Genomic DNA, 51,818 nt, shown 5'->3' with positions numbered 1-51,818 from the left:
GTTTCTTCGGAAGACGTCATTGTTTGTAAAACGCTGACGATCTGACGCAGTGCTGGCGATATATTGCCATAAGGGGCAGGGGCTTCAGCCAGTAAACGACCAGCTGCAAGATGACGAAATTTTGGCAGCTTCATAATAAAAGCCCGCACCTTATTATCGATAAGGATTTGCCTTCCTCGTCCACCTTTTACGCCGGGGATCTTTTCGGTGTGCCAGCCGTATCTGCGGATCCAGCGATTCACCGTCTGTTTTGTCATGCCAACATAATCAGCCAGCTCTTCAGTGGTTAATCTATCAGGTATTTTCATCATGTTAGTTCTGGTCGCGCAGACCGAGCCGTTGTAATAAGCCGCTGATGCCCTCGCGTAGCAGCAAGGAAGTCAGCTGTTTTTGTTCTGCCGGGGTCATTTCCTTCGCCAGCGTCATTAAAAGCGCTTCCAGCGAGGGCTCAAGGCCGTATGCCTCGTCACCGGTACTGTCATCGATCGCGCGGCGCGCATTGCGTATAAATTCGCGCACCTGCTCATTGATATGCACCAGACGGGCTTTTCCACCCTGAACGCCTGGTTTTGGCGAGGTAACCCAGCCTTCTTTACGCACCCATTTATTGATGGTCTGGCGACTGTATCCCGTGAGCCTGGCGAGCTCATCCGGCGTCATCCGTTCCTTGATCATGCAATTTCCTGACGAGATGTGGGGGTTAGTGGTTCATCTTATAGCACCCTTTAACAGGAAAGTGTGACGGGTTTAACTAACGTCTGCGAGCAGGCTCGCAATGTCATTCATTTGACTGCTTTTTCAGCGATTGAGCGGCGCTTTCTGATTTTGCCGTTGACACCTCGCGGCGGAATTCATATTATGCCGCCCGTCAACACGACACGCTTTACGCATTGGGGCTATAGCTCAGCTGGGAGAGCGCTTGCATGGCATGCAAGAGGTCAGCGGTTCGATCCCGCTTAGCTCCACCAAATTCTGATCCCAACAGATTTGGTGCGTAAACAACATTGTGGGGCTATAGCTCAGCTGGGAGAGCGCTTGCATGGCATGCAAGAGGTCAGCGGTTCGATCCCGCTTAGCTCCACCAAAATTTGAACCCTCGCCTGTGGCGGGGGTTTTTTTATGTCTGTTGCAAATACCGCTTCCTGTTATGTCAGTTTTCTTCTGTTTATCCTGGATAATTCCTGCGAACCTCTGTTTATTGTATTGCCGCGCTAATATCCCGCGCTTAGCTTGCCTGATATTGAGAATGAACTTATTATTCCGGCTCGGATTAACGCGGTTGGTGAGATTAAATCAGTAAACATAATGAAAATTAATATTTATAAACACGCAACACTATTTATACTTGCATTCATTATTTGTCTCGCGGCCGTTACAACTTCCCGAATTCTTTCACCAACAGCGCTGGTCCAGGCGGGGGATGCTTTTCTGGCCTGGTTACCCTTGAGCGCGATGCTGTCCATTATTCTGCTCTTTGGGCGACGCAGTATATTGCCGATCGTCGTGGCCTTCGCGTTAATAAATTACTGGCTGATGGATCTCTCCTTACGTGAGGCCGTGTTACTGCTCTTTTGCCAGATCGCGCCGGTACTGCTGGCCTGCGCCCTGGTGCGCTGGCGGCTGGGCAGCCGCTGGCGTTACGCCTTTCCTGATAAATACATGGGCGTCCGGATATTCTGGTTAGGATTTTTCGCGCCCGCCGGTATTAAACTCTCAATGTATTTAGCGAATGAATGGTTCGATTATCCGGTTTCCCTTTCCAACTTCTCGGATCCCACGTCGGTTATTTATAATATTATTGATTTGCAAAGTCTTATCTGCGCCGTGCTAATTTTCACCCCCTTGTTTTATTATCCGCTACGCATGCTGGTGAACCCGCACTATGCCCGTACTTTCTGGCGTCGCAGTATTATTCCGATTTTTTCTTTGCGTAAACGTATTTTTACTGTTAGCTGGTTGTTGGCTTTAAGTTTTATTCTGATCGTTCTTTGTAGTCCCATCGAAGCGAAATATATCGCCGGTTACCTGGTGCCAATCGTATTCATCCTGTTTATGGTCGCCGTGCGGGAATTCACGCCGCCGCTGATCGCGTTAAGCTGGGGGATCGCCGCGTGGTTCCTGGTGGCCTACAATCGCAATTTTCTGCATGGCGTCGGCACAGACTATTCGCTGGCTTTTGTGCTGTCGGTGCTCATCGCGGTGACAATCTGTATTCTCTATACGGCGCATATTTATCACCGTAGCGAGTGGCTCAGGCGGGTATGGAAATCCCAGGCGCTTACCGATCCGCTGACCGGCCTGCCCAATCTGCGCGCCCTGGAGCAGCATCTGGAACAGCATCCCCACGTGGTCGTGTGCTGTCTGCATTTGCAAAACCTGGAATTTTTAAGCCGTCACTACGGCATGATGATGCGCGTGCACTGTAAGCGCAGCATTGCCCGCGACCTGCAACCGCTGATGCTGGCGCATGAGAAGCTGTTCCGCCTGCCGGGAAGCGAGTTATTACTGGTGCTGGACGGGCAGGAGCCAGAAGCGCGTTTGCAGCATATGGTGGATTATCTCAACAGCCGGAAAATCTTCTGGCACAACACGCCGATTGAGATTGAATTTGGCGCGTCCTGGGGCGTTATCGAAGGCGCGGGCGAAAACCTGCACCATACGCTGGGACAGCTTAGCTGGCTTTCCGGTCAGGCCAGCACGACACAGCGCGTACTGGCGCTGACGCAAAGTATCGACAGAGTCACCGACCAGACTACCGGGCAGGTGCTGATGTTGAACAGCGTGAAGCGCGCGCTGGAAGAGGGGGGACTGGTGCTCTACGCCCAGCCGGTCCGGAGGGCGGATGGCAGCGGCTACCACGAGATTTTAACCCGTCTGCAATGCGACGGCGAAATCGTTACCCCGGATCGTTTTATCCCGGTGATCAGCCGTTTTAATCTCAGTCCGCGCTTTGACATGCTGGTGGTCGAAACCCTGTTACGCTGGCTGCAAGCGCATCCGGCCCCCTGCGACGAGGCGCGTTTTTCCGTCAACCTGATGCCCATGACGCTGATGCAAAAGGCGTCGGCGACAGAACTTATCGCGCTCTTTACGCGTTACGGCGTGTCGCCGCAGTGCGTGATTATCGAGATCACCGAAGAGCAGGCCTTTTCCCATGCCGAAGCCACTTTGCATAACATTCAGCAACTGCGTGATTTCGGCTTTAAAATCGCCATTGATGATTTTGGAACCGGCTATGCCAATTTTGAGCGCTTAAAACGTCTGCATGCGGATATTATTAAAATTGACGGCACCTTCGTAAAAGACATCGAGCGTGACCCGTTAGATGCGATGATCGTGCAGGCGATTTGCACGCTGGCGAAAGCGAAATCGCTGACGGTGGTGGCAGAATTTGTGGAAACGCAGGCGCAGCGTGAGCTGCTTCTGGAGCTGGGCGTGGAATATTTGCAGGGATATTTACTGGGTAAACCGCAGCCTTTAGGCGACTAAATAAAAAAACCGGGACAAGCCCGGTTTTTATTAACACCGCAGAATTACAGTACCAGCGCGGCGATTGATGCAGACAGGATGCTCACCAGCGTCGAGCCGTAGACCAGTTTCAGGCCAAAGCGAGAGACTACGTTACCCTGTTCTTCATTCAGACCTTTAATCGCACCGGCAATGATACCGATGGACGAGAAGTTTGCGAAGGAAACGAGGAACACAGACAGAATGCCTTCTGCGCGCGGGGAGAGGGTGCCGGCAATTTTTTGCAGATCCATCATCGCCACGAATTCGTTAGATACCAGCTTGGTGGCCATAATACTGCCCACCTGCAGGGCTTCATGAGACGGCACACCCATCACCCAGGCGACCGGGTAGAAGATGTAGCCCAGAATACCCTGGAAAGAGATACCAAACACGGTCGCAAACAGGGCGTTCAGCGCAGAGATCAGCGCGATAAAACCAATCAGCATCGCCGCCACGATAATCGCCACTTTGAAGCCCGCCAGAATGTACTCACCCAGCATTTCAAAGAAGCTCTGGCCTTCGTGCAGGTTGGCCATTTGCAGATTCTCTTCGCTCTCATCAACACGGTACGGGTTGATAAGCGACAGCACGATAAAGGTGCTGAACATGTTCAGAACCAGCGCGGCGACAACGTATTTCGGCTGCAGCATGGTCATATACGCGCCCACGATGGACATGGACACGGTAGACATCGCCGTGGCCGCCATGGTGTACATGCGGTTACGGGACATATTGCCGAGGATGTCTTTGTAGGCGATGAAGTTTTCTGACTGCCCCAGAATCAGCGAGCTGACGGCGTTAAAGGATTCCAGTTTGCCCATACCGTTCACTTTTGACAGCACGGTACCAATGGCACGGATCACAATCGGCAGCACACGAATGTGTTGCAGGATACCGATCAGCGCAGAAATGAAGACGATAGGGCACAGCACTTTCAGGAAGAAGAATGCCAGGCCTTCATCATTCATTTTGCCGAAGACGAAGTTTGTCCCTTCATTGGCGAATCCGAGCAGTTTTTCAAACATTTCGGAGAAGCCTCTTACAAAGCCCAGACCGACATCGGAGTTCAGGAAGAACCAGGCCAGTAAAACTTCAATAACAAGAAGTTGAATAACAAAGCGAATGCGAATTTTTTTGCGGTCGCTGCTTAACAACAAGGCAAGCAAGGCCACAACGGCAAGCGCCAGAACAAAGTGAAGAACGCGGGACATATTTGCTCCAAATATGAGGCAGGTTTAATTTCCGTGCACATTCTATGCAACAAGCGTAAAGAAAACGAGATCAAAAACACACTATAGTAACTACCTGTGACGAATCTCAAAAATAGTGATCAAACATACATTTCTGTTATGTTACGTAAAGATGAGAAAAGGCTAATATTGCTGCTAAGCTTTTAACAAATTGATGAGGCAAATGTTAAGAGCGCCTTTCCACCTGCAAAATTCCTTCCGGCTATCGCTCCGGGCTATCAGAACAATCAGTTTAACCAAATCAGGTGATCTTGATAATCATTCTCACTTTGTTAGCATGAAACATAGCAAAGGCTATATCAGGGGCATAAATGAACGACAGTCGCGTTGAGAGTAACAGTGGTCGTGCGGCGCGCAAGCTTAGGTTCGCATTAATGGGACCTGCGTTCGTTGCCGCTATCGGTTATATCGATCCAGGCAACTTTGCCACCAATATTCAGGCGGGAGCCAGTTTTGGCTACCAGCTGCTGTGGGTAGTGGTCTGGGCGAACCTGATGGCGATGCTCATTCAGATCCTGTCTGCCAAACTGGGCATTGCCACCGGTAAAAACTTGGCCGAACAAATCCGCGACCATTATCCGCGCCCGCTGGTGTGGTTTTACTGGGTGCAGGCGGAGATCATCGCCATGGCGACGGATCTGGCGGAATTTATCGGCGCGGCCATCGGCTTTAAATTACTGCTCGGCGTATCGCTGCTGCAGGGCGCGGTGCTGACGGGCATCGCCACTTTCCTGATCCTGATGCTGCAAAAACGCGGCCAAAAACCGCTGGAAAAAGTGATCGGCGGCCTGCTGCTGTTTGTGGCGGCGGCCTATATCGTCGAGCTGTTTTTCTCGCAACCAAAACTGGCGGCGTTAGGTAAAGGGATGCTGATCCCCAGTCTGCCGACTACCGAGGCTGTGTTTCTCGCGGCGGGCGTGCTGGGCGCGACCATTATGCCGCACGTGATCTATTTGCACTCCTCGTTGACGCAGCATCTGCATGGCGGATCGCGCAAAGAGCGCTATTCGGCCACCAAATGGGATGTGGCGATCGCCATGACCATCGCCGGTTTTGTTAATCTGGCGATGATGGCGACCGCGGCGGCAGCGTTCCATTTCAGCGGCCACACCGGCGTGGCCGATCTCGATGAAGCCTATCTGACGCTGGAGCCGCTTCTGAGCCACGCGGCGGCCACCATTTTTGGCCTTAGCCTTGTGGCGGCAGGGCTGTCATCCACCGTCGTCGGCACGCTGGCGGGACAGGTAGTGATGCAGGGCTTTATCCGCTTCCATATTCCGTTATGGGTGCGCCGTACCGTGACTATGCTGCCGTCGTTTATTGTGATTTTGATGGGGCTGGATCCGACGCGCATTCTGGTGATGAGCCAGGTGTTGTTAAGCTTCGGTATTGCGCTGGCGCTGGTGCCGCTGCTGGTCTTTACCAGCGACAGCAAACTGATGGGCGAGCTGGTCAATACGACGCTGGTGAAACGCATCGGCTGGCTGATCGTGTTGCTGGTGGTGGTGCTGAATATGTGGCTGCTGGTGGGAACAGTAATAGGTCTTTAATTCGTGATTAAAAAGCCCGGCAATGCCGGGCTTTTTTTGTATTAATGATGATGGCCATGACCATGCCCGTGACGACCGCGTCCACCGTGGTCATCGCGATCGCGCCAGCCTTCACGATAACCGCGCTCGTAGGCTTTACGTTTGTCCCAGCCGCGGTGATAGCCGCGATCGTGTGGACGCCAGCGGTTTTCACGCCATTGATAGTGATTATGCCAGTAATCACGGTCGCGCCAGTGGCCGCCGTCCCAGTAGTTACCGTAATTATCACGATCGCCAATTTGTAATTTTATTGAGGGCAGCAGGGTGATTTCGCCGGCATTTGCCACCAGCGGGGCAGAAGCCATTAAAACAGCTGCCAGTATCAGTGACCTGAACATACTTATCTCCTTCACGATCGGGGCCGAAACGGCCTGTTAATGCAATATTACGGGGCTGTAAAGCCCCGGTGCATTGGTTTAACTCTTAAATCATGAAGGGCAGCATTATTTGCTAAAAGTGCTGTTATTCCGGGCTGTTCAGTATCTGGTCGATGGCGGTACATTCATCCGCGCTGAAGTGGCGATTTGCCAGCATGCCGACCGCATCGTCGATCTGCGCCACTTTACTTGCGCCAATCAGCACGGACGTTACTTTATCGTCACGCAGCACCCAGGCCAGTGCCATCTGCGACAGCTTCTGGCCGCGTTGCTGCGCCAGATCGTTTAACTGACGTACCTTGTGCAGTTTTTCCTCGGTAAGCTGATCGGGGTTGAGGAAACGGCTACCGCTGGCAGCGCGGGAATCCGCAGGAATGCCCTGTAAATAGCGGTCGGTCAGCTGTCCACCCGCCAGCGGCGAGAAAGCAATGCTGCCGACGCCTTTCTCCGCCAGCACATCCAGCAATTCATCTTCCACCCAGCGCTCAAACATCGAATATTTTGGCTGATGGATCAGGCAGGGTGTGCCGAGATCGTTAAGAATATCAATTGCCTGCCGCGCCATATCCGCCGGGTAGTTCGACAGGCCCACGTACAGCGCCTTGCCCTGGCGCACGATGTGATCCAGCGCGCGCATGGTCTCTTTCAGCGGCGTTTCCGGATCCGGGCGATGGTGATAGAAGATGTCCACATACTCAAGGCCCATGCGTTTCAGGCTCTGATCGAGGCTGGCGATGAGATATTTACGCGAACCCCAGTCGCCGTAAGGACCCTCCCACATGGTGTAGCCTGCCTTCGTGGAGATGATCAGCTCATCGCGCCACGGGCTAAAATCTTCCTGCAGGATACGGCCAAAGTGCCGCTCAGCGGAGCCCGGCGGCGGCCCGTAGTTGTTGGCGAGATCGAAATGAGTGATGCCGAGATCAAAAGCCCGGCGCAGCAGCTGGCGGCTGGTTTCCACTAGGGTGGCGTCCCCGAAGTTATGCCACAGCCCCAGCGACACCGCCGGTAGCTTTAAACCGCTCTCGCCACAGCGGCGGAACTCCATCTTTTTATAGCGCTCAGGATCGGCCTGATAAACCATGCAATAATCCTCAATTGGCAGACGTAACATCAGTGTATACGTTTACACCAGCTTTGAGACTTTGCTGAAACGGTAAAGTTATTCTGTGATGAAGCTCAATAATATACAGGCACTCGTGCTATGGTCATTGTTGTTAAAGCGCCTTGAATTTACAGTGTGCCAAAGAATTTTTCTGACTTCAGCGGAGCAGTAAAAAGAATGACAAAGTATGCATTAGTAGGTGACGTGGGCGGCACTAACGCACGCCTGGCGTTGTGTAATGTCGACAGCGGCGAGATTTCCCGCGCCAAAACCTATTCCGGGCTGGATTATCCCACGCTGGAAGCCGTTGTCCGCGTCTATCTGGACGAGACGGGCGCAGAGGTTGAGGATGGTTGCATCGCCATTGCCTGCCCGATCACCGGTGACTGGGTGGCGATGACCAACCACACCTGGGAATTCTCCATCGCGGAAATGAAGAAAAATCTCGGCTTTGCGCATCTGGAAATTATTAACGATTTTACCGCCGTATCCATGGCGATCCCGATGCTGAAAAATGAGCATCTGACGCAGTTCGGCGGCGGCGAGCCGGTGGAAGGCAAACCGATTGCCGTGTATGGCGCGGGCACCGGCCTTGGCGTAGCGCACCTGGTGCACGTCGATAAGCGCTGGGTCAGTCTGCCGGGCGAAGGCGGTCACGTGGATTTTGCGCCGAACAGCGAAGAAGAGGGGATTATCCTTGAAGAGCTGCGCAGTGAAATCGGCCACGTTTCGGCTGAGCGCGTGCTCTCTGGTCCGGGGCTGGTGAATCTGTACCGCGCGATTGTGAAATCCGACGGACGTCTGCCGGAAAACCTGCAGCCGAAAGATATTACCGAGCGCGCGCTGGAAGACAGCTGCATCGACTGCCGCCGCGCACTGTCGCTGTTCTGCGTGATCATGGGACGTTTCGGCGGTAACCTGGCGCTGACGCTGGGCACCTTCGGCGGCGTGTATATCGCCGGGGGCATTGTGCCGCGCTTCCTCGACTTCTTTACCGCCTCCGGTTTCCGTGGCGGTTTTGAAGACAAAGGCCGCTTCAAATCCTACGTGCAGGATATTCCGGTCTACCTGATCGTGCACGACAACCCGGGCCTGCTTGGCGCGGGCGCGCATTTACGTCAGACGCTGGGCTATTACCTGTAAGGGTTACAGGTGCATTAACTGCCTGAACTCTTTGACTTTGCTGCGACTGACCGGGACCTGAAAATCAAGATCCCGCAGTCGCAGAATATAGGTGTTGTTAAACCAGGGTTCGATTTCGCGGATCTTGTCCAGATTTACGCAGTATGAGCGATGACAGCGAAAGAAATGCGCTGCCGGTAGTTTGCTGCAAAACTCCGTGATGTTCATTGGCATCACAAATTCATCGCGCCGGGTATACACGAACGTCATCTTCTCATGCGCTTCCGCATAATAAATATCGTGAATACTGGTAACGATGATGCGCTCATCTTTAATCAGGTTAATGGTATCGTTTTCACGCACCGCCGGGCTGCCGGAACCTGCGCCAGTCTGCTGCTGCCATGCGGTCTCCAGCTTTTGCAGCATATTGATGATGCGTGATTCCTGATAAGGTTTCAGAATGTAGTCAAAAGCTTCCAGCTCGAAGGCCTCCACTGCATGTTCTTTCCACGCGGTAATAAATACGATAAAGGGTTTATGGGCAAACTGGCTGATATTCTGCGCCAGTAAAACGCCGTCCAGCGACGGGATATTAATATCCAGAAACAGCGCGTCCACTTTGTTGTGCTGCAAAAACTTCAGCACGTCCAGGCCGTCGTCAAAGGTGCCGACGATCTCCATCTGGCTGTGTTCTTTGATGAGCCAGCTCAGCTCCTGCTGCGCCAGGATCTCATCTTCAACAATGATGACTTTCATGGTGACTCTCCTGATTATTGCAACAGCGTGACCGGCGCGGGCAGGGGCGCGCGATCGTGCGGCACGTAGAAGGCGATTTCCGTTCCCGGCTCCAGGCGGCGAATATGCAGCCCTTCGCCGTACAGCAGTTTTACGCGGTGATGCACATTGAGTAAGCCGATTTTATTGCCGGGCATCTCATTGGCCTCGACCCGCTCAATGACCTGCGGATCGATACCGTTGCCGGTATCGCGGACGGCGATACGCACCCTGTTACCGCACTCTGCCACGCTGATGGTGACCACGCCTTTTCCTTTACAGGGCTGAATGCCGTGCACGATGGCGTTTTCCACCAGCGGCTGGATCAGCAGGCTTGGGATCACACAGTTAACTTCCTCATCGATGTCATAAATCACCGTCAGTTTGTCGCCGAAGCGCGCCTGCTCAATGGCGATGTAATCCTTGATTTGATACAGCTCTTTCTTAATATCAATTTGCTCATCGTCTTTCAGTTCAATGTTATAGCGCAGGTAGCGCGATAAATTGTAAATCAGCTGCCGGGCGGTATCCGGATTAAGGCGAATGGAGGACGAAATGGCGTTCAGGGCGTTAAACAGAAAATGCGGATTAATTTTGCTTTGCAGGGCTCGCAGTTCCGCTTTATTGGCCATCTCCCGCAACTGCTCGGCGCGGGACACTTCCAGCTGCGTGGAAATGATTTGCGACAGGCCGATCGCCATCTCCTGCAACGACGAAGTAATTTGATGCGCATGGCAGTAGTAGATTTTTAACGTGCCGGTGACCACGCCTTTTTCCCATAGCGGGATCACCAGCATGGAGTGGATTTCCGGCGTGCGATGCGCCTCATCATTGTTTTTAATGATGATTTTACCGGAGTTGATCGCTTCAAAGGTGGTAGGGCTGATAATGTCATCGCTGTCCCGGTAGTTGTTTTCTCCGATACCGACGTAGGCCAGCACATGATCGACATTGGTAATGGCGACGGCATCGGCATGAATATCGCGGCGGATAATATCGCAGACCTGACGCAGGGATTCCGTATTCACATGGCGGAACAGCGGCAGCGTTTTGTTGGCAATATCCAGCGCCAGCTTGGCCTGCCGTGCAGCGCTGGCTTCCTGCTCGCCTTCGACACTCTGCACCAGCAGCACAATAAAGCCGATACATACGGTACCGAGGATCATCGGTATACCGATTTTCGACACGATATCCAGCCCCAGCGCGGTTGTAGGCGCCCAGAGCACCACCAGGATCATGGTCAGGGTTTCGCACAGCATCCCGGCGATAATGCCGATGCGCCAGTGGTGCGCTTTCGGCGTTTTGAGGTTGATCCAGCCCGCCAGACAACCGGCAATAATACTGGTGATAAAACAGGGAATGGCCGTCACGCCGCCAATGTCGATCAGATAGCGATGAATACCTGCAATGATGCCGGTAATAATCCCCACCCAGGGGCCGAACAGGATCCCGCCGGACATCACCGCAATAATACGGACGTTGACCAGCGACCCCTCCACCGGCACGCCGGACCAGGTGCTGAACAGCGCAAACATGGAAAAGATCGCCGTTACGGCCAGCAGCTCTTTAGGCGAGTGGGCGGTTTTATGCAGCAGTTCGCGAAACAGGCGCATGCGGATCAGGAAGAACAGACAAATCAGCATTAACGCCGCCCGATCAAAGACCGCCAGCAGCATGTTAAATATTTCGTGCACGGAAAACTCGTGTGAATAGCGTGGAAAAGAGATGATAAAAAATCTGACGCCGGATGACCAGTTAACTTCCGCAAAGGGTTAAGAGGAAAAACCCTGTTTTCAAAAGGGGATTGTGACGGACGGGCAGTCAGCGAATGGCCCGCCGTGAAAAACGTCAATGGTGGGTAATGCTCTTTTTATCATCATGTTAACTTGCTGTTTTATTTGTGGCTTATATCGCGCAGCTTGTCTGGTCAGACGAAAAATACCTTCCGCTTTTTCGTGGCTGATAAATTATTTTCCGTTGCCCCTCGACAGCGGGAATTTGTTCAGGCTATTTTCTAAACATGCCACGCAGTGGCAGCGTCGCTCGGACGGTCCGGGCGCTAACGTTACATCGAGGAATCTATGGCTGACTCCAGTCCAGTACGTCGCTTTACGCGCATCGAACGTCTTCCCCCTTATGTTTTTAACATTACCGCTGAACTGAAAATGGCCGCGCGTCGCCGCGGTGAAGATATTATTGATTTCAGTATGGGCAACCCTGACGGCGCCACGCCGCCGCACATTGTCGAAAAGCTCTGCACCGTGGCGCAGCGCCCGGATACGCACGGCTATTCCACATCACGTGGTATTCCACGCCTGCGCCGGGCCATTTCGCGCTGGTATCAGGAGCGCTATCAGGTGGATATCGATCCGGAAACGGAAGCTATTGTCACCATCGGCTCGAAAGAGGGACTGGCGCACCTGATGCTGGCCACGCTCGATCATGGCGATACCGTGCTGGTGCCGAATCCCAGCTACCCGATCCATATTTATGGCGCGGTGATCGCCGGGGCGCAGGTACGTTCCGTGCCGCTGGTGGAAGGCGTGGACTTCTTCAATGAACTGGAGCGCGCCATTCGTGAAAGCTACCCGAAGCCGAAAATGATGATCCTCGGTTTCCCGTCGAACCCGACGGCGCAGTGCGTTGAGCTGGAGTTCTTCGAGAAAGTGGTGGCGCTGGCGAAGCGTTATGATGTGCTGGTAGTGCACGATCTGGCTTACGCCGACATCGTCTATGACGGCTGGAAAGCACCGTCCATTATGGAGGTGCCGGGCGCGCGCGATGTGGCGGTAGAATTCTTTACCCTGTCGAAAAGCTACAATATGGCCGGCTGGCGTATTGGTTTTATGGTGGGGAATCAGGAACTGGTTAGCGCGCTGGCGCGGATTAAAAGCTACCACGATTACGGCACCTTTACGCCGTTACAGGTGGCCGCGATTGCCGCGCTGGAAGGCGATCAGCAGTGCGTGAAGGACATTGCCGCCCAGTACAAACGCCGTCGCGATGTGCTGGTCAAAGGGCTGCACGAAGCGGGCTGGATGGTGGAAATGCCGAAAGCGTCAATGTACGTGTGGGCGAAAATCCCGGAACAGTACGCGGCCATGGGATCGCTGGAGTTTGCCAAGAAACTGCTGAACGAGGCGAAGGTGTGCGTGTCACCAGGGATCGGCTTCGGCGATTATGGCGATACCCATGTGCGCTTTGCGCTGATCGAGAACCGCGATCGTATCCGTCAAGCCGTGCGGGGCATCAAAGCCATGTTCCGCGCTGATGGATTGCTCCCTACCACCGCCAGACCGCTCACCGAAGACGCGGAATAAACAAAAACAGGAGCCAGCGGCTCCTGTTTTTCGTATGAACGTTGCTCAGATCATCAGGGCGAAAGTACCGGCCCATACAATGACCATTACCGAAATGCCCATAAAGAAATATTTCACTTTTCATCGCTCCGCACACACATCGTATGCATTCATGAACAAGACAGGACTGATTATAGAGAGATGACGCCAGGCCAGAATCAAAATGAGAATTATCTCGTTTAGGGTGGTGGCGGCACCTCAGAATTCAGGTGTGATTCACACCAGACGGCGCTAATGTACGCTTAATAAATCCGGGAAACAAGTGGCATTTTCTTAAATACTTTCCGTCACTTAGCTTGTGTCGGGGAACGGCGACACTTTAATTTCCTGGGGTAATAAATTGAGCTTGAGCGACGCTTTTTACCTTAATGAAAACTCCCTTTTTCCTGCTTGATTTATAAGGTTAAATTGTGAGCTACGTCTCGGTTTTAACGACTTTACGATAGTGTGCTGCAAGGCATAAGTGACAAAAAAGTGACACCACCTTTTGTGCTATCGCCCACAAAACAAAAATCCTTCCTGATGCGTTCCCCGGTGTCGCCACCTTTCACGGCATGATAACAACTGGTTTTCAGCGCAGTAAAAGGAACGTCCGATGCGTAAAGACGATTTACTCACCTTTTTAATCAACCAGACTGATTTCTTTGATCCGCACGACGTCAGCGAGATTTTCACTGCCCGTCATCTGGCGCAGCGTTTCGGGTTACAGCGTAATACCGCCAGCCACTACCTCAATCAACTGGTGACACAGGGCGTCCTGATAAAAATTAATACCCGCCCGGTGTACTTTCTGCATAAGGCCAGCTTCGAGCAGCAATTTTTTCCGCTTTCCCGTACAGAGTTTGCCAGCCTTGACGAATTGCTGGCGGAAAACGACGGCGAGCGCGTGCAACAGGATCACTTCTCCTTGCTGATCGGTCACGAAGGTTCGCTAAAAAAGCCGATAGAACAATTAAAGACCGCGTTGTTTTATCCGGATGGCGGCCTGCCACTGCTGATCACCGGCGACAGCGGCACCGGCAAAAGTTATCTGGCGAACCTGATGCATGATTACGCCATTACAAAGGGGCTAATCGATGCCGACGCCCCCTTTGTCACCCTGAACTGCGCTCAGTATGCCAATAATCCGGAGCTGCTCGCCGGCAATTTGTTTGGTTATGTTAAAGGCGCTTTTACCGGCGCGACCAGTGATAAACCCGGGGCTTTTGAAGCCGCGGATGGCGGGATTTTGTTTCTGGATGAAGTACACCGGCTGCATGCGGAAGGGCAGGAGAAACTCTTTACCTGGCTCGATCGCGGGGAAATTTATCGGCTGGGAGAAACCGCCAGCGGGCGTCGTGTTGCCGTGCGGCTGATCTTCGCCACCACCGAAGACATTCACAGTACCTTCCTCACCACTTTTATCCGGCGTATCCCCATTCAGGTGGTGCTGCCGGATCTGGAAAGCCGTAGTCGAAAAGAGAAGGAAGCGCTGATCCTGCAATTCTTCTGGCGTGAGAGCAAAAAGGTGGGGCTGGCGTTGCGTATCAGCCCGCGCCTGCTGTCCGTGCTGACGCATTATGTCTTTCGCGGCAACGTTGGCGAGCTGAAAAACGTCGTCAAATACGTGGTGGCCTCGGCTTTTGCCCGGCAGGGCGGCGGGCAGCCGCTGCATGTGACAATCCATGATTTACCGGAGCCGGTGATGGCCCAGTTGCCCGCGCTCAGCGACGCGACACCCGGGCAGGGCGAAGAAATACTGCTGGATGAGCATACCAGTCTGCCATGGCTGCTCCAGACGCAAAATGCCGGGCGGGTGCTCATCCACGATGCACAGCTCAGCGTGCTGACGCTGTTTGAAAAATACCGAACGGCACCGCATTCATGGGATGACATTGAGCAGCGCATGGGTCATGAAATCGAAAATCTTTTCGATCGGCTGATCTTTGATAACCAGGACAAAACCAGTTCGCAGATGCTGATGCTGGTGACCAGTCAGGTAAGGGAGGAATTTTACCGGCTGGAAAAAAGTTACAACATCCAGTACAACGGCAACGGCATCTATGCCATCGGGCATTATCTGGTTCATCGGTCGACCAGTGAACCGTCGCGGCTGAACGTCGAAATGTGTAAACAGCTCGATCGTTTTTTAGAGCAGAAATACCCGTTGCTGTACCTGTTTTGCGAAGAGGTGCTGGCGTCGGTGGCCCGCAGACTGGATCTGCGTATTCAGGCCATGGATCGTATTTTGTTACTGCTCTGGCTGAACAAAACCGGCGTGCAGAGCAGTCACCTGGTCACCAAAGCGGTTATTCTCGCCCACGGTTACGCCACCGCCAGCAGCATTGCGAATGTGGCCAACCGGCTACTGAAACAAACCGTCTATGAATCCTTTGACATGCCGCTTGACGTCACGCCGGAGGCCATCGCCCAGCAGGTGACGCAGTACGTGGAGCGTAACGCGCTGGCGAGTAGTCTGGTGATCCTGGTGGATATGGGATCGCTCAATGACATCCACCACTATTTCAGCCGACAGGTGACGATGCCGGTGGTGATCATCAATAACGTCTCCACGCGTATGGCGCTGTACGTGGGCGAGCGCATTTTACAGGGCGACTATCTGGAAACCATCGCCGCAGATATTGCCGCCGATGTACCGGTAGAGCATAAAATTATCTGGCCGGAACTGAACAAGCCAAAGGCGATCGTTACCACCTGCGCAACGGGGATTGGCGCCGCCAGCAATTTATGCAGCCTGCTGAAAGCGAGTATTCCGCACGAACTGGGCATAGAAGTGGTGGCGTATGAGTACGACACCCTGGCAGAAAACAAACTGCGCGAGCCCATCTTTTCACGTTTTGATGTGCTGGCGCTGGTCGGCACCCTCGATCCCGGAATTCCCGATGTGCCCTGGATTTCGCTGGATACGTTGATCTCCGGTCAGGGTAAGGAAACACTGATGACGCTGTTCGGCGCGCTTATCAGCCCCGCGGATGTCATACAGATTAACGAACGCATCGTGAAAAACTTCTCTCTGCGCCGGGTGATCGAATCGGTGACCATTCTTGATACCAGCAAGGTGATAAATCAGGTCGAGCAATTTCTGACGCGCTATCAGCATCTGACGGCGATGGCCGTGGCGAACGACCGTAAAGTCGCGCTTTATATTCATGTGAGTTGCCTGATTGAACGTCTGATCCGTCAGGCGGCGATCCACAACTACGCCGGGCACCGCGCGCAGTGTCAACGCCAGCACCTTCCGGCGTTGCGCGAAGCCTTTAGTGTCATTGAGTCGAGCTATAGTGTCCAAATCCCTGAAGCGGAGCTTTTTTATATTCACGATCTTTTGCATCTGCAAACGGAATTTCTTCAGTACGATCAAGAGTTTTGACGTTTTCCTGCTCCTGACATTTTCACCTGATCGCCGTGCCACTATTTCTGGCACGGCGGTTGCAATATCTGTATTAACAGGTGGAATTTATTTTCGAGGTCAGGATGAAACGACACTATATTTTTGCCAGCCATGGCACTTTTGCTCACGGTATTCTCAATTCGGTGGAGCTGATCCTCGGCAGGCAAAATAATATCCATACGCTCTGCGCTTATATTAACGAAGGGGATGACCTGACCGAACAGGTTGAGCAACTTATTAGTGCTTTTCCCGCCGAAGATGAACTGGTGGTGATCACCGATATTTTCGCCGGTAGTGTTAACAACGAATTTATCCGCTTTATTAAACGTCCCGGTTTTCATCTTATTGCCGGGCTTAACCTGCCGCTGATTATCGAAATGCTCATCGCCCCTCAGGACGAGGCGCTGCCATCCCTTATTACCGATTCCCTGACTAACGCCCGGCAAAGTATTCAGTACTGCAACCAGACTCTTGATGCTGCGCTGGTGGCGGATAAAGATTTCTAAGCGAGGATCTAAAAATGATAACACTCCTGCGGGTTGACCACCGTTTACTCCACGGCCAGGTGGCGTTTTCCTGGACGCAATATATTGGCGCGGACTGCATTCTGATCGCCAACGATGCGGTTATGCATGACGAACTGCGCAAGACCACCATCAAGCTGGCTAAACCGCCAGCCGTTAAGCTGGTTATGAAAAATATTAATGATGCGATTGCCGCTATTAAAAGCGGCGTTACCGATAAATATAAATTATTTATCGTCGTGGAGTCCGTCGAAGATGCCTGGCGTCTGGCCTGCGCAGTACCGGAAATTAAAAGTATCAATCTTGGCGGTATTAAAGCCAAAGAAGGGAGCCAGAATATTTCAAAAGCAATAAACGTCCTGCCAGAGGAGGTGACAATGCTCAATGAACTGGTTAAAGCGGGTACGGAAGTGGAAATCCGGCAGGTGCCTAATGACAGAAAACTGTTATTCACTGACTGTCTTTGAATGACGAGGGACGCACTATGTTAGAAGCATTATTACTGGGACTGGTGGCTTTTATTGCCCAGTCGGAATATGCCTTAGGCACTTCCTTAATTTCCCGCCCGATTGTCACCGGTTTACTGACAGGACTGGTTTTAGGTGATGTGCAAACCGGCGTCATAATGGGCGCAACGCTGGAGCTGGCGTTTATCGGTTCGTTCTCGGTAGGGGCATCCATTCCACCGGATGTGGTCACAGGCGGGATCCTTGGCGTGGCCTTTGCCATCACCTCCGGCGCCGGCACCGAAACCGCGTTGCTGCTCGGTTTGCCTATCGCCACGCTGACGCTGGTGTTGAAAAATATCTATCTCGGGCTGTTTATTCCCACCCTTAACCAGAAGGCGGACGCTTACGCCGATCGGGCTGATACGCGCGGCATTGAGCGGATGCACCTGATCGCCGGGTTTGGTCTTTCGCTGATGCTGGCCACCGTGGTGACCGTCTCCTTTATGGTTGGCAGCGGAGCGGTGAAAAGCCTGCTGGATGCCATTCCGGAGTTCATCAAACACGGGCTGAGCGTTGCCACCGGCATTATTCCGGCGCTGGGCTTCGCCATGCTGGCGCGCCTGCTGATCAACAAAAAGGTCGCCCCGTATTTCTTCCTCGGATTTGTGCTGATGGCCTATCTGAAGATCCCGGTGACCGGCATTGCCATTCTCGGGGCCATTACGGCCGTGGTGATGGTAAACGTGATGCAATTTAATTCCCCCCGTCCGACGGCGGCGCAAGGAGTCCAGAATGACGATGAAGACGATTTCTGAGGAAACTCAGGTGGCCGACGACGCCACAAACACCATTACCCGTAAAGAGTTGCGCAGCGTGTTCTGGCGATCGTTCCAGATGGAGTTCTCCTGGAACTATGAGCGGCAAATGAACCTGGCCTTTGTCTATGCCATGATCCCGGTACTGAAAAAGCTCTACCCCCGCAAAGAGGATCTGGCCGGCGCGCTCAAACGGCATCTGGTGTTCTTTAACACCACGCCGCATATCGTCACGCTGATCCTCGGCATTACCGCCGCGATGGAGGAGAAAAACAGCAGTTCAAAGGGCATGGACGCGGCGTCCGTCGACAGCGTAAAAGCCTCGCTAATGGGGCCGCTCGCCGGGCTCGGGGATTCATTCTTCTGGGGAACGTTACGCCTTATCGCTACCGGTATCGGCACCAGCCTGGCGCTGAAGGGCAGTATTCTCGGGCCAATCCTTTTTCTGCTGGTATTTAACGTTCCCCATCTGGCGGCGCGCTACCTGTTTACCCGCTGGGGCTATGTGCTGGGTACCGGCGTGCTGCAACGCATCCAGAAGAGCGGCATGATGGAAAGCCTCACCTACGGCGCTTCCATCATCGGTCTGATGGTGGTGGGCGCGATGACTGCCTCAATGATCAATATCACTATCCCGGTGACCTTCGGCACGGGCGAGGCGAAAACCCATGTGCAGGACATCATCAACGACATTATGCCCGCGCTGTTGCCGCTGTTGAGCTTCGGGATCGTTTACTGGCTGCTGGGCCGCAAGGTTAAACCGCTCGCCATTCTGGGTGGTATGGCCGTGGTCGGCATAGCGGGATCGTGGATTGGGTTATTCTGAGGAGAAAATGATGTCAACCATGCTGGATTATATAGACCAGGAGTCAGAGACGCTCACGCGCATAATACAGGAATATCCTGAGAAGCTCGCGCCATTAGTGACCTGGCTGGCTTCACGGCCAGTGAATAAGATCATGATCCTCGCAACAGGATCATCATGGAATGCTGCGCTGTGCGCCCGCTATTATTTCGAAACCCATTTCGGCATTCTGGTAGATATTAAAGAGCCATATAATTTCACCCATTATGAACGAATTGATCCGGCAACGGATTTAGTTATTGCGGTGTCCCAGAGCGGGAAAAGCGCCTCGACGCTGGATGCCATGAAAAAAGTGCAGGCGCGTGATATTCCGGTATTTTGTCTGACTTCGAGTCCGCAGAGTCCGGCTGCGGTGCAGGCGGACGGCATACTCGATATTAATACCGGCATTGAAAGCGTCGGTTTTGTGACGCGCGGCTTTAGCGCCACTGTGCTTAATCTTTTGCTTATCGCGCTGCTGGTGGCTGAACACCGGGGGCTAATCGAAGAGGATGAACGCGCGGCAACCCTGGCGAGCCTCAAAGACGCGGCGCAGGCAATCCCGGACGTCATTGAAAAAACCAACGCTTTCTTTGACCGCCACCGGTCACACTTTATTCAGGCGTCGCGCTTTGTGGCGACGGGCTACGGCGCGCTGACTGGCGTGGCGAAAGAATTTGAAACCAAGTTCACGGAAACCGTGCGCCTGCCGTCCAGTGGTTTTGAACTGGAAGCCTATATGCACGGCCCGTATCTGGAGGCCAGCGCCAGTCATACGCTGTTTTTTATTGAGGACAGTGTCCATACGCGTACCCGCGCCCTACGGGATTATATGCAGCCCGCCGTGGATGCCGTATTTACCGTCACACTGACGGAAGAAAATAATGATCCCCATACGCTGGCGCTGAATTATCCCTTAAACCATCATTTCGCGCCGTTGTTATTAATTGTGCCATTTCAGCTTCTCGCCTTTCATATTTCCACGGCGAAAGGCATCGATTTAAGCGTGCGTATTTTCGACGATTTCGACAAGGTGCTTAAAAGCAAAATTTAATTCCTTATCAGGAGAATAGCTATGTTAGGTTTTAATCAGGACGAGTACCTGACCAGTGCTCGTGACATCATTGCTGCGCGCAAAATTGCTGAGCAGGTTGCAGGAAATATTCATCAGGCGGGTTTTAGTAATATTTTTTTCGCCTCGGTAGGGGGCTCGCTGGCACCCATGATGGCAATGCAGGAATTTGCCAAAGAGGTGACCGCGTTGCCGGTTTATACCGAACAGGCGGCGGAATTACTCTGTAAGGGAAATAAAAAGCTCACCAAAAAATCTGTCGTTATTACGCTGTCCAAATCGGGCGATACCAAAGAATCGGTCGCTATTGCGCAGTGGTGTAAAGCGCAGGGCATCCGCGTGGTGGCCATCACCAAAAACGCCGATTCACCGCTTGCCGCTGCGGCCACCTGGCATATTCCGATGCAGCATAAAAACGGCGTGGAATATGAGTACATGCTGCTGTACTGGCTGTTCTTCCGGCTGGTGGCGCTTAACGGCGAATTTGACGGCTATGACCGTTTTGCCAGCCAGCTGGAGTTGTTGCCGGAAAACCTGCTGCAGGCCAAACGCCAGTTTAACGACCGCGCCGATGAGATTGCCAGTCGTTACCATACCGCAGATTACATGATGTGGATCGGCGGCGCAGAGATGTGGGGCGAAGTCTATCTGTTCTCAATGTGTATTCTCGAAGAGATGCAGTGGAAACGCACCAAGTCCGTCAGTTCAGCGGAGTTTTTCCACGGCACGCTGGAGCTGCTGGAAAAAGACGTCCCGCTGTTTCTGGTGAAAGGGGAAGGGAAGTGCCGACCGCTTGACGATCGTATTGAGGCTTTTGCCCGTAAAATTACCGATAACCTGGTGGTCATCGATCCGCGCGAGTATACCCTCACCGGCATCGACGATGAATTCCGCTGGATCATGGCCCCCTGCGTGGCCTCGACCCTGCTTGTGGATCGGCTGGCCGCTCACTTCGAGCACTACACCGGACACAGTCTGGATATTCGCCGCTATTACCGGCAGTTTGAATATTGATGAAAGTGAAAAAGGTATAATCGCTGAGAGAATGGATTATGGGGATATTTCAGACAGAGTTCTGGTGTCCCCTGCATACATCTAATTCGCATGGCAGGGGATTGATGAGAAAGGAAAAAATCAGGATGGAATTTATTTTTACCCGCGATTTTACCCATCGAGGCGGCTCAGGAGCTTCTGCTTGAACTCGCAGTGCTCGCTATATAACCACCGCGCCCGGCCGTGAATGAGTTTGCTTTTTGGAAGGGTGCCGTCTTTGATGCGGTCATAGATGAAGGTCTTTCCGAAGCCAGTATCTGCCATGATGAATTTCAGATCAACAAGCGAGTCGGGTTGCAGGTTATGTTGCATGGGGTTTACCTCCGGACTGGAAATCGAACTGAGAAAAAAGAAGCCCACCGAAGTGGGCAATGACAAAAAGGGGATGCTTTCGCACCCAATAGCCAGCTCATAACTGGCTATCAGTTGCGTCATGATGTTGGTGGCTCAGGCAATGGCATCCAGTGAGTTGGGAAAACTTCACCACAGCTTGCGGCAAAGAATGGAGGGCCTGGTATGTAAGGCAACTGGTACAGTGCTGCTTCATATCCGTAGTCTTCACCATAGGTAATGACGTCTTGTCCAACCTCTGGCTTTAGTTGATTAACATCAATCCATTCCATAATCTCTCCTAAGCCACCCGCATAGCGCGCAGCTGTTTAATGTGATGTGCTCTTTCTATTTCTTCTTCGATCCGCGCCGCTTCAAACTTATTTATGGGCTCGAAATCGTGCTGAAAGCGGTCCATGCTGGCGATGCAAGTTCGACCGTTTCGGATGTAGTGGATGACTTCGTGGGTAGAGCGGATGAATTTGCATGGAGCGCCGTGTAAATCGGCGTACCACGTGTTAGGCAGGATTATCCTGAACATTGGCTGACTCCTGCATTTTCAGGAAAACTATCATTGCCGCGCGGAGTGGGTTTTTATCTTCTGTGGTGAATTTGCTCACCACGCCAAATGCAGTTGGCCAGGCCTGCGGCAGCGTGTGTCGATAGGGAACTACGGCAATGTTATGCTCAGAGACAATAGGCCAAGCGTCTGCCGGGTTGTTGCAGGGGTTATAGGTATGCCAGTTTGCACCATCACCCCAATGAACGGACATGCCAATATGGGGAAGCTGGGAAATTGAATCGTAATCAAGGCAAAGCTCGGCCACCTTCATGTTAATTTCAAAATCTGACATCTTGCTGTAGTCCATCACGGCCTCCCTAACTTGAATGTCGCTGCCCATGGTGTGCCATTCGGTGAGCAGTAGAAATAGAGTGGGTGCCATCTTCCAAATGAGCGGAAAGGAAGGCGAAAGCAAACATAACCCCATCGCTTAGTCCTGATGTTTACTGCCCAGTGCATTGCGTTTTCGCCGTATAAGGTGACCGGGCCGATATTAATATGCCCACCCATGAAGTTTTCCCACCAGGATAGCGATTTGTACTTCTTGCGGTTCAACACCGCGTTCTTAAGCCATGCCATCACAACCCCCTGTGCTTATTCTTCATCTCGATTAACCGCTGGCAGTCACTGCACGTCTTACATCCCGGCACAGCAACCCGGCGCGGCTCTGGTATGTCCTCTCCGCACGATTCACAATGCTTTGCTGTACTGCGTTACGGTTGATGCGGTGAGCGGCAATGGCCATGTCAATGCGTTGCTGCGTCAGTTCGTTGGCGGCGTCTATGATTTCGGCGGTCATAATCCGATATCCTTACCCAGCCTCTCGCTGAATTGCTGAATGTGGTCACGCAGCTCGGTCAGCGTCTGCGATTCAGATTCCAAAATCTCCTTGTGCATTAACTCGCGTACAAGGTGCTCGAATTTGTTGAAATAACCCAGGCGCGAAAGCACTTCCTGACCGGCTGATTTACCTTCCTTGGCAATCTTTTTCTCATTCAAAATAAGGTCATGCGACGAGCCCGTGACGACGTATTTGTCGCCTAATTCAATGCGTAGTGATTTGCTCATGTTTAATCTTTCTCCGGATCAAAGTTGTGCCAGTTATTCCGCTCTAAATTCCACCACAGCCGCTTATCGACAACTTCCTGTATGCTGCGTCCGGTAACCTCCGCTATCTCTGCGTTGTTATGACACCAGAACAGCGCGATTTCTTCAGGTGTCCATTCAGGCATGATTGAACCTCCAGATGCTCTGGAAAGAGCGTTGCGTTTACAGCGCACAGAGTGAATGGTGCGACCGGTGGCAGTGGCGATTTGCTGGTCTGTGAAGCGACCGAAAAGGAAAAGTTCGGGCTCCGTCCATGGTCTGCCGGTCATCCGTGATGGTAGCGGGGCGTCTATCCGTGACGCCTGCCTTGAAATAGCCGCCGGTGAGCGCTCAAGTTTTTCTGCGATAACAGAGATGGGCATGGTTTGGCATACGTCATGGAGGAATAGCTTCTCCCATGACTGCCAGTGAGTACCTTGCATTGGTCACCCCGGATTTATTTGATGATGAGAGACGGCTTGCCAAATTTAAGTTGAGCGCCAGCGACGGTCTTGCCAGCTTTCAGTTGGTGTTTAATCGCCAGCTTGTCGGCTTTTATAATGGTGTCGAACTCGACATACTCAGGTGGAAGGGCGCTTGCGTCAGTGATTTCCACGCATTCTGACGGCGCGCGGAGAGTTACCTGATGAAGTCCGGCGCGGATTTTTTTCTTGCCGATAGTCTCAAGCGAAGATGCGATGTAAGACTGAATGTTTTCAACCTTGTTCTGGATGACGGCAGCTCTTTCATTGAGTGTTCTTGCCTCTTCCTTGAGGCGTTCGGCATAGCTGAATTCGTTCTTGCAAATTGCCAGCAGCTGCTCAATCTTATCCGTAAGCTCACCTTCCATTCCTTCCAGTGTGTCGGCTATGGCGTCTGGTTCGAAGTCTGAATCCATCAGCTTCGCGTAGTCGTTGGCGATTTCATAAAGCTTACTCACTGGTCACCTCCAGCTTTGCTTTGCATTCTGCGTAGATGGCCTGTACGTTCTGCTGCAACTTCATGCCAGCGGTGCGCTTGTATGCGTCAGCAAAAATGCGCTTAAGGTCATCCATGTTTTCGGCCTGTGCCATCTCATCGCAAAGTGCCTGGACTTTATCCATGATTTCCTGCTGGCGCTTACGCTCATCTTCTCGAATTTCATCTTCTGACTTGTGAGCCATAACCGGCTCCTGATAAATCCCTTCATCCTCATTGATGACGTGAATAGCGTTATCCAGGCGCTCTGCGCGCGGCCAGTATTTGCTGGCTCGCTTAACGATGGTCTTCCTTGCCATCTCTTCCCAGAAGTTCTTCCATGGGCCATTTTTGGCTTTGCTGGTCGCTTCCGTTGCTTTGATTTCTGCCAGGCTCATTTCTTCCGTGAGGTAATCGCCATCGGCTGTTTTAACTGTGCAGTAACCACCAACAACCGATCCGCGCTCACCGAAGGCGTTGTACTTGTGTGTTGGCGCTGTATCGAGTCCATTCGATTCGTATGTGTCGTTGGAGTAGACCAGCTTGCACTGTCCCCACTTGATTGACCCGGTGGCCTGTGCGAGATGCAGCAAGCCCATGTAGGAGATGTCGAGGCATACCATCCCATCTCGCGGGACGAGGTACGCCAGTTTGCTTGCCGGGTTGAGCGTGATGCCGATTGCCGCCACGTTGATGATGGCGTTCTGTGCACTGATGGGATTGTTGATTGCCGTCTTTGCCAGAAAGTCATTTTTCTGGAACAACTGAATGGCAAACTGGCTTTCCTTAGCCCACGTCACTGACTGGTCAGATGCCGCCCCAACAAAAAGCGGCTCCTGCTGCTTTACGAATTCGATTATGTTGAAGCTCATGATGGCTCCTGTGATTTAACTAAAAAGGGCAAGGCTCTTGCTGCTGCCATTCTTTCTCTGCTCTGGCGTAAGCACAGGCCGAAATGAATTCGTTGTAAGCTTCCTCTGCTTTGTCGCCCATAAGGGAAAACAGCGCCTCGCGGGGAAGAGTGAAGCAAGCCATCCGTGCTGCTTCTTTCGGGAACAGTTCGATAAGCTCCTGCGCCCGTTTATCAATCCACTGGTCACGCTGGATATGGCGCTGATGCGTATGCTCACGCTGCGCCTCGATGAGGTCGAGTACGTGATATGCAGCCATTGCTGACTCCTGAATTTGGTTGTGCGCTTCCCGTCTGCGTAGTGCCGGACAGGGAGTTATGAATGGGGGGGTTACTTGCCGAGGGCTTTAGCGATTGCGTTGCGAGCGATTGTTATCGCGTGGTCTGGACCGTAATCTTCATCATCTGCAATACGGATAAGCAACTGTTGCAGCGCTTCCAGCAATTCAGGGGCAGCGGCGATTAAGTTTTGGTTAGCCGCCTGAACCTCCACTTCCTGGTCGAACTCAATCCACGCGACCGGCAAGCACATCCCGAATGACTGGTCATCATCTTTACTGACAGGGCCAACCGCGCGGCTTGTTTTTTCTGCCACCCAAGGCCCCGGCGTTCCTTTGAATTCTTCCATCACACCCTCACTTCAAACGAATTACGATTAACCCGCATACCCAGCGCTTTACGCTGAGCCTCATTAGCCTGCTCCAGCATGTCCGGATCATCCAAATAGCGAGCAATGGCCTTCTTGCTTAATGCGGCGCGGAGATTTTTGGTATCGACGATCGACTGCTCAACGATGTGACCGAAGCCAGCGATAAGCATCTGGTCACGATTGAGCGTGGCAGTGTTGCGTGGCGCTCCAATTTCAGTGAGCAGCCACGTGTAGCCGCCAGCCATTTTCGATACGTGGTAAAGCTTGCCGTTGTGGGTGACTGTCATGAGGACTCCTGCTTATCTTTTAAGTCAGCGCGAAGATGTATTTCTTTGCCGTCAGGGGCAGGGAAGATAAGCACATCGTCACGAGCAACCATTAAGTGTGCAACTGCAAATAAAGCGTCATCGGTTACATCGAACTTTTCGCCGGTGAACTGGCGGACACCCGGAGCTAATTTGCTTTCTTTAGAGCGGCCAGCAAAAATGCGTTTAGTCCGACCTGAAAAACCTACCGTAATTGGATTGCTCATAATCTCTCCTGCCCTTAAGCCGGGCCGCTGAACGTTGATAAACCCACTGCGCGTTAACCGAGGCGGTGGATAGCCGCCCATGCATGTCTTTGCTCTCTCGTAAAAGAGCAGGGAGATGCAATAAAAAACCCGCCGGAGCGGGTTACACATCAGTCTTTTTCAAATACGCGTCTCTCAACTTCCGGCAGCGCTCTAAATGCTCCTCAGCCTTACGGATATCAACATCAAGTTTTGATGTTACCCAGGCCTCTTGGGCGCTATGAAAATCTGTGAAGAAGCGAGAAGAGGAGCGGAGTGTTTGTGAATAAGACCAGTCGAAACTATCTGTTTTCCCTATTACCTGCTTGGCGGTAACCTTCTCAGCAATGAGCTTGCTGATAGTGGGGTACTCACAATTCACACTGACGGCATAAAATACCTGCCCAACCTCCAAGTCCTTTATTTGTACTTCCATCGCTTTACCCTCTTAACTAATAAAAATGCCGCCATCAGGCAGCCGGTATAAACATTTCCAAAACTTTCAGCGCCGCTCTGGGCCGGTCATTGCATAGCGACCGGATTACCTCGCGTAGCTCTCTGATCTTCATCCCGCGCCGCTGAGCCTCAGCAGAAAGCAGCTCTTCATCGATAAGACCGTAAAGCCGGCATGCTTCTTTTCTGGCTTGTTCGTTCAGGAATTTTGCATCCTGAAACTCCTTTTTCTTGCGCTTGCCCTCTGAGGCAAGGTGATCATCCAGTTCCTTATGGAAATTACCCCGCTTATCCAGCGGTACGTTTAACATCCCGTGGTCGAGCGCCATCACCATCACCTCAAATAAGTGGAGTAGATTTGCCGCCATCCCCTCGTAAAGAGATGCTGGTAAATCTGTAAACCCCCGACTATGCCGGGGGAGTACATGCCACGCTTTCTATGAAAGCCGGGCCGGATCAGATAATTTAATTAGTCTCGATGTAGAAGCTCTGCCTTCGCATATGCTCTCCTTTGTTGCCGGTTGATGAGGTTGAATTCTTAACGGGCGGTAACCTGCTTGCTTGTACGATGACCAGCTGCGTACATCGCAACTTCTGGCAAACACGCAGATCCGGTCGAACAGTTGTCACGCAGACTGCCGAGCGAAGTGGCTCTGTCTACGCGGCTCATATCCTGCTTTCTTACCTGAGACGCGTTCTGAGCAGCCTCAGCGCGTCGTTTAGCCATCAGCTCGCCACGTTTCAGATAACGCCGTGTAACGCTGTTGGATGCGATTAAATTGGTCATATGTCCTCCAGTGTTTTCATTCATGCGCCCGATTACAGGCGCAGGGTGAATCCACTTAGTGCTTGAAGTTGCCGCTGTACTCAGGCATCGCATGCATGACCTTAATTTCAAAATCCCACGCCTTTAACAGGCTGATACGCTGGCCCTGCAATTCCATGCTATCCAGATAACGGATGGCTGGATTCTCAAGTTGGTGATTAACTCGAGCTATTTGATTTTGAATGGTAATAACTTTCTGGCGCTGCTCTGCGTATGTCATCATCTCTCCCTCATTCTTTGGCGACTCAGGTCTGATAATTACCACTGCATTTTCTGAAATGGTGTAAACACATCCGGTCTATTTGCACTGGGGCATACGAGAGAAGCACCTGCCTGTTTACTGCCTTCTCTGGTACATACGATGCTCTGCATGCGGTTCGTGTTCCGTTGCCAACTCACCCGGCCTTACTCGCCCTCCTGGGCTACTGTGTGTGGTTAATCATTTTCTCTCCCACAAGGGCGGGAGAAGTAACCCCATCGATGTTAAATAAGCAGCCTGACTTCCTGTCTGGCGCGGCTTAACTTCCTGTGCCGCAGTCGATGTTTCGTTTCGATGGACTGATAATAGCAATGAGTATTATCTATAGCAATACGTATTGATATAATTCAATAGCAAAAGGTGTTATGTAGTTGATACCTATAGTGATTTATTTTCAGATTTTTTTGCAGGTGTGATACGCGTGGTAGTTTTTAGTAGAGAGGTGGTAGGGTTCTGCCTGGGGATCTGATACTGCGGGCACAAAAAACCCGGCGCAGTGGCCGGGTCTGATCATTTAAATCTAAGCTGCTTTGGCCTATCAAAGTCCGGAGATATCGATATTGTAAATCGCCATCCAAGCCTCAGCAGGATAGGAATTCAAAGGCACTGATTGATAGTGTGGAGTCAGAATTTCCACTGGAAGCTTGTGATAACTACAGTAGTTTGCCAGCATCTGCCAGCTATACTTCCCGGGGATTACACTCTTAACATGTGCAATCGTGGCATGTCTAAAGCCTTCGCCTTTACTATGAACGTATTTGTTATGCTGCATGACGTGATTTCCGTATGCGCCGCGTACAGATTTAAACTGATCGTCTTTCTTTTCCAGCATCATCTGGGCGCGTTCCGTCGCTTCTGCTTGGTCGGCAAGTTGGCGGAGTGCATCAGCATAGGTTTGCGGAACCATGTTATATCCGCCTGTTTTGCGGATGGATGGCAGCACCTCGGATGTAACCCACTTTTTGAAGTGTTTAGCCTCTGCCTTCTGCGACCCCATTACTGCATTATATAACCCAGACTCATTAATAAGTGTCTGATTTGTATAGTTTCGCCCATTTTGCAGGGTATGTTTTCTTTTCTCATCATCATCCAGCCTCTCGGTCATGTTGCTGGTCTCTGCATATCCAAGAATGTCGGCTACATCTTTAGCAACAAACCATACCTCTGAGTCTTCGTCGGTTATTGTTCTGACGGCATTACCGTTAAAATCAAATTCATTTAGCGCCATAGCTTTACTCATTGGTTCACCTTTTATTTTCGATTAAATTTATTTGCGAACTTAAACCAGACGCAGCTCCGTACCTAACCGAATCGCTTATAAGCAATGGTCTGCTTGATCAGAACTTTAGCCATGATATGGAACCGCTCCATGTCGCCATCCTCGATGTACCATTCCTTATAACGCTCATTATCAGACAGGACTAGCAGCTTGTCTTTATGCATCTGAAGGCGTTTAACGTGCAGGGTATTGCCGAAGACGAACACGTAGATGCCGTCACCGTCGAAACCTCTTACGCTGACGTTAACGAAGATTTCATCACCTGGGTCGATAGTGCCTTCCATGCTGTCGCCGCGAACGGTGATCACCTTTACAGATGCCGCTGGGATGGAGCCAAATAAGGCGCGGCCTTTCTCAGGGGTGTACTCAATGGCTCTGATTGTCTCTATGAAGTCGTTGGATAACATCGTTCCCGGCCCCGCACTTGCCTGAACATCAAGAACGTCGACTCTATAAGTACTCGAGTCTGCTTTGCTTGATTTATCTATTAACCGTTCTGAACCATCTTGCATTGGCCCCTCTCCAGTTGAAAGCCATTCAACCCTTACACCCAGCGCATTAGCGATCTCGACAATCTTCGTTGAACCACGGGCGTTACCACTCGTTAGTCGCCATATCGTAGGTTGTGCGACGCCAGAAGCTTTAGCTAAAGCTCCTTGTGTCATTCCGGAATCATTCATCGCCTTTGTGAGGCGGTCTGCAAGAGTTTCATTTTTCATAGGATTCAATTTATACGCAAGAGTATTGATGGTCAAAACACGTTTTGCTATTGCCATAATCAATACTCATTGCTATTATCTTCATACACCAATACGCAAAGGAATTGGATATGACAAACAAAGTTATCCAGCGAGCTGTGAACATCGCTGGCAGCCAAAAGAAATTGGCTGACCTGTGTGGTGTGGCACAGCCGACGGTATGGCGCTGGCTACATGGAGGCGGTATTGACGCTCGGTACGTTATGCCAATCGTCAATGCAACCGGCGGTAAAGTTAAAGCCGCTGAGATTCGCCCAGACCTAGCTGGTCTTCTGCAAGCAAGCTAATACACCGCTCTTTAACATCCCTGCTCATCCTCTCCGCCCATGTGGAGATAACAACTACGCATCACAGGATGCGCATTAACTAATTCAACTTAAAGGAAGTATCACAAATGGACCGATCAACAACACGCAACAAGTGCGAGGCACGTCGAATTGAAAGCTGGCTCTTAAATCAGATGGCGGTACGCGGCGTCACAAACATCGCTAAAGCGTTAGGCATGGATAAGTCGAGCATCACCCGCTGGAAAGAAACCATGGTTCCCAAAATGGCGCTGCTACTGGCAGAGCTGGAATACGGAGTGGTCGATGAAGATGTTGCGAGGGTATCGAAGCAGGTTGCTTTGCATCTCGAAGAACAGATTTTTGCCCACCTGAAAAATGAAAAGACCCCAAAGAACGGCGAATTCTTTGAGGCCTGATAACACACTGCGTTACGCCAAGTAACAGGAGACATTATGACAAAGCACTGTAAGAAACTCCAGGAAAAAGAGGAGCGTCGCTATCCCGATGCACCTGAAGGTCTTGTCGTTACCGCCTCAAAGAACAAAGCGTTCGCTGAACGGTTGATTGGCGTAATTCGTCTGGCAATGGTCACTTCGGGGGTGAATCGTGGGCGTCGTTAAGTTAGCAGACTACCGGCAAGCAGAAAGCCGCGTAAACAAGCAGGAGGCAGCCGGTATGGGCTTTGTCTCTATACATCGCCAGTTTATGGACAGCCGACTCTACAAAGACTCTCAGGCAGTGCATTTGTGGGTTCACCTTATCCTCAAAGCAAACCACGAAGAGGCAGTAGTTAACACGGATGTTGGAGAAATCACCGTAGGTCGTGGACAGATGATCACCGGTCGACCAACTCTGGTAAGCGAAACCTTCATTCCGGACAACAAAGTTAAAAGTCTTCTACGCAGTTTCGAGGCGAAAGGGATGATCACCATCACCTCAATGCAGAAGAAATTCAGCCTGATTACTATCGTGAAATATGACGATTTTCAGTCACAAAATTGTCCAACGAATGTCCAACGTTTGTCCAACGCAAACACCAGTGAAAATGCGCCTCGCAGCGAGGTTTGTCCAACGAATGTCCAACGTTTGTCCATAAACAATAATATAACTAATAACTCTCTTACTAACGTAAGAGAGAGTGCATCTTCCTCAGAAACTCAAGAGCAGAAAAAACCATCCATCTCATGCCAGGACGTGATCGACGCTTATCACCGTATCCTGCCTGAGTGCCCTAGCATTCGAGCGGTTAACGACAAGCGCAAAAGCCTGATTAAAACCTTCTGGGTCAAAGCAGGAAAGATTACCCGCCAGCTGGATAGAGAGCCTTTCAGCATGAAGGCGTGGGAAGACTACCTGACATACATCTCAATCAACTGCCGGTGGATGCTGGGAACTCGCCCTGATGCCAAGACCGGTAAGACGTGGCGTTGCAAAAACCTCGAATACTTTCTGAGTGATGAGGTGTATCTCAAGGTTCGTGAGGGCAACAGCGATGACGTCTGAATACTTAACGATCCCACAAAGCCTTGAGGCAGAGCAAAGCGTTCTTGGCGGCCTGATGCTGGACGACGACAGCAGCGAGCGAGTTCAGCAGGTGCTGGCAATCCTCAAGCCTGAATCGTTCTACAGCCGTGCCCACCAGGTGATTTACAGCGAAATGCGAGCGATGTACCGCGACCAGAAGCCTGTAGACCTGCTAACCCTGTTCGACGCTCTGGAAAACAAATCTCTCACTGAATCGGTTGGTGGCTTTGCTTATCTCGCTGAGCTTTCCAAGAACACGCCCAGCGCTGCAAACATCGTCGCCTATGCCTACCGCGTCAGGGAGACGGCAATGGAGCGCTACGGCATCCAGCGCTTAACGGAAGCTACCGAACTGCTTTACGCCCGTAACGGCATGAGCGCTACCGAGAAGTACGAAGCGGTACAAGCCATTTTCACGCAGATGACCGACCACGCGAAGAACGGCAGTCGCCGCGGCGCGCGTCCAGTGATGGAAGTCATGGAAGACTGGCTGGTCGAGCTGGAAGGGCGATTTGACCCTAAACAGCGTTCCCGCGGGATGTCTACCGGCATTCAGTCACTGGACGACATGCTCCAGCCGAAAGGACTGGTGCGCGGATCGCTTCTGGTTATCGGCGCGCGTCCGAAGATGGGTAAGACCACGCTTTACAGCCAACTGGCGATCAACTGCGCGATGTACGAAGGACTGCCGGCCATTCTGTTTAGTCTTGAAATGCCGGATAAGCAAATATTCGAGCGAATGATAGGACAGATGTCAGGCTGCAATACGGACATTTTCTACCGCGGAGCTGACGACAAGGATGAATTCTCCCTTGCCAACACCCGGGCATTGCAGATGGCAGAAAGCGGCAACCTGTTTATCGACGACACGCCCGGGGCGTCACTGTCTCACATCATCGCTGAAGCGCGCCGTATCAAGCGTGAGAAGGGGAAGGTAGGCATGGTGCTTGTTGACTACCTCACGTTGATGACCGCTGAGAAAGCAGACCGTAACGACCTTGCGTATGGGCTGATCACCAAGGGCCTCAAGAACCTCGCCAAAGAGCTGGACTGCGTTGTGGTACTGCTTACCCAGCTTAACCGTGACCTTGAGAAGCGCCCGAACAAGCGACCACTCCCGAGCGATTCACGCGATACCGGCCAGATTGAACAGGACTGCGACTACTGGGTCGGTATCTACCGAGAAGGCGCTTACGACGAGAACGCCAACCAGAGCGAAACCGAACTGCTACTGCGCCTCAACAGGCACGGTCAATCCGGTGTCGTCTACTGCGAGCAGCGTAATGGCGCGATTTACGACACCAATCAGGCAGAAGCCCGGGCGCGTGTCACTGAACGAGACAGCAAACCAAGCAAGAAAGGTGGCTTCTGATGAAAGAGCTACGTAATACCCGCGAAGTTATCGAACAAGAGTACCTAAACTCAATCCTTGACTACCGAGACGGAAATCTATTCTGGAAGAAAAACGGCGGGCCAAAAGGGAAAAATAACAGGCTTGCAGGTAGTGACAATGGCAGAGGTTATTTGCAGGTAAAAATCCGCGGCAGGTTAACCATGGCTCACCGCATTGTATGGATCATGCATAACGGTGACATACCTGAAGGATTCCAGATAGATCACATAAACCATGTAAGAAACGACAATAGGATTTCCAATCTGCGTCTTGTTACCGGCTCAGAAAACAACAGAAATACGTCCCTCAGGAAAGATAACTCATCTGGCCGAATAGGTGTTTATTGGCGCAAAGACGCTGGCAAATGGTCGGCAAAGATCAGGGTCGATGACAGGCTAATTAATATCGGAACCTACAGAGAAAAAAGTGACGCCATTGCCGCTAGAGAGTTGGCGGAAATTAAATATGGTTTTCATGAGAATCATGGAGTAGAGCGTAAATGAACAATAGCGCATTGAACACCCGCGAAGTAATTGAAAAGCATTACCCCGAATTCCCCGAAACCATCCTCCACGCCGAACTATGCCGCGCAATGGCCCGTATCGAAGGCCGCAGCATCAAACAGGCACTGAAAGCATACGCACAGGCTCGCATTCCGAAGATAGAGAGCAAGCCTCTGCGTGGCGCACTGGAGCAGATGGCATCGAGCATGTTCCCGGAAACAGAAATCGCCCGTATCCGCTCCTGCGTAGGCCGCATGGAGTCAGCACTGGTCAAAACATTTGGAGTGAAAAGAGCATGAGCATTAAAAACCTAATCGACAGCATCAAAAACGAAGGTCTTCTTCGCTCAATGAAGAAATTAGATGAGCTTTATGAGCTTGCTATCAATAACGAGCAGCGGGTGGCCGGGATTCAGGCAGAGCGCGATCAGCTGGCTGCTGAGAATGCGAGCATGGATGATTTCGTTGACGCGATGCTGGCGATCTCATGGGATGGCGGATCTGCGGATGGCTCTGAGATTGAGTTTCATGCCCTCAAGCATGGACTTATTCGAGAGGAGATCTACAGCAAGGATGAGCACGAAAATATGGTATCTGACCCTGGTAACTTTGAAGACGGGGACCTGGTTTATTGTCGCGTAGAAACTCCCGCTACGGAGCGCTTCCTCGCCGAGCAGCGTGCGCAGGGGGTGGAGATGTTTGCTGATCTGACCGACAAGGTAAGCACGGAAGAGGACTTCTACGACAACGATGAATCATCTTCCACTCTCAAATATGTAGCCAAGCAGGCAAGACTCTACGCCGCCCAGCTGCGCAACGAGGTGAAGGTATGAGCACAGGCATTGAACTCATGCAGCACGCTCTGGGAATTAGCGAGCGTAACCGTACGCCATACCGCAATTATTTCCTCGCTGGTGAGGGCCATACCGATAACGAGAAGTGGAAAGAGCTTGTTTCTGATGGCTTCGCCACTTCCCGGCCTGCGCCTGATTTCGCTGGCGGCGGAACTCTCTATCACGTCACCGAAAATGGCGAGGCGGCGGCAATCTCTGCTCTACCAGAACCAAAGAAACGAACTCGTTACGATGAATATCTGCACTCTGAAGTTTGTGAGTCCTTTGGGGAGTGGCTTGGCATAGAGCTGCCTTTTTATGAGGATCGCGAAATAGGCCGCTACAAATGGGAATACCGCATGGTTCGCCGCTCGCGCGCTTACTGGGATTCTTATTACGATGTTTGCGGCGACTGGAAGCCAACAAAGAAAGCGGCAAAGTCCAGCTACAAAGAAGCGCTGCGCAAATCAAAGGAGCGTGCTGCATGAGTAACATCAACGAACTGACGGCGAAGCTGAAAGCGGCGGCCATTTGTGAGCAACCTCACACATTCATGGCGGTTAAGCCCGGAGAGATTCTGGCGCTGACAGAGGCGCTGGAAGCCGCAGAGAAGCGCATAGCCGAGCTTGAGCAATTATTAAAAGCCTCAGAGAACAACGAGATGGACGCCCGATGTCATGTCGCCGAGCTTGAGGCCAGAACGCTCACCGTGAAGCTGCCTGGGGCATGGTGTGACTGGATACATGAAGCGGATACTATCGCCGCAATTAAAGCTGCCAGCGCCGGCGCAGGCATCAAATTGCAGATCGAGGGGGAGTGATTATGTCCAATACAACCGTAAAGCTGTTTTCTTCAAATACAGCCTGTGCGCTGTTAGTGGGTGAGGAATAAGCCATGACACAACTGAGCAAAGAAAGGCTGGAAAAAATAGCAGACGGTAGTTCACCGTCACATCAGGAATACGTGGAAATGGCACGCAGACTGCTGGCTGCCGAAGCGCAGGAGCCGGTGGCGTATGTAATGCGTGAAGACCTGAAAGATAGCGCCATTATCTCTACGCCTGCATATTTATCTCGGGACGACGCGGAAGAAAAAACTATAGGTGAAATTGTCCCGCTTTACGCCGCCCCGCCGCCCGTCGCGGTGCCGGATGTTGTGTTGCATATGGGGCCGGCTATTGCCGTGTTTGAAGCGCTCAAAGGCGAGCTGGTATCAGAGCATGTGCTTAAACCTGAGCTTGGTGCAATGGGCGCAATAAACGTGCAGATATGGACATCAAAAACAGGCGGTAATTTCCGGTATGAAACAATGAATGGTGGCTGCTCACTATTTATCAAGCCAGCCGTGACGTCCTGTGTAGCAATGCCTGATGAAACCCGCCTTCTTCAGTCAGAGGTGACAATCTGGAGGGACCGATGGGCAGCGCTGCGTGAGCTATTCATTGAAGTCGCAGATGCGCTTGGATGTGACGTGAAAGATAACGATGCGATGATTGAAAAAATCAAAAGTATGAGTCGCGGTGCGGTCCCTCGTGAAGTTACAAATATCCCGTCAGTTGAGCCTAATTGGTCAGACGCCTCTGGTCGTGAGCCGTCGATATGGGCTTATGGGTGGAATGAATGCCGAGCAAACATTCTTGTAGGTACGCCTCAGTGGATTCCGTGCAGCGAGCGGATGCCGGAGGAAAATAACAGAGACATCTGGCTTTTCGACGGGAAATACGTTCGGCATGGCTACATTTATGATGGCCACACATTTATAGACTGGGATGAAGGATATGTTGAGTTAACCGAGGTTACCCACTGGATGCCAATGACCGTGCCAACCGCACCACAGGAGCCAACCAAATGACCTCAATTCTCTACGCAGTGGCAGTAATCGCTGTTGCCGGTCTGGCATGGAAAAACGGGAAGGTGGTGTGATGCGGGTAATGAAGTTGCTTCTCAAAATAGCCTTTATCGTTTTAGCGGCTATACCTGTCACGCTTGTTATCGTAGGGCTGAATGTTCCAGCCTGGGCGATATTCTCGGGGCATGTATGCATGTTTTTGGCCGGTGTTTCTTTTGCCAGTAGCAGGAAAATGGGGTGATCAATGACTAACCCCATCCTCATCATCATCTCCGCCATTTTGGCGGCTGATGCTATCAGAACGCTAATGTAACAAGCCCCGATAATGGTGCTTTTTGTTGCGTGACGTTTTGATAATTATCTGTAGATAGGCGATAATATAGATACGGATAGCCTGAACAACTATCCGTATCCACTGCGCTTTGTTGGGGACGACAAAGTGCGAAACAAAAAGAGTACATCACATCAAATTTCACAGATGCTGCAAAGCACCTGCGATTTTCTGCATTCTGCGGTTTCCGTTATGGAGGTCGCATGAACTTCCCGAAAGATGGCATCCGCCTGCACATCACAAACTTTGACGCCATAGGCCAGCAACTGAAGCCGATGCTGGAGTCCGGAGACTGCTACCGCCTGGTGATTAAGCCATGGCGCGAAACTCGCAGCCTGTCTCAAAATTCTATGGCACACGCGTGGTTTGGCGTCATCAGCGAATATCTCATGAAACGAGGTAAGTCATTCGCTACGCCCGAATGGGTGAAGGACGCACTGAAACATACCTATCTCGGCTATGAAACCACAGAGCGCGTTGACGTGGTTACTGGCGAAGTTACATCTGTTCAGTCACTGCGCCATACCTCAAAGCTGGAAACCGGCGAGATGCATATCTTCCTGTGCAAGGTCGAAGCATGGGCGATGAACATCGGCTGCCACCTCCCGATCCCTGATAGCAGCGAGTTCCAGCAGCTGCGCGATAAGCAGGAGGCATGATGACACCTCTCGCTAAAGTCATGGAGCGCGGAATCTTCCGCGTACCTGCTCGCCGTAAGCGCAAGCCGGCCATCAATCCTGTCGACATCCCAACATTCAATTATTCCGCCCATCTCTATGACGTGCGCTGGTTACGTCTGCGCGCAAGGAAGGTGAACAATGGCTGATTTACGCAAAGCTGCTCGCGGTCGTGAGTGCCAGGTAAGAATCCCAGGGGTATGTAACGGCAATGCTGAGACATCAGTGTTGGCACATATCCGCCTGGCTGGATTGTGCGGTACCGGAATTAAGCCGCCTGACCTGATCGCCACCATCGCATGCAGCAGCTGTCACGATGAGATTGACCGCCGCACACGCATGGTCGATGCGGAATATGCAAAAGAGTGCGCACTGGAAGGCATGGCTCGCACACAGGTTATCTGGCTGAAAGAGGCTCTAATCAAAGCATGAATACTTTCAACATCACCTTACCCTGGCCGCCGAGCAACAACCGCTACTATCGCCACAATCGCGGGCGTACTCACATCAGCGCAGATGGTATCGCATACCGCAGTGCAGTAGCTCAGATCGTCAAGGACGGACTTCTCGACATCAATACCACGTCGCCGCTGCGTGTTCGGGTGGAGTGCCACATGCCTGATCGCCGCCGCCGTGACCTGGACAACCTGCAAAAGGCAGCATTCGACGCGCTGACTAAAGCCGGGTTCTGGGCTGACGATTCGCAGGTAGTCGATTACCGCGTCGTGAAGATGCCTCAATGCACCGGCGGCAAGCTGGAACTGACTATTACGGAACTGGAGGGCGCAGCGTGACCAGACAGCAGATAGAGCAGTACGAGCTTGAAAGCATCCTCCGCGCCGGATTCAGCTTCCCGAGTCGTGGTGGAGACGACACAGCACAGCAGATCATCCGCAACAGTGAGCGCCGCAAGGCAAAGACGAAACAGAAGCAGGAGATGCCAGCATGAGCACAACCGCAGAGTTAATCGCAGCCGATCTGAAAGAGTACAGCGCTCGCAGACAGCGTTACTGGCAGTCCTCATCTCTCAGCACGCGCGAAAAAATAAAGCATCGCTGCAAGTTAAAAAGCTACCGCCGCGACAGAGTGCTTTTCAAGCTGATGGACATCAACATGAAGGCGGCGATCAGCATGGCTGGAATACAAAATAAACGGGAAGAAGGGGACGCAGCATGAAACTGGAACTTACTACCGATCAGTACCGTTGGATTGATGGCTGGCTCCAGTTGTGGGGCGCATGGGTGCAGACAGGACGCATCGATAAATCCATGATCAACATGATTGCTAAATTCATGGCTACCGTTGAGCCTCAGCAAACCAGCCGCCCGGTATGCAGCGACGATGACGGCATGCTGATGAGCCAGGTTATCGGGACTCACCTGAAGGCCATCGACGAAAACGCCTACAAAATGCTGCTGGCATATTACGTATTCCAGTCCAGTGAAATCCGGATCGCCACATGGCAACACGCTATCGCCTGTCCGCGCCTCATGAAGACGCGCGGAGGCAACCAGTACAAGAAGCCGAGCATCTCCACTGTGCGCCGTGAAGTTAAGGACGTGCTCAATGCAGCGCTGTTCTGCCTGTACCAACCGATGCAAAATGCGTTCATCGTTCGCGATAATGCGAAGAAAATCTCAAAAAATGTTGCTAACGAGCTTGCTTTTTAATGAACAAATGAGCAGAATAAATCGTATATGTTGCCGTTGTTGTGTGTGACATGACATTTTGAATGAATAGAGCCACTGGTTAACGACGGTGGCTTTTTTATTTGCCTGTAGCTAGGCGGTAAAGCACCCAACCCATAATTGGATGATCGCTGGTTCGAATCCAGCCGGGCGAACAAAACCCCAGCCAGAGTATCTTCGGCCACAGAGCCGACATTGCACGACCCTCATCTTGCCAGCCTAGCGCTGGCTTTTTTATTCGCGCCCATCCAAACAGCCAACTACTTACCCTTTGCCGCATTGGGTGAGGCGCATTCCCATGACTCGCACAGCTCCCACATAAATTGTGAGGAGAGAGATATGTCCAATATGAGCAAATTAGCTTCTGGCGCTGCCTATGGCGCATCAGCCGGGACGGTAGCTAATGGCGTACTGACCCGGCTAAGCCCTGATGAATGGAGTGCCATTGGCGTAATTGCCGGTATTGTTGTGGCGCTCCTTACTTTTGGTATCAACTGGTATTACAAACGCAAAACCACACTGGCGCAGATAGAGGCTTATCAACGCTGGCCTAATTCATCTGCCTTTAAGGAGGAGTGATGCCTTTCTCAACTCCTTTGCGAAGAAAACTGATCGGGGCGGCTGGAGCGGGTGCGCTTGCAATAGCAACCATTTTCCTTGGCGGCAGGGATGGCGTGGAAGGTCGGAAGTATGAGGCCTATAAAGATGTCGCCGGGGTATGGACAGTCTGTGATGGGCATACAGGCAGAGACATTGTGATCGGGAAGAAATACACAGATCGGGAATGTGACGCTCTGCTCTGGAAAGACCTTCAGCCAGCCAAGAAGCAAGTAGACAGGCTGGTTAAGGTGCCTCTGAACGAATACCAGAGAGCGGCCCTTTACAGCTTCGTCTTCAACGTAGGTACTGATGCCTTTTCCAAATCAACTCTGCTCCGCAAGCTGAACAAAGGCGATCAGGCTGGAGCATGTGAAGAAATGCGGCGCTGGGTTTATGCAGGCGGAATGAAGTGGAAAGGATTGCAGAACCGCCGCGAAATGGAGCGCAGCATGTGCCTGGCGGAGAGCAGCAATGACCTTTGACTGGAAACCTGTGCTTTTACTCGTAGCGCTGATGGTATTGGGCGGACTTGCGTATTGGTTCTATGGCATCGCTGAAGAACAACGCCAGCGCGCCGACACAGCCGAGCGGAATCTGAAGCTGGCGAACGACACGATAACCGACATGCAAACCCGTCAGCGTGATGTCGCTGCACTCGATGCCAAATACACCGGAGAACTGCAGGATGCAAAAGCCACTATCGATCAGCTTGAGCGCGATGTTGCTACTGGCAAGCGTCGGCTGCAGCTCAACGCCAAATGTTCCACGAACGGAGCGACCAGCACCCCCGGCATGGATGATGGCACAGGCCCCCGACTTACTGACTCCGCTGAACGGGATTATTTCACCCTCAGAGAGCGAATTGCCACAATCACCAAGCAACTGACCGGCCTGCAGGAATACGTTCGAACGCAGTGCCTGAAATAACTGGAGCCAACAATGGCAGAGATTACAGCATTGACAGAATTACAGCAGATGAACCTCGACATCCTACGCCTGGTGCAGAGCGATACCGCGGCAGCGGAAAAGGCGATCACCTTCGTTAACGGCAGCAAGCTGAACTTCGAACTGTTTAAAGACCAGCTTGTTCTGGCGCAGGGTGAAGGCACTGCATTAGCCCGGGCAGAGAAGGCGATCCGAGAAGCTAAAGAAGCACTCGACCTGTTCACTGCCGGAGTCTGATATGACTACAGTCGCATGGGATGGAAAGACACTGGCATCTGACACCCAGGCATCATCTGGCGATGTCGTTTGCTCTGTGTACGAGCAGAAGATTTACACCGCGCCTGATTCCGGCTGGGAGATTTACGGCGACAAGATTCTGGCTATTGGCTGCTCTGGCGATTGCGGCGCAGAGATGGAGTTACAGGACCTGCTCGCGCACAACCTGACCTACAACTCTGAGTTCCTGCCGACATTTGCATTCCATGCGATCGCAATCGTCGGTAATGGCCGCGCTTACATCGTGGCAAAAGACAAAGGCGATACCCGAGCTAGCATCTCGCTGCAGGTGACTCCGTATGCCATCGGTAGTGGTGGGCTAATTGCTCGTACCGCTATGCATTGCGGCAAAGATGCCAAAGAAGCGGTACAGGTCGCTATCGATCTCGACTGCTATTCCGGTGGTCGTATTGATTCATTCGCGACCGACCAATCAACTCATCCTGCATTCATCGTTGTGGAGAAATGACATGCCACTTAAAAAAGGCCGCAGCAAAAAGGTAATCGGTCAGAACATCGCAACCGAAATCAAAGCAGGTAAGCCAAAGGATCAGGCTATCGCCATCGCTATGGATAAGGCTGGAAAGAAGAAACCATCACCAACAAATGATCCATCAAAGCCTGACGGTATTCGTGGCAAGAAAAAACCAAAGAAAGGGGCTAAGTAATGGCAATCACTCAAATGCAGACAGTAACAGCAGGCTCCATTGCTGCTCTAATCCCTGTGGTTAAATCTCACATCACTGCATCGCGCTTCCCAAATGGTGGGCTGATCGGCGTTCATGCCACTCCTACCAAAACCGAATACTTCCAGGTGGTAGCGGTCGGCGGCACAACTGCGACGGATTACGACATCGTGGTGAGCCAGGATCGCGCCGACTTCACCAATAAGTGCAACGCGAAGATTGCTGCAGGCTTCCTGCCTTTGGGTGACATGAGCGTCATTCAGATGGGGCCAGGTCGAACCTGCGAATACGCACAAGCATTCACTAAGGCGTAATGAACTATGGCGGCTGAGAAAGGTAAAGCCGGTCGCCCTTCGGATTACATGCCGGAGGTGGCTGATGACATTTGTGCGCTGCTTGCCTCTGGTGAAAGCTTGGTCAAGGTTTGTAAGCGCCCGGGCATGCCAGACAAGTCCACGGTATTCCGCTGGATTGCAGAGCATGAGGAATTTCGCGACAAGTACGCGAAGGCAACAGAGGCGAGAGCGGATGCCATTTTCGAAGAGATATTCGACATCGCTGATGACGTCATCCCTGATTCTGCCGAGGTTGCAAAGGCAAGGCTGCGAGTCGATACCCGGAAATGGGCGCTGGCTCGAATGAATCCCCGCAAGTATGGCGACAAGGTCACCAATGAACTGGTCGGCAAAGACGGCGGCGCCATCCAGATTGAAACCTCACCAATGAGTACGCTATTCGGCAAATGACTACGATAAACCCTATCTTCCAACCGTTCATCGAGGCGCATCGCTATAAAGTCGCCAAGGGCGGTCGAGGTAGCGGTAAGTCGTGGGCCATTGCCCGGCTCCTCGTTGAAGCGGCAAGGCGCCAGCCAGTACGCATCCTGTGTGCTCGTGAACTGCAGAACAGTATCAGTGATTCGGTGATCCGCTTGCTTGAGGACACCATTGAACGTGAAGGATATGCGGCAGAGTTCGAAATCCAGCGCTCGATGGTCAGGCATCTGGGTACCGGCGCAGAGTTCATGTTCTACGGCATCAAGAATAACCCCACGAAGATTAAATCCCTTGAGGGGATCGACATCTGCTGGGTGGAAGAGGCCGAGGCGGTAACGAAAGAGTCGTGGGATATCCTGATCCCGACCATCCGAAAGCCTAACTCTGAAATCTGGGTCAGCTTCAACCCGAAGAACATCCTGGACGACACCTATCAACGTTTCGTCGTCGACCATCCAGATGATATCTGCTTGCTGACAGTGAACTACACCGACAATCCGCACTTTCCCGAAGTTCTCCGCCTGGAGATGGAGGAGTGCAAGCGGCGCAACCCTACTCTGTATCGTCATATCTGGCTCGGTGAGCCGGTAAGCGCAAGCGATATGGCAATCATCAAGCGTGAATGGCTGGAAGCGGCCACAGACGCGCACAAGAAGCTTGGTTGGAAAGCGAGAGGGGCTGTCGTTGCTTCTCACGACCCGTCAGACACCGGCCCGGATGCTAAAGGTTATGCCATGCGTCATGGTTCAGTGGTCAAGCGCATTGCTGAACCACCTGAGCAGGTCGATGTTAACGATGGGGCTGATTGGGCGACCGGTTTAGCAATCAACGATGGTGCCGATCACTTCCTATGGGATGGTGACGGGCTCGGCGCTGGCCTCCGTCGGCAGATTACCGACTCGTTCTCCGGGAAGAAAATCACTGCCACCATGTTCAAGGGTAGCGAATCCCCGTTCGATGAGGATGCGCCGTATCAATCAGGGGCGTGGGCTGATGAAGTGGTACAGGGCGACAACATCCGCACCATAGGCGACGTGTTCCGCAATAAGCGCGCGCAGTTCTATTACACCCTGGCTGACAGGCTTTATCTCACTTATCGCGCCGTCGTGCATGGTGAATACGCTGACCCTGACGGCATGCTGAGCTTCGACAAGGAAGCTATCGGCGAGAAGATTCTGGAGAAGGCATTCGCTGAACTCACGCAGATCCAACGCAAATTTAACGGTAACGGAAAGCTTGAGCTCATGACCAAAGTCGACATGAAGCAGAAGCTCGGCATCCCGTCACCTAACCTGGCCGACTCCCTGATGATGTGCATGCATTGTCCGGCGATGGCACCAGAAGAAACGGAAATCTACGTTCCCTCATCCTCCGGTTGGTAAACATGGCAGAGACATTAGAGAAAAAACATGAGCGCGTCATGCTCAGGTTCGACCGCGCCTATTCGCCACAGCAGGACGTGCGCGAGAAGTGTGTCGAAGCCACTCGCTTTGCCCGCGTTCCCGGTGGGCAGTGGGAAGGTGCGACGGCAGCGGGAACCAAACTTGATGACCAGTTCGAGAAGTACCCGAAGTTTGAGATCAACAAGGTAGCCACTGAGCTTAACCGCATCATCTCCGAGTACCGGAATAACCGTATCACCGTCAAGTTCCGCCCGGGTGACCGTGAGGCCAGCGAAGAGTTAGCCAATAAGCTGAATGGCCTGTTCCGCGCTGACTACGAGGAAACGGACGGCGGCGAGGCTTGCGACAACGCCTTTGACGATGCAGCAACCGGTGGCTTTGGCTGCTTCCGCTTAACTTCGATGCTGGTCAACGAATACGACCCGATGGATGAGCGTCAGCGCATCGCTATCGAGCCTGTTTACGACCCGTCACGCTCAGTATGGTTCGACCCTGACGCGAAGAAGTACGACAAATCAGATGCTCTCTGGGCGTTCTGCATGTACTCGCTTTCGCCTGAGAAGTACGAAGCAGAGTACGGCAAGACTCCGCCGTCATCACTCGATACCACCACGATTACCAGCTGGGAGTATGACTGGTTCGAGCCGGAAGTCGTCTACATCGCTAAATACTACGAGGTCCGCAAGGAGTCCGTAGACGTCATCAGTTATCAGCAGCCGATTACCGGTGAGATAGCCACTTACGACAGCGACCAGATCGAAGATATCGAAGATGAACTGGCTGATGCTGGATTCATTGAGGTGGCCCGCCGGTCGGTTAAGCGTCGTCGCGTTTATGTATCAGTGGTTGATGGCGAGAACTTCCTTGAGAAGCCACGCCGAATCCCTGGCGAGCACATCCCGCTGATCCCAGTTTATGGGAAACGCTGGTTCATCGACGATATCGAACGTGTCGAGGGGCACATTGCCAAAGCGATGGACCCACAGCGCCTGTATAACCTGCAGGTGTCAATGCTGGCTGATACTGCCTCGCAAGACCCTGGGCAGATCCCCATTGTTGGAATGGAGCAGATCCGCGGACTTGAGAAGCATTGGGAAGCCCGCAACAAGAAGCGCCCTGCATTCCTGCCATTGCGTGAGGTGAAGGACAAGGCAGGCAACATCATTTCCGGCGCCACGCCGGCAGGATACACACAGCCAGCAGTGATGAATCAGGCGCTTGCTGCGTTACTGCAGCAGACCAGTGCTGACATCCAAGAGGTGACCGGCGGCAGTCAGGCGATGCAGCAGATGCCGAGCAATATCTCTCAGGAGACAGTCAGCAACCTGATGAACCGCTCGGACATGGCGTCATTCATCTACCTGGACAACATGGCTAAGAGCCTGAAGCGTGCAGGTGAAGTGTGGTTGTCGATGGCTCGTGAGGTTTACGGCTCTGATCGGGAGGTCAGGGTGGTTAACGCCGACGGCACTGATGATATCGCGCTGATGAATGCGCAGGTAGTAGACCGGCAAACGGGTAATGTTGTCGCGCTGAATGACCTATCCACTGGCCGTTACGATGTCACTGTTGATGTTGGCCCAAGTTATACCGCCCGGCGTGACGCCACGGTTTCTGCACTGACGCAGGTTCTGCAAAGCATGCTGCCCGGCGACCCAATGCGCCCGGTTATTCAGGGAATCATTCTTGATAACCTGGACGGCGAGGGGATGGACGACTTCAAAGAGTTCAACCGCAAGCAGCTGCTTACGACCGGCGCGGTTAAGCCTCGCAATCAGAAAGAGCAGCAGATTGTTCAGCAGGCTCAGATGGCGGCGCAGAACCAGCCAGATCCGAACATGGTTCTTGCTCAGGCTCAGATGGTTGCAGCGCAGGCCGAAGCGCAGAAAGCTCAGAACGAAACCGCGCAGGTTCAGATCAAGGCGTTCTCCGCTCAGCAAGACGCTCAGCTCAGCCAGGCGCAGGTTGTTAAGACGCTTGTCGATGCCAAGGCCACTGATGCCAAGTCAGTGCAGGATGCTCTGAAGGTGATTAATGACTGGTACCAGCAGCAGCAACAAAACTCCCGCGATAATGCAGATCTGATTCTGCGTCACACCCAAACAGCATCACAGTCACCGGCAGACTCACTGCCGAGTTAATCAGGAGTAATCAATGGAAGGCGAACTGATCATCGACGGTCAGGTTATTGGCCTGTCTGAAAAACAGGAATCAACCGAAGAGGTAACCACTGAACAGCAGCAGTCTGAGGAGAAAGGCCAGGCATCTGCAGAAGAAGTGGAAACCGATGGTGAGCAGACCGAAGAGCAGACGGATGAATACTCCCTGCGTGTCGGCGATGAAGAAATCCCGCTGACTGAAGAGGATGACGATCATGTTGATGGTCAACCTGCTCCTCAGTGGGTGAAAGACCTTCGCAAGAACAACCGCGAAAAAGATAAAGAGTTACGGGAACTGCGCCGCCAGCTTGAGCAGGTTCAATCCAGGCCGGCAGAGCAGCAACCACAGCAACAAGCAGACGTTATTCCTCCAAAGCCGACTCTCGAGTCGTGTGAATACGATGAAGAAGCGTATGAGGCAGCACTGACTGACTGGCATGAGAAGAAGGGCCGTGCCGAGCAGAGCAAGCAGCAGCAACAGCGTCAGCAGCAGGAATATCAGCAGCGTTTCCAGCAGCGGGTTGAAGCCCATAAGCAGCGCGCCGCCAAACTCCCGGTGAAAGATTACCAGGAGATGGAGGAGATCGTGCGTGCCGAGGTGCCTGACCTGCACAAGGAAATCCTGATCCACTGCGCTGATGAAGGCTCCGAGCTTATCGCCTACGGGTTGGGCAAGAGCCAGCAATTACGCCAGCGTGTAGCCGCTGAGACAGACCCAATTCGCGCAGCATTCCTCTTAGGCCAAATCAGCAAGCAAGTAAGCCTTGCACCGAAGCCAAAGAAAGCCATCAAACCAGAGCCGGAAGTTCGCGGTGGCGGCGCTGATGCGAAACAAGACGACTTCAACAAATTCTGCCCCGGCGCAATCATCGAATAGGAAAAGCTAAATGGATACCACTAACAAACTCGACAGCAACGTCAGTCAAATCGTCCTCAAGAAATTCCTGCCGGGCTTCATGTCTGACTTGGTGCTGGCAAAAACCGTAGACCGTCAGTTGCTGGCAGGTGAAATCAACTCCAGTACCGGCGACAGCGTAAGCTTCAAACGTCCGCATCAGTTCGCTTCAAAGCGCACTCCAACCGGTGACATCTCAGGTCAGGCTAAAAATAACCTGATCTCAGGCAAAGCAACCGGCAAAGTTGGCAACTACATCACCGTTGCAGTGGAATACGGCCAGCTGGAAGAAGCTATCAAGCTGAACCAGTTGGACGAAATTCTGGCCCCGGTTCGCGAACGAATTGTGACTGACTTGGAAACAGAGTTGGCGCAATTCATGATGAACAATGGCGCGCTTTCACTGGGAACTCCGAACACCCCGATCAACAAATGGTCTGACGTGGCACAAACTGCTTCTTTCCTGAAAGACCTTGGCGTTAAGAAGGGTGAAAACTACGCGGTCATGGACCCGTGGTCTGCGCAGCGTCTGGCAGATGCTCAGTCCGGCCTGCATGGAAGCGATCAGCTCATTCGCTCAGCGTGGGAAGATGCTCAAATCTCAGGGAACTTCGGCGGCATCCGAGCGCTGATGTCCAACGGCCTTGCTTCACGCACTCAGGGCGCATTCGGCGGTACGCTGACTGTATCCACCACGCCAACCGTCACTTATGACGCGGTGAAAGATACCTATCAGTTCAGCCTGACCCTGGCTGGAGCGACAGCATCTGTCACTGGCTTCCTGAAGGCTGGCGATCAGATTAAGTTCACAAGCACCTACTGGCTGCAGCAGCAGACCAAGCAGGTTCTGTATAACGGCTCTGCGCCGATCAGTTTCACCGCGACTGTTCTGGCTGACGCCAACTCAACCGCAGGCGGCGCTGTAACCGTGACGCTGTCCGGCGTGCCGATTTACGACACTACCAACCCTCAGTACAACGCAGTGAGCCGCGCTGTTACCTCCGGTGACGCAGTAACTGTAGTCGGCACCGCAGGCCAGACCATGAAGCCGAACCTGTTCTACAACAAATTCTTCTGCGGTCTGGGCACCATCCCGCTGCCGAAGCTGAACAGCATCGACTCCGCGGTAGCCACTTACGAAGGCTTCTCTATCCGCGTTCACAAGTACGCTGACGGCGACGCCAACGTGCAGAAAATGCGTTTCGACCTGCTGCCAGCTTATGTGTGCTACAACCCGCACATGGGCGGCCAGTTCTTCGGTAATCCGTAATCACAAGGGGCTTCGGCCCCTTTCTTATTTGAGAGGTCAGAATGGATCGTTTAAGCGTTTTCTACTCAGCAAAAAATGAAGCGGGTTATGTCCAGGCTGTGATTGTTGCCGATGACCTGCCAGTCTACGAGGCGTTGGGTTTTGTCACTTCGATTGATGAACTGAAGCCTATCGAAGATAAAGTGCCGGGCGCTGATGAAAAGGCCAGTGGTTCGAAAGCCAGTAAAAAGGCGGCAGATAATGGCGATGACACTGACAAAGGGTGAGATCGTATTGTTCGCCTTGCGTAAATTCGCAGTGGCGTCCAATGCAACACTGACCGATGTTGAACCGCCATCAATGGAGGATGGCGTCTACGACCTCGAGGATATGGCCGAAGAGTGGCTTATTAACCCGGGTGACATTGGCTATCAGTTCTCAGCTGATGACGAAGCGCCATTGCCTGATGATGACGCAGGTATCCCACGCAAATACAAACATGCGGTCGGCTACCAGCTTCTTCTCCGCATGATGTCCGACTACAGCCTTGAACCATCCAGCCAGATGCTCAGCAACGCACAGCGGTCATACGATGCGCTACTGACCGATACTCTCGTCGTGCCTTCAATGCGGCGCCGCGGTGATATGCCGGTGGGGCAGGGCAATAAGTATGACGTGTTCACGGCTGATCGTTATTACCGTGGCGATCTTCCACCAATTGACGGCGACGTGCCAAATCCATAGGTGAGCGAATGCCGATACAGCAATTACCCCTCATGAAGGGTGTCGGTAAGGACTACCGCAACGCCGACTACATCGACTATCTGCCAGTAAATATGCTGGCGACACCCAAAGAGGTGCTCAATTCCAGCGGTTATCTGCGCTCATTCCCCGGCATTGCAAAGCTCTCAGACGTTAATGGAACATCGCGCGGAGCCGATTTTAACACCGCCAAAAATGTCGTCTATCGAGTGATGGGCGGGAAGCTCTATCGTGGCAATGATGAGGTGGGAAGTGTTGAAGGCATGGGCCGAGTGTCCATGGCTCATGGAAGGACGTCCCAGGCGGTTTGTGTGAACGGGAAGATAATCGAGTATCGATATGATGGCACTGTCAAAACCATATCTAACTGGGGTGCTTCTACTGGTCATACGCAGTATGAGCTCGGTGCAGCCAGGGATGTGACACGCCTTAGAGGGCGTTACGCATGGGCTAAAGATGGTACTGACTCATGGTTTATATCTGATCTGCAAGATGAGAGCCATCCTGACCGTAACTCAGCAGAATACCGTGCTGAATCGCAGCCCGATGGAATTATTGGTATCGGTACATGGCGCGACTTTGTTGTTTGCTTCGGGTCCACAACTACCGAGTTCTTCTCACTGACCGGCGCCAGCACGGCAGGAGCAGCGCTTTATGTGGCAAACCCGGCTTATATGGTGCCGAAAGGTATCGCAGGGACATTCTGTAAGTGCGTCTATATGGATGCGTATGCCATTGTCAGCAACCCCGCAACCGGTGCTCCTTCTGTCTACATGGTCGATTCCGGGCGTGCCACTCCTATAGCCACTGCGAGCATTGAGAAAATCATCCGCTCATACACGGCTGATGAGCTGTCTACAGCAGTAATGGAGTCTCTGAGATTCGACTCACATGAACTACTGATCATCCATTTACCAGGCCATGTTTTGGTATATGACGGGTCAGCAAGCCAGAACGGTCCGCAGTGGTGCATTCTGAAATCAGGCCTGAAAGATGGCGTATACCGCGGCATTGACTTCATGTACGAAGGCAACTCGATAACCTGCGGGGATAAGCTTGAAGGGGTCAAAGGAGCGCTAAAATTTGATGTCTCCAGTCAGTACGATGAGCAACAAGAACATCTTCTGTTCACCCCGCTATTCAGGGCAGACAACGGCAGGGGTTTTGACTTTGAACTCGAGTCATCAGGTGGCGTTGCTCAGTACGCTGAAAAGTTATTCTATTCGGCAACTACTGACGGAATAAATTACGGGCAAGAGCAAATGGTTACCTGGAATTCACCATTCCAGTATGACAAGCGACAGATATTGCGCAGAATTGGCCGCATTCGTAAAAGCATTGGTTTCAAAATACGAGTAGTTACCATGGCTCCTGTGACTCTTTCTGGCGCCCAGATAAGGATTGAGTAATGGCGGATAACTCGTTAAACGAACCAGTTATTGTTCGTGCTATTGGACTAAATGCCACTTCAATTCCTGCAACATTTAGCCCGGCATTTGCTCAATATTTATTGTCTCAATCAACTGACTTTACCAATGTGGCTGGCAAGGCAAATGAGGCCGGGCAAGGGGCTTATGAAGCTCAGGAAAAGAATGATGAGCAGGATGTAACTCTTGCAAATCATGAAGGTCGAATAACTGCCAATACCAGTGCAATAAACCTGATTGAGGTCAGAGTAACTACTGCCGAAGGGAAGATCGTAACCCTACGAAGTGACGTTGATTATTTGCTGGATGAAGTTATTGATATCCAGACCAGCATTGTTAGCTTAGACAGCAGGGTTGACTCTACCGAAGCCGCAATCATCACCTTGCAGGGCGATTACGTTTCAAAGACGGCAACGGCGCAACAAAGCCTGGCATCACCATTGAACGTCTCGACATCCTACTCAGTTAACGGGACAAAAGTCATCGGCGCCCGAATCACCGGGTGGACCGCCGGGAGTGGGACGCCTTTGCTTGGCGCCTTCAATGCTAACCAGGCATACACTGCCGGCACCACCTACAGCCAGGCAGAAATAAACGCTGTTATTACAGGCCTGGTTCTGGCGAGGCAGCGAATTCTGGCTCTTGAAACAGCCCTCAGAAATCACGGGTTAATAAATTGATGATCACCTTTAAACCAACACGCAATATAGACCTTATTGAAGCGGTAGGTAATCATCCAGACATCATTGCTGGGAGCAACAATGGCGATGGCTACGAATATCGACCAGAGTGCCGCTATTTCGAGGTCAATGTGCATGGTCAGTTTGGTGGAATTGTTTATTACAACGAAATCCAGCCGCTAACGTTTGATACCCATGCGATGTATTTACCTGAGGCCAGAGGTTTTAGCTTCAATATCGCCATGGAGTTCTGGCGATACCTACTTGCGAATACGGGTTTCGCCTGCGTGATGTCCTATGCAGCTCAGAAATTCCGGCATGGTCAGATGTACTGCGCTTCAATTGGCCTAAAACGTGTTGGAACCATCCGCAAATACTTCAAAGGCGTCGATGACGTTACTTTCTACTCAGCAACCCGCGAAGAAATAGAGTCCTTCCTCCAGAAACATTCCAGGAGTTAACCATGAGCAATATTTTTGCGCTGGGCAGGAAACTGCGCGGTGAGGAACCTTTTTTCCCTGAAAAAGGCGGCAAGGGTGGTGGGGATGGTGGTGCTGCCAAGGCTCAGGCTAAGTCGATCGATAAACAAACTGCGCTGCAACAACAGCAGTGGAATACCATCATGAATAACCTTGCGCCATTTACTCCACTGGCGCAGCAGTATATTTCCCAGCTTCAGAATCTCTCTACCGTGCAAGGGCAGGGGCAAGCTCTTAACAGTTACTATGGCTCAAACCAGTATAAACAAATGGCTGACCAGGCTCGATACCAGTCATTGAATGCAGCTGAAGCGACCGGCGGCCTTGGCTCTACAGCTACCGGCAATCAATTGTCTGCTATCGCTCCTACGCTGGGTCAAAATTGGCTGTCTGGTCAAATGCAGAATGCGCAGAACCTTGCGAACATTGGTCTTGGTGCTTTGCAGGGGCAGGCGAATGCCGGGCAGACCTATGCAAACAATATGGGATCACTGTATCAGCAGCAGGCAAACCTCGCTGCAGCAAACGCCAACAGGCCATCAGGT

General features: G+C 52.2%; 74 protein-coding genes and 3 tRNA genes (2 of these 77 running past the window's edge). 50 read left to right on the top strand and 27 right to left on the bottom strand.

The window, feature by feature from the left end; genetic code table 11:
• On the bottom strand, positions 1-311 hold the 5' portion of the coding sequence (locus ACQUTD_RS06220; protein ID WP_072567682.1) for a YfeC-like transcriptional regulator. It extends 88 nt beyond the left edge of the window; the window shows 311 of its 399 coding nt (coding positions 1-311); its start codon is at positions 309-311; the stop codon falls past the left edge of the window.
• Position 312: 1 nt separating this feature from the next.
• On the bottom strand, positions 313-675 hold the full coding sequence (locus ACQUTD_RS06215; RefSeq protein WP_072567683.1) for a YfeC-like transcriptional regulator: 363 nt from the start codon (positions 673-675) through the stop codon (positions 313-315).
• A gap of 217 nt (positions 676-892) precedes the next feature.
• Between ACQUTD_RS06215 and ACQUTD_RS06210 the strand changes: the two genes are divergently transcribed.
• The 3 genes from ACQUTD_RS06210 to ACQUTD_RS06200 all read left to right on the top strand — a co-directional run bounded on the left by ACQUTD_RS06210 (position 893) and on the right by ACQUTD_RS06200 (position 3,489).
• Positions 893-968: transfer RNA gene (locus ACQUTD_RS06210), tRNA-Ala, on the top strand.
• A 40-nt stretch (positions 969-1,008) separates the two neighbouring features.
• Positions 1,009-1,084: transfer RNA gene (locus ACQUTD_RS06205), tRNA-Ala, on the top strand.
• 221 nt (positions 1,085-1,305) lie between these two features.
• Positions 1,306-3,489, top strand: a complete 2,184-nt coding sequence (locus ACQUTD_RS06200) for an EAL domain-containing protein (protein WP_473274211.1) — start codon at positions 1,306-1,308, stop codon at positions 3,487-3,489.
• A gap of 44 nt (positions 3,490-3,533) precedes the next feature.
• Here the strand turns inward: ACQUTD_RS06200 and ACQUTD_RS06195 are convergent, their stop codons facing one another.
• Positions 3,534-4,721 (bottom strand): NupC/NupG family nucleoside CNT transporter, encoded by a 1,188-nt coding sequence (locus tag ACQUTD_RS06195; protein ID WP_072567685.1) that lies wholly within the window; start codon positions 4,719-4,721, stop codon positions 3,534-3,536.
• A 350-nt stretch (positions 4,722-5,071) separates the two neighbouring features.
• On the opposite strand from ACQUTD_RS06195, the gene ACQUTD_RS06190 reads away from it, so the two are divergent.
• A complete protein-coding gene (locus ACQUTD_RS06190) occupies positions 5,072-6,310 on the top strand; it encodes an Nramp family divalent metal transporter (protein ID WP_473274212.1) in 1,239 nt (412 codons plus the stop codon).
• Between the two features lie 41 nt (positions 6,311-6,351).
• Here ACQUTD_RS06190 and ypeC read toward each other — a convergent pair whose 3' ends face one another.
• Positions 6,352-6,687, bottom strand: a complete 336-nt coding sequence (gene ypeC, locus ACQUTD_RS06185; protein ID WP_318374624.1) for a DUF2502 domain-containing protein YpeC — start codon at positions 6,685-6,687, stop codon at positions 6,352-6,354.
• A gap of 124 nt (positions 6,688-6,811) precedes the next feature.
• Positions 6,812-7,810, bottom strand: coding sequence for an L-glyceraldehyde 3-phosphate reductase (gene mgrA, locus ACQUTD_RS06180; protein WP_321987051.1), 999 nt, complete (start codon positions 7,808-7,810; stop codon positions 6,812-6,814).
• Between the two features lie 198 nt (positions 7,811-8,008).
• Between mgrA and glk the strand changes: the two genes are divergently transcribed.
• Positions 8,009-8,974 carry a glucokinase gene (gene glk / locus ACQUTD_RS06175; RefSeq protein ID WP_072567689.1) on the top strand — a complete coding sequence of 322 codons (966 nt, stop codon included), beginning with the start codon at positions 8,009-8,011 and terminating at the stop codon, positions 8,972-8,974.
• A gap of 3 nt (positions 8,975-8,977) precedes the next feature.
• On the opposite strand, the gene ACQUTD_RS06170 is transcribed toward glk, so the two are convergent.
• Together ACQUTD_RS06170 and ACQUTD_RS06165 are read right to left on the bottom strand one after the other, a co-directional pair.
• A complete protein-coding gene (locus tag ACQUTD_RS06170; RefSeq protein ID WP_072567690.1) occupies positions 8,978-9,709 on the bottom strand; it encodes a LytR/AlgR family response regulator transcription factor in 732 nt (243 codons plus the stop codon).
• Between the two features lie 14 nt (positions 9,710-9,723).
• Complete coding sequence (locus tag ACQUTD_RS06165; RefSeq protein ID WP_099458750.1) at positions 9,724-11,421, bottom strand: sensor histidine kinase; 1,698 nt, start codon at positions 11,419-11,421, stop codon at positions 9,724-9,726.
• A 387-nt stretch (positions 11,422-11,808) separates the two neighbouring features.
• On the opposite strand from ACQUTD_RS06165, the gene alaC reads away from it, so the two are divergent.
• Positions 11,809-13,047: an alanine transaminase gene (gene alaC / locus ACQUTD_RS06160; protein WP_321987052.1), complete on the top strand. Its 1,239-nt coding sequence runs from the start codon at positions 11,809-11,811 to the stop codon at positions 13,045-13,047.
• A gap of 45 nt (positions 13,048-13,092) precedes the next feature.
• On the opposite strand, the gene ypdK is transcribed toward alaC, so the two are convergent.
• Positions 13,093-13,164, bottom strand: a complete 72-nt coding sequence (gene ypdK, locus ACQUTD_RS06155; protein WP_099458783.1) for a membrane protein YpdK — start codon at positions 13,162-13,164, stop codon at positions 13,093-13,095.
• 517 nt (positions 13,165-13,681) lie between these two features.
• On the opposite strand from ypdK, the gene ACQUTD_RS06150 reads away from it, so the two are divergent.
• From ACQUTD_RS06150 to ACQUTD_RS06120, 7 genes are all read left to right on the top strand, one after another.
• Positions 13,682-16,456 carry a sigma 54-interacting transcriptional regulator gene (locus ACQUTD_RS06150; protein WP_473274214.1) on the top strand — a complete coding sequence of 925 codons (2,775 nt, stop codon included), beginning with the start codon at positions 13,682-13,684 and terminating at the stop codon, positions 16,454-16,456.
• Positions 16,457-16,560: 104 nt separating this feature from the next.
• On the top strand, positions 16,561-16,983 hold the full coding sequence (locus ACQUTD_RS06145) for a PTS sugar transporter subunit IIA (RefSeq protein WP_072567694.1): 423 nt from the start codon (positions 16,561-16,563) through the stop codon (positions 16,981-16,983).
• A gap of 14 nt (positions 16,984-16,997) precedes the next feature.
• Positions 16,998-17,468, top strand: a complete 471-nt coding sequence (locus tag ACQUTD_RS06140; RefSeq protein ID WP_072567695.1) for a PTS sugar transporter subunit IIB — start codon at positions 16,998-17,000, stop codon at positions 17,466-17,468.
• Between the two features lie 17 nt (positions 17,469-17,485).
• A complete protein-coding gene (locus ACQUTD_RS06135) occupies positions 17,486-18,265 on the top strand; it encodes a PTS mannose/fructose/sorbose/N-acetylgalactosamine transporter subunit IIC (protein ID WP_072567696.1) in 780 nt (259 codons plus the stop codon).
• On the top strand, positions 18,243-19,091 hold the full coding sequence (locus ACQUTD_RS06130) for a PTS system mannose/fructose/sorbose family transporter subunit IID (RefSeq protein WP_318364722.1): 849 nt from the start codon (positions 18,243-18,245) through the stop codon (positions 19,089-19,091). Before ACQUTD_RS06135 ends, ACQUTD_RS06130 begins: the two co-directional genes overlap by 23 nt.
• 7 nt (positions 19,092-19,098) lie before the next feature.
• The gene (locus ACQUTD_RS06125) at positions 19,099-20,163 is read left to right on the top strand and encodes an SIS domain-containing protein (protein WP_473274215.1); all 1,065 of its coding nucleotides are present in this window, start codon (positions 19,099-19,101) and stop codon (positions 20,161-20,163) included.
• A 21-nt stretch (positions 20,164-20,184) separates the two neighbouring features.
• Positions 20,185-21,195 (top strand): SIS domain-containing protein, encoded by a 1,011-nt coding sequence (locus tag ACQUTD_RS06120; RefSeq protein WP_473274216.1) that lies wholly within the window; start codon positions 20,185-20,187, stop codon positions 21,193-21,195.
• A 150-nt stretch (positions 21,196-21,345) separates the two neighbouring features.
• On the opposite strand, the gene ACQUTD_RS06115 is transcribed toward ACQUTD_RS06120, so the two are convergent.
• The 19 genes from ACQUTD_RS06115 to ACQUTD_RS06025 form a co-directional block, all read right to left on the bottom strand.
• The gene (locus tag ACQUTD_RS06115) at positions 21,346-21,546 is read right to left on the bottom strand and encodes a helix-turn-helix transcriptional regulator (RefSeq protein ID WP_473274388.1); all 201 of its coding nucleotides are present in this window, start codon (positions 21,544-21,546) and stop codon (positions 21,346-21,348) included.
• A 119-nt stretch (positions 21,547-21,665) separates the two neighbouring features.
• The gene (locus ACQUTD_RS06110; RefSeq protein WP_473274218.1) at positions 21,666-21,857 is read right to left on the bottom strand and encodes a DUF551 domain-containing protein; all 192 of its coding nucleotides are present in this window, start codon (positions 21,855-21,857) and stop codon (positions 21,666-21,668) included.
• A gap of 8 nt (positions 21,858-21,865) precedes the next feature.
• Positions 21,866-22,105 carry a DUF4222 domain-containing protein gene (locus ACQUTD_RS06105; RefSeq protein ID WP_473274220.1) on the bottom strand — a complete coding sequence of 80 codons (240 nt, stop codon included), beginning with the start codon at positions 22,103-22,105 and terminating at the stop codon, positions 21,866-21,868.
• Positions 22,083-22,433: a phage protein NinX family protein gene (locus tag ACQUTD_RS06100; RefSeq protein ID WP_473274222.1), complete on the bottom strand. Its 351-nt coding sequence runs from the start codon at positions 22,431-22,433 to the stop codon at positions 22,083-22,085. Before ACQUTD_RS06100 ends, ACQUTD_RS06105 begins: the two co-directional genes overlap by 23 nt.
• Positions 22,434-22,704: 271 nt before the next feature.
• Positions 22,705-22,800: a TraR/DksA C4-type zinc finger protein gene (locus ACQUTD_RS06095; RefSeq protein WP_473274389.1), complete on the bottom strand. Its 96-nt coding sequence runs from the start codon at positions 22,798-22,800 to the stop codon at positions 22,705-22,707.
• A 121-nt stretch (positions 22,801-22,921) separates the two neighbouring features.
• Positions 22,922-23,194: a DUF5405 family protein gene (locus tag ACQUTD_RS06090; RefSeq protein WP_473274224.1), complete on the bottom strand. Its 273-nt coding sequence runs from the start codon at positions 23,192-23,194 to the stop codon at positions 22,922-22,924.
• Positions 23,195-23,196: 2 nt separating this feature from the next.
• Positions 23,197-23,655 carry a hypothetical protein gene (locus ACQUTD_RS06085; protein ID WP_473274225.1) on the bottom strand — a complete coding sequence of 153 codons (459 nt, stop codon included), beginning with the start codon at positions 23,653-23,655 and terminating at the stop codon, positions 23,197-23,199.
• Positions 23,656-23,669: 14 nt separating this feature from the next.
• Positions 23,670-24,152 carry a siphovirus Gp157 family protein gene (locus tag ACQUTD_RS06080; protein WP_473274227.1) on the bottom strand — a complete coding sequence of 161 codons (483 nt, stop codon included), beginning with the start codon at positions 24,150-24,152 and terminating at the stop codon, positions 23,670-23,672.
• Entirely contained in the window at positions 24,145-25,041 is an 897-nt protein-coding gene (locus ACQUTD_RS06075; protein WP_473274228.1) for a recombinase RecT, read from the bottom strand. The genes ACQUTD_RS06080 and ACQUTD_RS06075 overlap by 8 nt, the downstream gene beginning before the upstream one ends.
• Before the next feature lie 19 nt (positions 25,042-25,060).
• A complete protein-coding gene (gene gamL / locus ACQUTD_RS06070; RefSeq protein ID WP_473274229.1) occupies positions 25,061-25,339 on the bottom strand; it encodes a host nuclease inhibitor GamL in 279 nt (92 codons plus the stop codon).
• 71 nt (positions 25,340-25,410) lie between these two features.
• Entirely contained in the window at positions 25,411-25,707 is a 297-nt protein-coding gene (locus ACQUTD_RS06065) for a hypothetical protein (RefSeq protein ID WP_473274230.1), read from the bottom strand.
• The gene (locus ACQUTD_RS06060) at positions 25,707-26,015 is read right to left on the bottom strand and encodes a hypothetical protein (RefSeq protein ID WP_473274232.1); all 309 of its coding nucleotides are present in this window, start codon (positions 26,013-26,015) and stop codon (positions 25,707-25,709) included. Before ACQUTD_RS06060 ends, ACQUTD_RS06065 begins: the two co-directional genes overlap by 1 nt.
• Positions 26,012-26,260 carry a DUF7446 family protein gene (locus ACQUTD_RS06055; protein ID WP_473274234.1) on the bottom strand — a complete coding sequence of 83 codons (249 nt, stop codon included), beginning with the start codon at positions 26,258-26,260 and terminating at the stop codon, positions 26,012-26,014. Before ACQUTD_RS06055 ends, ACQUTD_RS06060 begins: the two co-directional genes overlap by 4 nt.
• Positions 26,261-26,402: 142 nt before the next feature.
• Positions 26,403-26,714: a hypothetical protein gene (locus ACQUTD_RS06050; protein ID WP_473274236.1), complete on the bottom strand. Its 312-nt coding sequence runs from the start codon at positions 26,712-26,714 to the stop codon at positions 26,403-26,405.
• 34 nt (positions 26,715-26,748) lie between these two features.
• Positions 26,749-27,060 (bottom strand): hypothetical protein, encoded by a 312-nt coding sequence (locus tag ACQUTD_RS06045; protein ID WP_473274237.1) that lies wholly within the window; start codon positions 27,058-27,060, stop codon positions 26,749-26,751.
• 209 nt (positions 27,061-27,269) lie between these two features.
• Positions 27,270-27,458: a transcriptional antitermination N peptide gene (locus tag ACQUTD_RS06040; RefSeq protein WP_473385633.1), complete on the bottom strand. Its 189-nt coding sequence runs from the start codon at positions 27,456-27,458 to the stop codon at positions 27,270-27,272.
• A 115-nt stretch (positions 27,459-27,573) separates the two neighbouring features.
• Positions 27,574-27,780: a hypothetical protein gene (locus ACQUTD_RS06035; protein ID WP_473274241.1), complete on the bottom strand. Its 207-nt coding sequence runs from the start codon at positions 27,778-27,780 to the stop codon at positions 27,574-27,576.
• Between the two features lie 574 nt (positions 27,781-28,354).
• Positions 28,355-29,056: a BRO family protein gene (locus ACQUTD_RS06030; RefSeq protein WP_473274242.1), complete on the bottom strand. Its 702-nt coding sequence runs from the start codon at positions 29,054-29,056 to the stop codon at positions 28,355-28,357.
• 62 nt (positions 29,057-29,118) lie between these two features.
• Positions 29,119-29,871 (bottom strand): S24 family peptidase, encoded by a 753-nt coding sequence (locus ACQUTD_RS06025; protein WP_473274243.1) that lies wholly within the window; start codon positions 29,869-29,871, stop codon positions 29,119-29,121.
• A gap of 53 nt (positions 29,872-29,924) precedes the next feature.
• Between ACQUTD_RS06025 and ACQUTD_RS06020 the strand changes: the two genes are divergently transcribed.
• From ACQUTD_RS06020 to ACQUTD_RS05840, 37 genes are all read left to right on the top strand, one after another.
• Positions 29,925-30,140, top strand: a complete 216-nt coding sequence (locus ACQUTD_RS06020) for a helix-turn-helix domain-containing protein (protein WP_031524528.1) — start codon at positions 29,925-29,927, stop codon at positions 30,138-30,140.
• Between the two features lie 107 nt (positions 30,141-30,247).
• The gene (locus ACQUTD_RS06015) at positions 30,248-30,556 is read left to right on the top strand and encodes a CII family transcriptional regulator (RefSeq protein ID WP_473274244.1); all 309 of its coding nucleotides are present in this window, start codon (positions 30,248-30,250) and stop codon (positions 30,554-30,556) included.
• A 36-nt stretch (positions 30,557-30,592) separates the two neighbouring features.
• A complete protein-coding gene (locus ACQUTD_RS06010; RefSeq protein ID WP_473274246.1) occupies positions 30,593-30,760 on the top strand; it encodes a hypothetical protein in 168 nt (55 codons plus the stop codon).
• A complete protein-coding gene (locus ACQUTD_RS06005) occupies positions 30,747-31,643 on the top strand; it encodes a DNA replication protein (RefSeq protein ID WP_473274247.1) in 897 nt (298 codons plus the stop codon). The genes ACQUTD_RS06010 and ACQUTD_RS06005 overlap by 14 nt, the downstream gene beginning before the upstream one ends.
• Positions 31,633-33,036 (top strand): DnaB-like helicase C-terminal domain-containing protein, encoded by a 1,404-nt coding sequence (locus ACQUTD_RS06000; protein WP_473274248.1) that lies wholly within the window; start codon positions 31,633-31,635, stop codon positions 33,034-33,036. Before ACQUTD_RS06005 ends, ACQUTD_RS06000 begins: the two co-directional genes overlap by 11 nt.
• Positions 33,036-33,560 (top strand): HNH endonuclease, encoded by a 525-nt coding sequence (locus tag ACQUTD_RS05995; RefSeq protein WP_473274249.1) that lies wholly within the window; start codon positions 33,036-33,038, stop codon positions 33,558-33,560. Before ACQUTD_RS06000 ends, ACQUTD_RS05995 begins: the two co-directional genes overlap by 1 nt.
• Positions 33,557-33,859 carry a hypothetical protein gene (locus tag ACQUTD_RS05990; RefSeq protein WP_473274250.1) on the top strand — a complete coding sequence of 101 codons (303 nt, stop codon included), beginning with the start codon at positions 33,557-33,559 and terminating at the stop codon, positions 33,857-33,859. Before ACQUTD_RS05995 ends, ACQUTD_RS05990 begins: the two co-directional genes overlap by 4 nt.
• Positions 33,856-34,392, top strand: coding sequence for a hypothetical protein (locus ACQUTD_RS05985; protein ID WP_473274251.1), 537 nt, complete (start codon positions 33,856-33,858; stop codon positions 34,390-34,392). Before ACQUTD_RS05990 ends, ACQUTD_RS05985 begins: the two co-directional genes overlap by 4 nt.
• A complete protein-coding gene (locus ACQUTD_RS05980; protein ID WP_473274253.1) occupies positions 34,389-34,880 on the top strand; it encodes a hypothetical protein in 492 nt (163 codons plus the stop codon). The genes ACQUTD_RS05985 and ACQUTD_RS05980 overlap by 4 nt, the downstream gene beginning before the upstream one ends.
• On the top strand, positions 34,877-35,212 hold the full coding sequence (locus ACQUTD_RS05975; RefSeq protein WP_473274255.1) for a hypothetical protein: 336 nt from the start codon (positions 34,877-34,879) through the stop codon (positions 35,210-35,212). The genes ACQUTD_RS05980 and ACQUTD_RS05975 overlap by 4 nt, the downstream gene beginning before the upstream one ends.
• A gap of 74 nt (positions 35,213-35,286) precedes the next feature.
• On the top strand, positions 35,287-36,243 hold the full coding sequence (locus ACQUTD_RS05970) for a DUF551 domain-containing protein (protein ID WP_473274257.1): 957 nt from the start codon (positions 35,287-35,289) through the stop codon (positions 36,241-36,243).
• Between the two features lie 531 nt (positions 36,244-36,774).
• The gene (locus ACQUTD_RS05965) at positions 36,775-37,230 is read left to right on the top strand and encodes a recombination protein NinB (RefSeq protein WP_473274259.1); all 456 of its coding nucleotides are present in this window, start codon (positions 36,775-36,777) and stop codon (positions 37,228-37,230) included.
• Complete coding sequence (locus ACQUTD_RS05960) at positions 37,227-37,397, top strand: NinE family protein (RefSeq protein ID WP_473274261.1); 171 nt, start codon at positions 37,227-37,229, stop codon at positions 37,395-37,397. The genes ACQUTD_RS05965 and ACQUTD_RS05960 overlap by 4 nt, the downstream gene beginning before the upstream one ends.
• Positions 37,390-37,680 carry a nuclease domain-containing protein gene (locus ACQUTD_RS05955; RefSeq protein ID WP_473274263.1) on the top strand — a complete coding sequence of 97 codons (291 nt, stop codon included), beginning with the start codon at positions 37,390-37,392 and terminating at the stop codon, positions 37,678-37,680. The genes ACQUTD_RS05960 and ACQUTD_RS05955 overlap by 8 nt, the downstream gene beginning before the upstream one ends.
• Entirely contained in the window at positions 37,677-38,042 is a 366-nt protein-coding gene (rusA, locus tag ACQUTD_RS05950; RefSeq protein WP_473274265.1) for a crossover junction endodeoxyribonuclease RusA, read from the top strand. The genes ACQUTD_RS05955 and rusA overlap by 4 nt, the downstream gene beginning before the upstream one ends.
• Positions 38,039-38,197: a hypothetical protein gene (locus ACQUTD_RS05945; protein ID WP_473274267.1), complete on the top strand. Its 159-nt coding sequence runs from the start codon at positions 38,039-38,041 to the stop codon at positions 38,195-38,197. Before rusA ends, ACQUTD_RS05945 begins: the two co-directional genes overlap by 4 nt.
• Positions 38,194-38,424, top strand: a complete 231-nt coding sequence (locus ACQUTD_RS05940) for a DUF7301 family protein (protein ID WP_473274269.1) — start codon at positions 38,194-38,196, stop codon at positions 38,422-38,424. Before ACQUTD_RS05945 ends, ACQUTD_RS05940 begins: the two co-directional genes overlap by 4 nt.
• Positions 38,421-38,918 (top strand): antiterminator Q family protein, encoded by a 498-nt coding sequence (locus ACQUTD_RS05935; protein ID WP_473274270.1) that lies wholly within the window; start codon positions 38,421-38,423, stop codon positions 38,916-38,918. Before ACQUTD_RS05940 ends, ACQUTD_RS05935 begins: the two co-directional genes overlap by 4 nt.
• Before the next feature lie 101 nt (positions 38,919-39,019).
• Positions 39,020-39,091 (top strand) — tRNA-Met (locus ACQUTD_RS05930).
• A 184-nt stretch (positions 39,092-39,275) separates the two neighbouring features.
• On the top strand, positions 39,276-39,515 hold the full coding sequence (locus ACQUTD_RS05925) for a phage holin (protein ID WP_473274273.1): 240 nt from the start codon (positions 39,276-39,278) through the stop codon (positions 39,513-39,515).
• The gene (locus tag ACQUTD_RS05920; RefSeq protein WP_444998873.1) at positions 39,515-40,018 is read left to right on the top strand and encodes a lysozyme; all 504 of its coding nucleotides are present in this window, start codon (positions 39,515-39,517) and stop codon (positions 40,016-40,018) included. The genes ACQUTD_RS05925 and ACQUTD_RS05920 overlap by 1 nt, the downstream gene beginning before the upstream one ends.
• The gene (locus ACQUTD_RS05915; RefSeq protein ID WP_473274275.1) at positions 40,008-40,463 is read left to right on the top strand and encodes a lysis system i-spanin subunit Rz; all 456 of its coding nucleotides are present in this window, start codon (positions 40,008-40,010) and stop codon (positions 40,461-40,463) included. Before ACQUTD_RS05920 ends, ACQUTD_RS05915 begins: the two co-directional genes overlap by 11 nt.
• A 12-nt stretch (positions 40,464-40,475) precedes the next feature.
• Complete coding sequence (locus ACQUTD_RS05910; RefSeq protein ID WP_473274277.1) at positions 40,476-40,718, top strand: DUF2560 family protein; 243 nt, start codon at positions 40,476-40,478, stop codon at positions 40,716-40,718.
• Position 40,719: 1 nt separating this feature from the next.
• Positions 40,720-41,226: a hypothetical protein gene (locus tag ACQUTD_RS05905; RefSeq protein WP_473274279.1), complete on the top strand. Its 507-nt coding sequence runs from the start codon at positions 40,720-40,722 to the stop codon at positions 41,224-41,226.
• A 1-nt stretch (position 41,227) separates the two neighbouring features.
• Entirely contained in the window at positions 41,228-41,425 is a 198-nt protein-coding gene (locus ACQUTD_RS05900; RefSeq protein ID WP_473274280.1) for a hypothetical protein, read from the top strand.
• Positions 41,425-41,757 carry a DUF1737 domain-containing protein gene (locus tag ACQUTD_RS05895; RefSeq protein WP_473274282.1) on the top strand — a complete coding sequence of 111 codons (333 nt, stop codon included), beginning with the start codon at positions 41,425-41,427 and terminating at the stop codon, positions 41,755-41,757. The genes ACQUTD_RS05900 and ACQUTD_RS05895 overlap by 1 nt, the downstream gene beginning before the upstream one ends.
• A gap of 6 nt (positions 41,758-41,763) precedes the next feature.
• Complete coding sequence (locus tag ACQUTD_RS05890) at positions 41,764-42,189, top strand: terminase small subunit-like protein (protein ID WP_473274283.1); 426 nt, start codon at positions 41,764-41,766, stop codon at positions 42,187-42,189.
• Positions 42,186-43,601 (top strand): PBSX family phage terminase large subunit, encoded by a 1,416-nt coding sequence (locus ACQUTD_RS05885; protein WP_473274284.1) that lies wholly within the window; start codon positions 42,186-42,188, stop codon positions 43,599-43,601. The genes ACQUTD_RS05890 and ACQUTD_RS05885 overlap by 4 nt, the downstream gene beginning before the upstream one ends.
• A 2-nt stretch (positions 43,602-43,603) precedes the next feature.
• Complete coding sequence (locus ACQUTD_RS05880; RefSeq protein WP_473274285.1) at positions 43,604-45,763, top strand: portal protein; 2,160 nt, start codon at positions 43,604-43,606, stop codon at positions 45,761-45,763.
• Between the two features lie 13 nt (positions 45,764-45,776).
• Positions 45,777-46,658, top strand: a complete 882-nt coding sequence (locus ACQUTD_RS05875) for a phage capsid protein (protein WP_473274286.1) — start codon at positions 45,777-45,779, stop codon at positions 46,656-46,658.
• A gap of 10 nt (positions 46,659-46,668) precedes the next feature.
• Positions 46,669-47,946, top strand: coding sequence for a P22 phage major capsid protein family protein (locus ACQUTD_RS05870; protein WP_473274287.1), 1,278 nt, complete (start codon positions 46,669-46,671; stop codon positions 47,944-47,946).
• Between the two features lie 41 nt (positions 47,947-47,987).
• Positions 47,988-48,212 (top strand): hypothetical protein, encoded by a 225-nt coding sequence (locus tag ACQUTD_RS05865; RefSeq protein WP_473274288.1) that lies wholly within the window; start codon positions 47,988-47,990, stop codon positions 48,210-48,212.
• Positions 48,187-48,669, top strand: coding sequence for a packaged DNA stabilization gp4 family protein (locus ACQUTD_RS05860; RefSeq protein ID WP_473274289.1), 483 nt, complete (start codon positions 48,187-48,189; stop codon positions 48,667-48,669). Before ACQUTD_RS05865 ends, ACQUTD_RS05860 begins: the two co-directional genes overlap by 26 nt.
• Before the next feature lie 8 nt (positions 48,670-48,677).
• Positions 48,678-50,096 carry a packaged DNA stabilization protein gene (locus ACQUTD_RS05855; protein WP_473274290.1) on the top strand — a complete coding sequence of 473 codons (1,419 nt, stop codon included), beginning with the start codon at positions 48,678-48,680 and terminating at the stop codon, positions 50,094-50,096.
• The gene (locus tag ACQUTD_RS05850) at positions 50,096-50,794 is read left to right on the top strand and encodes a phage tail protein (RefSeq protein ID WP_473274291.1); all 699 of its coding nucleotides are present in this window, start codon (positions 50,096-50,098) and stop codon (positions 50,792-50,794) included. The genes ACQUTD_RS05855 and ACQUTD_RS05850 overlap by 1 nt, the downstream gene beginning before the upstream one ends.
• On the top strand, positions 50,794-51,255 hold the full coding sequence (locus ACQUTD_RS05845; protein WP_473274292.1) for a DUF2824 family protein: 462 nt from the start codon (positions 50,794-50,796) through the stop codon (positions 51,253-51,255). The genes ACQUTD_RS05850 and ACQUTD_RS05845 overlap by 1 nt, the downstream gene beginning before the upstream one ends.
• Before the next feature lie 2 nt (positions 51,256-51,257).
• A protein-coding gene (locus ACQUTD_RS05840; protein ID WP_473274293.1) for a DNA transfer protein crosses the window boundary here: on the top strand, positions 51,258-51,818 show its 5' portion. It continues 129 nt past the right edge of the window; 561 of the gene's 690 nt are visible here — the first part of the coding sequence; its start codon is at positions 51,258-51,260; the stop codon falls past the right edge of the window.

This window comes from Enterobacter sp. K510, assembly GCF_055804875.1.
This window is presented reverse-complemented; position numbering and strand designations above follow the sequence as displayed.

What these genes read in the sequence shown, in the direction of transcription:
- ACQUTD_RS06215 (WP_072567683.1), bottom strand. Translation starts at nt 675, where the DNA reads ATGATCAAGGAACGGATGACGCCGGATGAGCTCGCCAGGCTCACGGGA.
- ACQUTD_RS06200 (WP_473274211.1), top strand. Translation starts at nt 1,306, where the DNA reads ATGAAAATTAATATTTATAAACACGCAACACTATTTATACTTGCATTC.
- ACQUTD_RS06195 (WP_072567685.1), bottom strand. Translation starts at nt 4,721, where the DNA reads ATGTCCCGCGTTCTTCACTTTGTTCTGGCGCTTGCCGTTGTGGCCTTG.
- ACQUTD_RS06190 (WP_473274212.1), top strand. Translation starts at nt 5,072, where the DNA reads ATGAACGACAGTCGCGTTGAGAGTAACAGTGGTCGTGCGGCGCGCAAG.
- ypeC (WP_318374624.1), bottom strand. Translation starts at nt 6,687, where the DNA reads ATGTTCAGGTCACTGATACTGGCAGCTGTTTTAATGGCTTCTGCCCCG.
- mgrA (WP_321987051.1), bottom strand. Translation starts at nt 7,810, where the DNA reads ATGGTTTATCAGGCCGATCCTGAGCGCTATAAAAAGATGGAGTTCCGC.
- glk (WP_072567689.1), top strand. Translation starts at nt 8,009, where the DNA reads ATGACAAAGTATGCATTAGTAGGTGACGTGGGCGGCACTAACGCACGC.
- ACQUTD_RS06170 (WP_072567690.1), bottom strand. Translation starts at nt 9,709, where the DNA reads ATGAAAGTCATCATTGTTGAAGATGAGATCCTGGCGCAGCAGGAGCTG.
- alaC (WP_321987052.1), top strand. Translation starts at nt 11,809, where the DNA reads ATGGCTGACTCCAGTCCAGTACGTCGCTTTACGCGCATCGAACGTCTT.
- ACQUTD_RS06150 (WP_473274214.1), top strand. Translation starts at nt 13,682, where the DNA reads ATGCGTAAAGACGATTTACTCACCTTTTTAATCAACCAGACTGATTTC.
- ACQUTD_RS06145 (WP_072567694.1), top strand. Translation starts at nt 16,561, where the DNA reads ATGAAACGACACTATATTTTTGCCAGCCATGGCACTTTTGCTCACGGT.
- ACQUTD_RS06140 (WP_072567695.1), top strand. Translation starts at nt 16,998, where the DNA reads ATGATAACACTCCTGCGGGTTGACCACCGTTTACTCCACGGCCAGGTG.
- ACQUTD_RS06135 (WP_072567696.1), top strand. Translation starts at nt 17,486, where the DNA reads ATGTTAGAAGCATTATTACTGGGACTGGTGGCTTTTATTGCCCAGTCG.
- ACQUTD_RS06130 (WP_318364722.1), top strand. Translation starts at nt 18,243, where the DNA reads ATGACGATGAAGACGATTTCTGAGGAAACTCAGGTGGCCGACGACGCC.
- ACQUTD_RS06125 (WP_473274215.1), top strand. Translation starts at nt 19,099, where the DNA reads ATGATGTCAACCATGCTGGATTATATAGACCAGGAGTCAGAGACGCTC.
- ACQUTD_RS06120 (WP_473274216.1), top strand. Translation starts at nt 20,185, where the DNA reads ATGTTAGGTTTTAATCAGGACGAGTACCTGACCAGTGCTCGTGACATC.
- ACQUTD_RS06115 (WP_473274388.1), bottom strand. Translation starts at nt 21,546, where the DNA reads ATGCAACATAACCTGCAACCCGACTCGCTTGTTGATCTGAAATTCATC.
- ACQUTD_RS06110 (WP_473274218.1), bottom strand. Translation starts at nt 21,857, where the DNA reads ATGGAATGGATTGATGTTAATCAACTAAAGCCAGAGGTTGGACAAGAC.
- ACQUTD_RS06105 (WP_473274220.1), bottom strand. Translation starts at nt 22,105, where the DNA reads ATGTTCAGGATAATCCTGCCTAACACGTGGTACGCCGATTTACACGGC.
- ACQUTD_RS06100 (WP_473274222.1), bottom strand. Translation starts at nt 22,433, where the DNA reads ATGGACTACAGCAAGATGTCAGATTTTGAAATTAACATGAAGGTGGCC.
- ACQUTD_RS06090 (WP_473274224.1), bottom strand. Translation starts at nt 23,194, where the DNA reads ATGAGCAAATCACTACGCATTGAATTAGGCGACAAATACGTCGTCACG.
- ACQUTD_RS06085 (WP_473274225.1), bottom strand. Translation starts at nt 23,655, where the DNA reads ATGCAAGGTACTCACTGGCAGTCATGGGAGAAGCTATTCCTCCATGAC.
- ACQUTD_RS06075 (WP_473274228.1), bottom strand. Translation starts at nt 25,041, where the DNA reads ATGAGCTTCAACATAATCGAATTCGTAAAGCAGCAGGAGCCGCTTTTT.
- gamL (WP_473274229.1), bottom strand. Translation starts at nt 25,339, where the DNA reads ATGGCTGCATATCACGTACTCGACCTCATCGAGGCGCAGCGTGAGCAT.
- ACQUTD_RS06065 (WP_473274230.1), bottom strand. Translation starts at nt 25,707, where the DNA reads ATGGAAGAATTCAAAGGAACGCCGGGGCCTTGGGTGGCAGAAAAAACA.
- ACQUTD_RS06060 (WP_473274232.1), bottom strand. Translation starts at nt 26,015, where the DNA reads ATGACAGTCACCCACAACGGCAAGCTTTACCACGTATCGAAAATGGCT.
- ACQUTD_RS06055 (WP_473274234.1), bottom strand. Translation starts at nt 26,260, where the DNA reads ATGAGCAATCCAATTACGGTAGGTTTTTCAGGTCGGACTAAACGCATT.
- ACQUTD_RS06050 (WP_473274236.1), bottom strand. Translation starts at nt 26,714, where the DNA reads ATGGAAGTACAAATAAAGGACTTGGAGGTTGGGCAGGTATTTTATGCC.
- ACQUTD_RS06045 (WP_473274237.1), bottom strand. Translation starts at nt 27,060, where the DNA reads ATGGCGCTCGACCACGGGATGTTAAACGTACCGCTGGATAAGCGGGGT.
- ACQUTD_RS06040 (WP_473385633.1), bottom strand. Translation starts at nt 27,458, where the DNA reads ATGGCTAAACGACGCGCTGAGGCTGCTCAGAACGCGTCTCAGGTAAGA.
- ACQUTD_RS06035 (WP_473274241.1), bottom strand. Translation starts at nt 27,780, where the DNA reads ATGATGACATACGCAGAGCAGCGCCAGAAAGTTATTACCATTCAAAAT.
- ACQUTD_RS06030 (WP_473274242.1), bottom strand. Translation starts at nt 29,056, where the DNA reads ATGAGTAAAGCTATGGCGCTAAATGAATTTGATTTTAACGGTAATGCC.
- ACQUTD_RS06025 (WP_473274243.1), bottom strand. Translation starts at nt 29,871, where the DNA reads ATGGCAATAGCAAAACGTGTTTTGACCATCAATACTCTTGCGTATAAA.
- ACQUTD_RS06020 (WP_031524528.1), top strand. Translation starts at nt 29,925, where the DNA reads ATGACAAACAAAGTTATCCAGCGAGCTGTGAACATCGCTGGCAGCCAA.
- ACQUTD_RS06015 (WP_473274244.1), top strand. Translation starts at nt 30,248, where the DNA reads ATGGACCGATCAACAACACGCAACAAGTGCGAGGCACGTCGAATTGAA.
- ACQUTD_RS06010 (WP_473274246.1), top strand. Translation starts at nt 30,593, where the DNA reads ATGACAAAGCACTGTAAGAAACTCCAGGAAAAAGAGGAGCGTCGCTAT.
- ACQUTD_RS06000 (WP_473274248.1), top strand. Translation starts at nt 31,633, where the DNA reads ATGACGTCTGAATACTTAACGATCCCACAAAGCCTTGAGGCAGAGCAA.
- ACQUTD_RS05995 (WP_473274249.1), top strand. Translation starts at nt 33,036, where the DNA reads ATGAAAGAGCTACGTAATACCCGCGAAGTTATCGAACAAGAGTACCTA.
- ACQUTD_RS05990 (WP_473274250.1), top strand. Translation starts at nt 33,557, where the DNA reads ATGAACAATAGCGCATTGAACACCCGCGAAGTAATTGAAAAGCATTAC.
- ACQUTD_RS05985 (WP_473274251.1), top strand. Translation starts at nt 33,856, where the DNA reads ATGAGCATTAAAAACCTAATCGACAGCATCAAAAACGAAGGTCTTCTT.
- ACQUTD_RS05980 (WP_473274253.1), top strand. Translation starts at nt 34,389, where the DNA reads ATGAGCACAGGCATTGAACTCATGCAGCACGCTCTGGGAATTAGCGAG.
- ACQUTD_RS05975 (WP_473274255.1), top strand. Translation starts at nt 34,877, where the DNA reads ATGAGTAACATCAACGAACTGACGGCGAAGCTGAAAGCGGCGGCCATT.
- ACQUTD_RS05970 (WP_473274257.1), top strand. Translation starts at nt 35,287, where the DNA reads ATGACACAACTGAGCAAAGAAAGGCTGGAAAAAATAGCAGACGGTAGT.
- ACQUTD_RS05965 (WP_473274259.1), top strand. Translation starts at nt 36,775, where the DNA reads ATGAACTTCCCGAAAGATGGCATCCGCCTGCACATCACAAACTTTGAC.
- ACQUTD_RS05960 (WP_473274261.1), top strand. Translation starts at nt 37,227, where the DNA reads ATGATGACACCTCTCGCTAAAGTCATGGAGCGCGGAATCTTCCGCGTA.
- ACQUTD_RS05955 (WP_473274263.1), top strand. Translation starts at nt 37,390, where the DNA reads ATGGCTGATTTACGCAAAGCTGCTCGCGGTCGTGAGTGCCAGGTAAGA.
- rusA (WP_473274265.1), top strand. Translation starts at nt 37,677, where the DNA reads ATGAATACTTTCAACATCACCTTACCCTGGCCGCCGAGCAACAACCGC.
- ACQUTD_RS05940 (WP_473274269.1), top strand. Translation starts at nt 38,194, where the DNA reads ATGAGCACAACCGCAGAGTTAATCGCAGCCGATCTGAAAGAGTACAGC.
- ACQUTD_RS05935 (WP_473274270.1), top strand. Translation starts at nt 38,421, where the DNA reads ATGAAACTGGAACTTACTACCGATCAGTACCGTTGGATTGATGGCTGG.
- ACQUTD_RS05925 (WP_473274273.1), top strand. Translation starts at nt 39,276, where the DNA reads ATGTCCAATATGAGCAAATTAGCTTCTGGCGCTGCCTATGGCGCATCA.
- ACQUTD_RS05920 (WP_444998873.1), top strand. Translation starts at nt 39,515, where the DNA reads ATGCCTTTCTCAACTCCTTTGCGAAGAAAACTGATCGGGGCGGCTGGA.
- ACQUTD_RS05915 (WP_473274275.1), top strand. Translation starts at nt 40,008, where the DNA reads ATGACCTTTGACTGGAAACCTGTGCTTTTACTCGTAGCGCTGATGGTA.
- ACQUTD_RS05910 (WP_473274277.1), top strand. Translation starts at nt 40,476, where the DNA reads ATGGCAGAGATTACAGCATTGACAGAATTACAGCAGATGAACCTCGAC.
- ACQUTD_RS05905 (WP_473274279.1), top strand. Translation starts at nt 40,720, where the DNA reads ATGACTACAGTCGCATGGGATGGAAAGACACTGGCATCTGACACCCAG.
- ACQUTD_RS05900 (WP_473274280.1), top strand. Translation starts at nt 41,228, where the DNA reads ATGCCACTTAAAAAAGGCCGCAGCAAAAAGGTAATCGGTCAGAACATC.
- ACQUTD_RS05895 (WP_473274282.1), top strand. Translation starts at nt 41,425, where the DNA reads ATGGCAATCACTCAAATGCAGACAGTAACAGCAGGCTCCATTGCTGCT.
- ACQUTD_RS05890 (WP_473274283.1), top strand. Translation starts at nt 41,764, where the DNA reads ATGGCGGCTGAGAAAGGTAAAGCCGGTCGCCCTTCGGATTACATGCCG.
- ACQUTD_RS05885 (WP_473274284.1), top strand. Translation starts at nt 42,186, where the DNA reads ATGACTACGATAAACCCTATCTTCCAACCGTTCATCGAGGCGCATCGC.
- ACQUTD_RS05880 (WP_473274285.1), top strand. Translation starts at nt 43,604, where the DNA reads ATGGCAGAGACATTAGAGAAAAAACATGAGCGCGTCATGCTCAGGTTC.
- ACQUTD_RS05875 (WP_473274286.1), top strand. Translation starts at nt 45,777, where the DNA reads ATGGAAGGCGAACTGATCATCGACGGTCAGGTTATTGGCCTGTCTGAA.
- ACQUTD_RS05870 (WP_473274287.1), top strand. Translation starts at nt 46,669, where the DNA reads ATGGATACCACTAACAAACTCGACAGCAACGTCAGTCAAATCGTCCTC.
- ACQUTD_RS05865 (WP_473274288.1), top strand. Translation starts at nt 47,988, where the DNA reads ATGGATCGTTTAAGCGTTTTCTACTCAGCAAAAAATGAAGCGGGTTAT.
- ACQUTD_RS05860 (WP_473274289.1), top strand. Translation starts at nt 48,187, where the DNA reads ATGGCGATGACACTGACAAAGGGTGAGATCGTATTGTTCGCCTTGCGT.
- ACQUTD_RS05855 (WP_473274290.1), top strand. Translation starts at nt 48,678, where the DNA reads ATGCCGATACAGCAATTACCCCTCATGAAGGGTGTCGGTAAGGACTAC.
- ACQUTD_RS05850 (WP_473274291.1), top strand. Translation starts at nt 50,096, where the DNA reads ATGGCGGATAACTCGTTAAACGAACCAGTTATTGTTCGTGCTATTGGA.
- ACQUTD_RS05845 (WP_473274292.1), top strand. Translation starts at nt 50,794, where the DNA reads ATGATCACCTTTAAACCAACACGCAATATAGACCTTATTGAAGCGGTA.